The organism is Clostridium sp. AM42-4 (assembly GCF_003480105.1).
GTDB lineage: Bacteria > Bacillota > Clostridia > Lachnospirales > Lachnospiraceae > Brotaphodocola.
The window spans coordinates 60,248-112,870 of record NZ_QUIK01000010.1 but is presented as its reverse complement, the minus strand read 5'-3'; the positions used below and the strand labels follow the sequence as shown (position 1 = coordinate 112,870).

The following is a 52,623-nucleotide window of genomic DNA, read 5'->3' as shown; positions in this document are numbered from 1 at the left end:
TGATTATTCCTGGAGCATTGTCAGCGATCCCCAAAAGGCGGAGCAGATTGAAAACAGTCTGAGTGCGATCATTTCTTCCAATCCGGATCTTGACTTGGATACCATTGGGATACATAAGGATTATGAGGAAATGGAAAACCGGGTCGTTTTTGGAGGGTTTCAGGCGCTGTCCTGGCTGGTATTTCTCTTTGGCGTGGTTAATCTCATCAACACCACCCTCTCCAATCAGATGTCCAGAAAGAGGGAAAACAGCGTCTTTCGTGCCATCGGTCTGACCAGAAAACAGCTCTGTCAAATGACCATCTATGAGGGAATTTGCTATGCGTTTTCTGCTGCGTTGGCAACCCTGGCAGTCGGCCTCCCGATTGCAGTGATATTTGCCCGAAAATTCAGCGAAATGACTTTCCATGTAGCAATGCCATATTCCTTCCCCTTCCTGCAAATGGGGCTGTTCGTTCTGGTACTGTTTGGCCTGGAGGTGATTCTGTCCTTCTGGACAATGCGCAGGCAGAAAAATCAATCGCTTGTGGAAGAAATGCGAGCGATGGAATAAGCATATAGGATCGGCGGGGCGGCGTGTGCTGCCCCGCTTTTTAAGTTTGCTGTTATATTTTGGATCGTTATTGACTTCTATTACGGTTAGTGATATATTTATTACAGTAACCGTAATAAGGAGGCAGGTGTTATGCGAGACAATGCGAAAGGCGGTGCGCTCACAGAGGTGACATTCTTTATTTTGCTCTCCCTTTATACCCCGAAACATGGATATGCTGTTATGCAATTTATTGAAGACAATACAAAAGGGCGGCTCACGCTGGGGGCAGGTACTTTATATGGTGCGTTGAACTCGTTGCAGGAAAAAGGCTGGATTGCACCTTTTGGAGATAGTGCGGGACGGAAAAAAGAATATCTCATTACAACGCAAGGAAAAGAAATTGCAGAAAAGGAGCTGATAAGGCTCAATGAACTTGTAGGCGTGGCTAATGGAATTATTGGAGGTGCGGTATGAGCAAAAAGTATTATCGTTTCTTTGGCGGTTTGTTGACTGCCCAGGAACATTGGCTGAATAAAATGTCTGAAAAGGGCTATCGTCTGATTCGGGCGGAAAAAATGTTGTATGAATTTGAGGAGTGTAAACCGGATCAGGTAAAATACTGCGTGGAGTTTATCGGGCAAAAATCGAAGGCCAACGCATCCGATTATCATGAGTTTTTAGAGGGGATGGGTTACAAAGTATTTTATAAAAACATCAACCTGAACTACTCTGTTGGTAAAGTACGCCTACGGCCATGGGCTGAAAAAGGCGGACGCATAGCAACAAATGCCACCACCTTTAATCGGGAACTGTTGATCGTAGAAAAAGATAATGACGGTAAGCCGTTTGAACTTCATACTTCTTATGAGGACAAGGAAAACTATTACAGAAATCTGCGTAATCCGTGGTTGCTGATATTGCTCATGTTCGCAATATTTGCGGTTGCAAAATGTTCGGTAGTTTTTGGTGTGCTTGCCCTGGTTTCTCTGATTCCTGTTCTCGTATATCAAACCCAGGTTATGCAGAACAAACGCGAAGGTAAGACAAAAGAATGGTGAGGTGTTTATATCATGAATGAACGAGAAAAAACAATCCGATTATGGTTTGATATGTGGCTCAATCAGCAGGATATGGGGATTGATGATATTTTTACAGAAGATGTGATCTATACAGAAAGCTGGAGTCCCCAGTATAACAACCGAAAAACAGTAAAGCATTGGTTTCAGGAATGGAATACCCGTGGCAAGGTGGTTATTTGGGAAATCAAGCAATTTTTTCATAAGGAAGATCAAACGATTGTGGAGTGGTATTTCAAAAATGAAATGAACAATGGAAGTATAGAGGAATTTGATGGAATATCGCTGGTTGAATGGACAGAGGATAATAAAATAAAGGCATTAAAAGAATTTGGGTGTAATCGCAATACCTATAATCCATACCAGGAAGGCGATACCCCTCAATTCAAAGCAGAAAAAGCGAATTGGTTTTGAATTGAGTGCTTATGGAGGTAAAATATAATGTATCGGACAGAATTAGTAGAAGGAATTACCGTGGAAAATGTAACAGAGAAAATCAATGCAAAAATAGAAGAAATGGAAAAGGAAAGCTATCGACTTGTTACGATGTCTTTTTGGGGAACCGAAAGAGCTGTACTGGTTTTCAAAAAAGGGTTAAAGGGTAGTTTGCTTTAACACATAGTTTGCTTTTGAACTGTCGTCTATGGTGCGTTGACAGACTGGTAATCTCGACTATTCGTTAAAGGACTTTATTGTGGACTGTTCGAGCAAGCCATTGGGCTTTGAGGTGACAAATATGAAAGTATTGGTTAGTGCCTGTATTATGGGAGAGAACTGTAAATATAATGGGAAAAACAACAAAAATTCAGCAGCTATCCATTTTTTAAAAGATAAAGAAGTGATTTCTATCTGCCCGGAAGTATTAGCAGGAATGGAAACTCCCAGACCCTGCGCAGAAATTGTGAATGGGAGAGTAGTTGATGAAAACGGAAATGATGTTAGTTTAGAATATAATAAGGCAGTGGCAGTTGCATTATCGAAAATTCAGAATGAAGAGATTGATTTAGTTATATTACAATCCAGAAGCCCTACCTGTGGTGTTAATCAGATATATGATGGTAGCTTCACTGGAAAGTTAGTTTCTGGAATGGGTTTGTTTGCAAAGGCATTAAAACAAAAAGGATATCATGTCATTGATGTTGAAGAAATATAAGTTTACCATTTTTCATTTGTTGAGGGATAAGGTTCCTAACGCATTAAGGCTGCATTTTTATATTCGCCTGATGCAAATGTCAATGGGAGCATGAGCGACTATATCATAGAATATTATTTTTTTCACGGAGGCTGATATGAAAGAAAAAATATTGATAATAGAAGATGATCCGTTGATACGGAATGAATTGAAAACGCTGCTGCAAAGCAATGGCTATGAAGCGGCGGCTCCGGAAGATTTTTCTGATGTGATTGATCGGATCAAAGCCGAACAGCCACACTTGATTTTACTGGACATCAAGCTACCGGGAACCAGTGGCTTTTCTCTCTGCACCGAGGTTCGCACATTTTCCGAGGTGCCGATTATTTTTGTGACAAGCTGCAACACGGATATGGACGAACTAAATAGCATCATGCTGGGTGGGGACGCTTTTATCACGAAGCCCTATAACACAGCGATCCTGCTTGCAAAAATCGCTTCCCTGCTGAAGAAAGCCTATCCCGCACAGCAACGGGAGCAGATCGTCTATGGAGATGCGGTGCTGCATCTGGAATCCAGTAGTTTGGACTATAATGGACAGAGCGTAGAACTTACCAAAAACGAATTGAAGATTCTCTATTACCTTTTCAAGAACGGAGGAAAAATCTGTTCTCGTGGAGATATGATTGAGTATTTGTGGGACAATCAGTTATATGTGGATGACAATGCTTTGAGCGTCAATATCAACCGCATCCGGGAAAAACTTGCGGGCATCGGCCTGACGGATTTTATCAAGACAAAGCACCGACAGGGGTACACGATATGAACAGCAGACGATATTGGAAAAACAGGCTGCCGTTTCTGCTGACGAACCTTGTTTGTATGGCTGCGCTCACTGTATTTCTGCTGGTGTGCGGCAATTCGGTTTCCGCAGTAGTATTGATCCTGATCGTATGGGCATTGATTTTGCTGACGGGACTTGTCCTCACTTACTGGAAACGAAAGCGGCAGATGCAAAAACTTCTGGATATGGCGGAGCAGCTCTCCGAGAGATACCTCATTTCCGAAGTGATGGAACTGCCGGAACAGGCCGAGGATCAGGTTTACTATCAGCTTTTGAAAATGGCTGGAAAATCCATGTTGGAGCAGATCGGGGAGGTCGAGCGGGAACGCCTGGAGTACAAGGAATACATTGAACAATGGATTCACGAAATCAAAACGCCCATTACTGCCATGAAACTTCTATGTGAAAACCATCGGATGGACTGGACAAAAGAACTTCTGCTGGAACTGGAAAAGACAAATCGCTTTACCGAACAGGCTCTTTATTATGCCCGCAGTGAGCATACAGAGAAAGATTATTCTGTCCGGGAAATGGCACTGTCCCAAGTGGTGCATCAGGCGATTGCAGATAATAAATATCTGCTGCTCCAAAGTGGTATGCGTCTGGAAGTGGAGGAAATGCAGGACACGGTTTATTCAGATGAAAAGTGGGTGCGCTTTATTCTGAACCAACTGATTGCCAATGCGGTCAAGTATCGTACGGAACAGCCGGTTCTCCGCATTTCTACTCATAAACGGCAGGATCAGGTTGTTCTTGTCGTGGAGGACAATGGAATCGGGATTGCTGCGTCCGATCTGCCCCGTATCTTTGAAAAGGGATTTACCGGTCAGAATGGTCGTATGGTCCAGCAGTCCACAGGCATTGGCCTGTACCTATGCAAACGGCTTTGTGAAAAGCTGGGCATTGGCATTACGGCGGAGTCGTCGGAACATGGCACAGCAATTTCCCTTTCTTTTCATATTAACTGTTTGATTCATGAAGTGCAGAGCTGAGAACCGTTCTGCACTTCTTACATTTTTGTTAGAACTTTGTAAGAAAACTTGATACAAACGAAGCCGCTCTTATTTTACAATAGAGATCAGAGGTGATAACAATGAAAGAAATTTTGAAACTGGATCATATCCAAAAATATTATGGCAATAGTGGGAATGTTACAAAAGCAATTCAGGACATCAGCTTTTCCGTTCAGGAGGGGGAATTTGTAGGAATCATGGGAGCATCCGGTTCCGGCAAGACCACCCTGCTCAACTGTATTTCCACCATTGATACCGTCAGTGCGGGACATATCTATCTGGATGGGACCGATGTGACGGAAATCAATGAAAAACAGATTGCCCGGTTTCGCCGGGAAAATCTTGGATTTGTGTTCCAGGATTTTAACCTGCTGGACACGCTGACCATTTCGGAAAACATAGCCCTGGCGCTGACCATCAACAAGGTTCCAGCAGGCGAGATCGATGGACGGGTGCGGGAAATGGCCGGAAAGCTGAATATCATGGATATTCTGGATAAGTACCCATATCAGGTGTCCGGCGGCCAGAAGCAGCGGTGCGCCTGTGCCAGAGCCATTATCAACCAGCCTAAGCTGATTTTGGCGGACGAACCCACCGGCGCGTTAGATAGTCATTCGTCCCAGATGCTGCTTTCTACGATTCAGAGTATCAACGAAGATCTCGGAGCCACGATCCTGATGGTGACACACGACGCTTTCTCGGCAAGCTACGCCAATCGCATTCTCTTTTTGAGGGATGGCGCGATCTTCACGGAAATCCGTAAGGGTGGTGATTCCCGCAGGACTTTCTTTGAAAAAATCCTGGATGTCCTCACCATGATGGGAGGGGGCATGAGCGATGTACGCTAAACTCATTTTCAAAAATGCAAAGCGGTCTGTGAAGGACTGTTTGATTTATATTGTGACCATGACACTCTGTGTCACCCTGTTCTATGCGTTTTTGTCTATCAGCAGCACCCATTATCATCCGACCATTGGTGCGGAATATAATATTTCCCTGCTGGCTGGAGGTATGAAACTGGCAATTTGCGGGATTAGTCTGCTTTTGTTGTTCCTGATCCACTATGTCAATCGTTTCATGCTGAGAAAAAAACAATCGGAGTTTGCAGTTGAGGCAACCCTGGGAATGGAGCAAAAAACCATAGGACTGCTCTTTTTTGGAGAGACTTTTTTCCTGCTCATATTCTCTGTATCGGTGGGAATCCTTCTGGGGATGATCGTTTCTCAGGTCATTACGGCTATGCTGCTTGCTTCTTTTGGGGAACCCTACGCTTTTTCTTGGTCTTTTTTTCCAGATACCGTGCTACTGACCGTGGGCTTCTTTGTTATTTGCCAGATTCTGGTTGGAGTCGGGAATGTCAGAATTCTCAACAAAAGCAGGATTATTGAGCTTATGACGGCAAACCGTCAGAATGAAAAACCGCTTCATAAAAGCAGATGGATGCCGATGATCTGTATTTTCTATGGCATTATGCTGCTGTGGATGCTGGAGGTAGGTGCTGTAAAATATCATTTTTACTTCGATCCCAGACATCCGCTTCCTGTAAAGCTCATGTATTGGGGGAATGTCCTATTCCCTGCACTGACGCTGCTTTGGGCAATCGCAGGTGCTGTTTTACACAGAAAAATAGGATTTTCCCGATATCTTTGCGGGCTTCTGGCTGGTGCTGTATTGACCGCTATCCCGATTTTTTCCATCGCAGAACTGGAAAAAGCCTACTTCCTTGGATTTGACGCCCCAACTCTGAATCAATATTTGCTGTTTGGGGTTGCGGATATTTTGTTTATCATTTCCGCAGTCATTTATTTATCGAATGCGGCGCTCCTATACTGGAAGGAGTCTAAAGTGTCCTGCAAATATCACAATACGAGTTTATTTCTGTTTGGACAGCTTTCCTCTAAGCTGGCTACCAATACGAAAACGATGACGATAATTTGTGTGACCCTGACTTTTTCTATCTGCTTGTTTGTCATTGCGCCAGTTTTGACAGGATGGAGTCTGGGCTATTTGGATAGTCGGGCAGTCTATGATATTCAAATTTCAAGCCGCTACAACGATGTTTATGAAGTGGAAAATCTTCCGGATACAGACTATGGGGAAATTACTGCGTTCATAGAACAAAACAACATAGCGATAAAGGACGATTTGACTTTTTCGGAATATCTTCCCCAAAAAAGCGACTTTCACCAGCGGGTAAAGTACGATTTTCCTCCCTTGGCAATTGCACTGAAGGATTATAACGCTGTTCGGAAAATGTTGGGATATGAACCTATTATCTTACAAACGGATGAATTTGCTACCCACTGGCATCGTGCGGCAGAGGACAAGGATATTGAAAACTACATCGCTGAGCATACCTTACTGGAAACTGACGCAGGCACCCTGAAACTCAGTGAGAACGCCGTGTTTCAGGAGCCTGTGGGGGAATCCATCTATAATCTTTATACAGATGTGGTGTATATCATACCTGACGAGATAGCGCAAGTCTTGCTTCCGGTACAGAGCAACCGATTTGTGATGACCCAATATCCGCTTCCCTTCAAAACGGCAGAAATGCTGGAACAGCTTCTTGGGCGTTCTTATCCAGAAGATCCTGATAAAGACAATCTGGCAGGATACAGTACAACTGTCCATACTACGGAAGTGAACCGTATAATCGCCCTTAACTTTATCCTAAAAGCGTCCTTGATCTATGGTGCAATTGTGCTGATGGTGATGTGTCTTACCGTGCTGGCTCTTCAGCAGCTCCTAGATGCAGAAAAAAACAACTACAGATTTTCGGTTCTGCGAAAAATGGGAGTGGAAGAGAAGGACCTGCATACTTTGGTTCTAAAACAGCTTGGTGTTTGGTTTGGGATGCCGATCACAGCGGCAATCGTTGTAGCAATTATTGTGATTGGCTATTTTCTTCAAAATGTTTCTGCTGAAATCTCAGCTTATATTGGCTACGGAGCCTTGATGCGGCAAATAGGTATCATTGTCGGGATTTTCGCTTTGCTGCTGAGTTGCTATTTTCTCAGTACATGGCTGCTGTTCCAGCGTTCGATTCGCAGCAACTCCGATAGCGTAAGGTGATGGGAGGAAGATATGTACTGGAAGTTAGCAATTCAAAATATCCGCAGAAGCCTGCGGGATTATATCATTTACTTGGTGACGCTTACCTTGACTGCGGCATTGATGTACTCATTTTTGGCATTGGGCTTTTCATCAGATGTTCTTGCTATGGCAGAAAATATGTCGATGCTGACTACTGGAATTTTGCTTATGTCAGCTCTGGTTGCTTTTATGTCCTCGTTTGTAATCGGTTATGCGATCCGCTTTATGCTGGGACGACGGAAAAAGGAGTTTGCAACCTACGAACTGATTGGCATGGAAGCAAAGACAGTACGGAATTTGTTCCTTGCTGAAAACAGTATCATCGGTACAGGGGCCTTTCTGCTTGGTTCTTTGGTTGGTACAGGACTTTCCGGTTTGCTGAATCAGGTAGTAAAAAATATCTTTGAGGTGCCGCATACCTATCAGGTTTCCTTTTCTCTCCGGGCCTGGGCAGTAACATTTTTGTTTTTTGCCTTGATGTATGGTTTTGGGATGCTCCGAGCAGCAAAGATTATCCGGCATCAGAAAGTAATCGATTTGCTGTATGATAACCGCAAGAATGAAGAATACCGTTTCAAATCATTCCGCCATAGTCTTTTGGTAGTATTGCTTTCAATAGCCGCAATGGTTGCAGGCGTGATTTTGCTTGGGCGGATGCTTCAGACACAAACCAATGAAGCATTTTTGTACCTTGGCGGAGCCTGCCTGCTCATTCTGGTGGGTGTTTACGAGCTGCATCGCCAGATTCCGCTTTTGCTGCACCGATTTGCAAAACAAAATCTGCGCCATAAGTACAAAGAAGAAAATCTGTTCTTCCTGGGGCAGATTGGGCGGCGCATCCATTCTGCTGGCCGGACAATGGCTGTGGTGGCGATTCTTTTAACCATATCCCTGACAACCATGTTTGTGGGGCTTACAATGGGAGCAGGCTACAAAGCCAACATGAAAGCCTATTATCCCTATGATGCAGGCGTGGCGATTGATGCACCTTTGGAAAAATCCAGCATGGATTCCATCGTTTCCTTTACAGAGGAGCATTGTGGAGTCGAGGATTCTGTGAGCTATTATCTGTATGCGGTTCCTGAAAAACCGATCGAAGCCTTGTCCTTGTCCGACTATAACCACCTGCGTGAGATTTTGGGGCTTTCTCCTGTTTCCATGAGCGACAACGAGTTTTTGGTTCATTGTGATACATGGAACTATATGGACGGAATCCGGCAGGGCTTGAAGCAGCAGCCGGAGATCACATTAAATGGTCGAACCTTGACTATTGCAGAGACACCAATCCTGACGGAGCCGATGGAGCAGTATCAAATGGCCGGAACGAAGGGATATGTACTTGTTCTGCCGGATGAAGCAGCTTCACAATTAGTCGGAGAAAAATCCGTCTGGCAATGAAACTGGAAGATGGCGGATACCCGGAATTGAAAAGCGACTTGAAGCAATTCCTGAACAGTGGGAAATGGCAGCTGGAATTGCAGTCCGGTCAACAGCTCCCGGAAAAAGTAACGATGGGTGTTACAGTAAAGGCGTGGGGCGTTGCCAATTCGCTGACGGGATTTACAGCTATTTCGTTCTGCGGATTGTATTTAAGCATTATTTTCATCATTCTATCCTGCTCGGTTCTTGCATTCGAGCAGCTTTCTGCCATAGACAAAAACCAGAAGAATTATGCAGTCATTGACCGTTTGGGTGTACCGGGGCACAGTCAAGCCTCCCTGATACGCAGGGAACTGTCCACAGTCTTTTTGATCCCACTGCTATTCCCTCTTTTGCTGACGGTTTTGCTGATAGTAGGGGCACAGTTCTTTTTCGGAGAGGCAATCTTGCAGCAGGGACTTGTGCCTCTTTATGGTTTGGTGACGATCCTGCTATTCTGTGCAATCTACCTGACCTATTTTGGTGCAACAATGTTCTTATTCAAACGGGTTATTCTTCGGCCTGAAATGAGATAAAAATTGAATTGTTACAAAAATGAAGCAATTCCGCCTGTTTTCTTGCCGAAAAAGAAAGCGGTTAGGAGATTTCTGCAACATTTGGCCTTTATCATAGAGTAATAAATTAGAAATGCTGATACCTTACACTATGCAAAGGAGTGGATTACTATGGCAAACAAAGAAAAGCGCTTTGAAACAATCTATACACAGGGAACTTCCTTGAGTATTGTTGTAGACACCGAAACAGGTGTAAACTACCTTGTCCATGATACGGGGATTACCCCTTTGCTGGATAAAAACGGAACAGTCGTTATTACTGAAATAAACAAGTAAACTTTATATTGGCTGCAGGGTATCAGCATTCTAATTATGAATAAGGGAGGGACATATGGGAAAAATCTTTGTATTGTCGGTAACAGACCATGAAGAATACATACTTAGCAGAATTATGGAGATTATTGCAGCCGAGCCAGGATTTGACCATATTGTGTCATTTCACCCTTGTAATACTCTTGTTTTTCCGGGATTGGAGCTTCGCCTGAAGGAGAGAACGGTACACCGAAACGGCGAGTTAATTTCTATGACCCATCGGGAATTTGCGACATTGGTATACTTGGCAAACCACCCGTCCTGGGTATTTTCTGCCGGGCAGATTTATGAAGAAGTGTGGGGTGAGGATGGTGAAAACTGCGGAACAGCCGTTGCCAGCGTCATTGGTCAGATCCGCAGAAAACTGACACCGGATATGCCGAAAGCGGGTTATATCCGTACTGTTTTGGGGAGCGGATACAAATTTGAAGTTCCGCAAGGTATGGCAGAATAGAACAATCAAATATATATTAGCTGCGCACATTATGAAGCAGCCAAAAGCGGGAAACCTTTATGATGGGTCTCCTGCTTTTTGTTTTCATAAAAATAGTGTGTGATTGTTGAGAATAGGCGTCATATAGGCGTAAAGGATATGTATAAAGCAAAAAGGAGGCATTACATATGCTTATTGGCGTTGATCATGGCAACAAACAAATTAAAACGGTTCATTGCAACCCCTTTGTGTCCGGTCTTAAGCAGAGTGTCACCCGTCCCTTTGGACAGAATGTGCTGAGGTATCAGAATACCTACTATACGCTGTCTACTGAGCGGATTCCTTATCGGAAAGATAAAACGGAGGACGATCGCTTCTTTATCCTGACCCTATTTGCTCTGGCTGGTGAGATTGAAGCGAGGGGAGCATATTCCTCGGAGGTTCAGCGTATCCAACTGGCAGTAGGGTTGCCGCCGGCACACTTTGGCGCCCAGGTGGAGCGGTTTATACAATACTTTGGGCAGCGGGGAATGGTAGAATTTGAGGTGCAGGGCAAGCCGTATTCCATCTATATTGAAGATGTGGCCTGCTTTCCACAGGCATATGCAGCGGCGGCCACCATGCTTCACACGCTTGTTGAAGAGCCAAAGGCGGTAATTTTGGATATTGGTGGGTTTACTGCTGACTATCTGCTGATGAAAAACGGAGAGATTGATCTTACCTCCTGTGATTCGTTAGAAAATGGCGTGATCCTGTTGTACAATAAGGTGCGTTCAAAGGTGAATTCGGAGCTGGATCTGTTGTTGGATGAAGGAGATGTGGATGCCATACTGATGGGAAAAAAGACTCAATATCCGGATGCAGCCATACGGCTGACAGAACAGATGGCGCAGGAATTTATCAATGACCTGTTCAGCACGTTGCGGGAGCGAATGTTGGACTTGCAATATTGCAAGGTAGTATTTGTAGGCGGCGGTGCCATTCTTTTGAAGCGGCAGATCGAAACTTCGGGCAAGGTGGGAGCACCATTCTTCGTATCGAAAATCAATGCAAATGCGGATGGCTATGAGTATCTGTACCGGATTGAAACAGCAGGCAGGTGATGGTATGGGCGAGAAAAAAGAACGAGGACGGTTTACGCTGCGCTTTAATGAGGGCGATCCCATACACGAGACGGCCATTGGATTACTGGAATTGCAGAGTCCCCGCACAAAAGCGCAATATGTGGCAAATGCAGTGGTCTACTATAATGAGCACTTTGGGCAAGAGCCACAGCCGCTAAATGCTTCAATCATCAGCAAAGAAGCGGTGGTGGCTATTGTCAAAGAGATTTTGCGGCAGGAAGGTATGGGACAGGAAAAAGCAAAAGAGCAGATTCCCACAGCCAGATTGGTGGAGAAGCCTGCAGCGCCTGTGATGCTTTCGACTGCACAGGAAGTGGACGATGATCCGGAAATGGACGATAGGACACGCAGCCTGATTGCCAGTACTTTATCTGCGTTCCGCAGCAGGGGATAATCAAAAGAGGCATGGGAGCCAGTGATGCTCCTATGCCTCTTCCTGTATGGCCGCGATAAAACTGTCTAAAATATCTTCAAAATGCCTGTATTGTTTGGGCGTTAGTGTGGAAATCTTCTTCATAAGAAGAGAAGAATCTGCTTCTGTGATGACGCCTCGCAACAAATACTCGGTGCTGATGTGAAGTGCATCACAGACTTTGAGGATTGTCTCAGGCCGCATAGCCTTTTGCCCCAGTTCTGCGGTGGAGATGGTCTGTGGTGTGACATGAGCCAGCTCTGCCAGAGTTTCTTGGGTCATATTCAGTTGTTTCCTCCGGTCGAAGATCCGTTTACCCATATCTTTCAATAGATTTTCCATGCGTCACCTCCATGCTATAGTTACATTTTATCCGCTATGACATGGATTATTAAGCGGTCATGGTTGATTTATCTCGTCTATGGCAAGTATAATATGCAGAGGAGTATGACGGGAAAGGAGAACCATATGAACAGTTTTTCGTGTGTGATTACAGGCCACAGGCCGACCAGATTTAAGTTCAAATATAATGAAAAGGATAAACGCTGCCAACGGATTAAAAAGTGTCTGCAGGAGCAACTCATACGACTTTATAACCAGGGAGTACGATGCTTTTGGGTTGGAGGAGCAATGGGCGCTGATATGTGGGCAGCGGAGATACTGCTGCGCATGAAAGAACAGCAAACATATCAAGATGTGGAATTGTGCTTGGCGCTCCCTTTTGAGGGTTACGATTCAGACTGGGATGACTGGCACCGAAAGAGGATGGATTTTATTCGCAGATATGCTGAAAAGGTCTTAATACTGTGTGAAACGCCATCAAGTGAAAGCTATAAGAAACGCAATTACTATATGGTGGAGCAGGCCGGATATATGATAGCTGTCTATGATAATGCACACAATATGCGGTCTGGAACCCAGCAGGCGGTCAACTACGCCAAGAAGAAAGGACTCCAAATCATTTATATCCATCCAGATACGGCACAGGTAGCGATGGAAGATACAACTTTATGGAAAAAATAAAGGAAGAGCTCTAAAGCGGAACACTAAGAAAGATTGCAAAGTAGTGTGTCCGTTTTAGAGCTTGTTTTGTCATATAATGTCGAATGATTTTCTTTTTGCTCGAAAGCGATTCCAATGCTACTCCAAGAGTTTCCGAAAACTGTCAGTTACACTATGATTATGGCAGTGATCCCAAAACCAATGAAAACTCGATAAGTGGAGGTGGGGGTATGAGATCAGTACAGTACCCAATGAAAATCGGAAGAAGAGGGCGGTCTTTATCCTGGCAATAAGGATGGAGGCCGCCTTTTGTTTTAATTTAATAGAATAGCTGGAATAGCATTTGAAAAAAGTATTATTTCACAATTTAATAATTATTAGCAGGGCGGCAGCGTTGCGCTGCCATATCGCGAAAGAAAGGGGATGATGCAGGCCGCCTGTGTGCCGTCCGCATAACTGCGGACAGGGAGTAACGATGTTATGGAGAAAGGATTCCACGACATCGAGCAGTTCATTGCTTTCATAACTCCAGGACACACGGCTTTTCATGAACGGCTCTCAATAGGGGTGCATCGTCGAGGCAGGACAAGGGAGTTCTCTCCACATAAGGAAAAACCTCCGCCTGCTCGGACGGTATCTATTGAACTGCTCGATGCAGCAATTCAAGGAACAGCTGGTTTTGTCCATTGGTACAAAGCTGGCTGTTTTTCTCTATCACAGCCAGGTTTTGTCCGGTGCAGGTCACCGCCAGAAGCTCAGGAAATCCATCGGAATTCTTGAGACTTTTGGAGGTAAAGCCATGTGGCAACGGAACAATGGGCAGGCAGAAGATGACCTGCAATTCAGGTTTACAGCATATTTAGTTTCGGCGGTCAAGCGCCGCAGAAAAGATTATTTGATCCAGTTTTATAAGCGCAGCAGTATAGAGAGTACTGTGGAAGTGGTCTATGAGTCTGAACCCAGCTCAGAGGAAGTGGTCTTGGACAGATTACCGCTTATGGATGTCATTGAGAATGGAGCGCTTCTGGAGGCGTTGCAGAAACTCAATGAACGGGAACGCCAGATATTTCTGGCTCGAACGCTGGAGGAAGAAGATTTCGAGACTCTGGGAGCAAAGTTTGGGCTGTCCTACAAAGGGGTGGCTGCACTTTACTACAGGACGATCCAGAAAATCAGAAAGAGCATTGAAGGAGGTGACAAGAGATGAATTTTGAGTGTCTGCTCCTCAGTGCCAAGGACGGAAACGAGGATGCCATTACGGCGATCTTACAGATGTATCGACCATTGCTGCTCAAGTATGCTATTATTGACGGCGTGCTGGATGAGGATCTGTACCAGGAATTGAGCATTATTTTGTTGAAGGCGATCAAATTGTTTAAGATTTAAGTCAATGAGAAAGGCTCCGAGATCATTACGGCCTCGGAGCCTTTCTTACTGACTTAAAAGGGAGAACTGCTAAATTTATATCCACTGCCCAGTATAGTGCGGATATAGCCACCCTTTGGTGTATCCGGCGTCAACTTGCGCCGGATCTGACTGATGATACTGGCAACGGCAGTGCCGCAGCGTTCACCGTCTCTATCCCATACGGCCTCATAAATCTGGCTGGCTGAGAATACCCAGCCAGGATGACGAGCCAGATATGTAAGGACAGCAAACTCATGGTGAGTCAGAGTAACAAGTTGACCGCTGCAGGACACTGTCTGCTCCTTCAGCCGGATTTCCAGATTTGTAAAAGAAAGAATGTTGCAAGGGAGAGGAGGCGCAATATGGTTAAGCTCCGGCTCGTTTGCGATAGTTTCCATAATTTTATTGAGTATATGTTCTTCGTGGTCAGTGACGGATAATATTAAAATTCTGCCCATATTGTTCGCCTCCTTTGCTTGGGGTAAATGCGGAAAACTGCTGCGCCAGTGGCCGCCAACAGTACCAGAAGCAGCACAGCAAACAGACCGAAACTCTCATAGTAGAACAGTTCATCCCAAAATAGGAGAACATCACAGAGAGCAGTCAAGGCAACCGTCCAGCGGATGTGCCGGGCCAGTCATTGCCGGAACACCAGCACAAGGACAACGGGTGGGACGATCAGCAGCACCAGATTCAAAATCAATGTCGGGGTCAGTTCCATTGCGTCGCCTCCGTTATGCGTGCTCTTTTGTTGATAAGGTCATTGTAAAACCCAAATCTCCGCGAAATGTTACAGTGGCCAAAAAATTCCATTGAAAATCGGGGTGAAATGTTACAATGCTCGGACATTTTTATATTAGTCGGGTCTACTTCATTAGTCTACAATCCGTAATCTCTCAACCAACGGAGTTTTTTGTAAACTGTAAAAAGCGGAAATAGTAATCGTCAAAATAATCAGAACTACCACAATGCAATATACAGTAAACAATGTTAATGGAAATGTATATGACAAATAGAAAATCCCTGCACTTATCAAGCCTTTTATCAATATCTGCCCTAAAATAATTCCCAATATCAGAGTAAGTATCAAGCTCCCTATCGCCAATACACAACTTTCGCATAGTGCCATTTTTTCTGTTTGTTTCCTAGTCATACCGATGGATTGAAACATAGCGTATTCCCGCTTTTTTGTTGCTATATTTGTAATGATTGTACTTGCGAAAGTAATGATACTAAAAAGCAGCAAGAATAGTGTTACGCCTATGATAGATATTCCTACCTGCCTTATAGTAGCTTCTTTTGAAGCAATCGCTTCTTGCATAGTCGTCAGTGTTAATCCATCTGACATATCCACTAATTTCTCTAAAGATATTGTGGTGTGTTCCAATCCGGTATCATTTGCCTTTACAATCAACCTAATAGAAACATTAAAAGAAACCGAATTTTCTGCTATCAATTCAGTGGGCATTAAAAACCAGCCGCCATAAATTGCTGTATTTGAATACAGATCACCATCTAATATGCCTCCCACTGTATAAGTTTTTTGGGTGCCATCCCCAAATGTAAATTCTACTGTATCGCCTTTAGAAATACCTTCTACACCATTTACAGCAACGATCTGGTTAGATTGAACAAGCTGTTGATAATCCAAATCGCCTGATTCTCTGAATTGCTGAATAGAGGCAAAATCATTATCGGTAATAATAGAAAGTTGATCTTTGCCTGTGCTATTTTTCCCTGCCCAACTAATATCTGTTTCAACAACTTGCTTTATATTGCTAATGTTTGGAAGCTCCATTATCTTTTGTTTGAAGTTTTCAATTTCTGAAACTTTCTCGCTGTATTTACCAGTAGTTTCAATCGCAAATTGTCCATACTGGTAGACATCTTTCTTTACAATAGACTCTGGATCAATGGAAGCGGTGTATGTCGCAGCTAAGACGAATAAAAGCCCGCTTAGGCCCAAAGAAAGCACAGAAACTAAAATGCTTTTCCAGTGTGATGTTATGCTTATGATTGCCAGCCCCAAAGAAGATAATTTTCGTTTTTCTTTGTTAGTAACCTTACAATCAAAGCGTTCCATCATATATTTGCTGGAAAGGATCGGGGAAATGCTGAGGGCTATTTTTGTAGGTCTATTTAACGATACTTTTACAACGAAATTGATGATAAGACTAATGATTATCCCCCAGACTACCGCAGCGATCCAATCCCAACCATCAGGTTGCAACAAATATCCAGCAAGGCCACCAATTAGTAGACCAATCGGAACCCCAATTCTACATAAAAATTTTCTTTCGTAGCGCATGATTTTCTTTGTTTGCTGCTGTGTCATTCCGACAGTACGAAGCTGCCCAAATTGCCGCACCTGATTTACAACAGATAAATAGAAAACATTGTAAATTACTAAAGCACTCACAATTATAATGAAGATTGCCACCCCCATAAGAACCATGTTTTTCTGATTTAATAGTCCTCCGTTAGGCAAACTATCTATGAATAAGTCGTTTCTTGTTACATGATGAATGTCATATTTTGAAGATATATTATCGACCGCAGAAGAAAAACCATATTGCGTCATTTTTGTGGCATCAACAATGGTAATTGAAGCATCATACCCGTTTTCTGTTTCAGTTACTTTGATGGATTCGATATTTTCCTCTGAATACAACAACTCAATTTGCTGCTGGGAAAGATCATAAAAAACAACTTGTGGCTGCCCTTCTGCCATTCTATCTTTTGTAGTTTCATATCCGCTTTCAAACATAATCAACATCATGAGTAGTGCTGTTGCAAAGACTATCGTAGTAAGCGAGAAAACCTTTTTAACTCGGTTTTTATCTATATCGTTTTTAGCAATTTTTTTCGTGATAGCACTGGTATCATTCTCAAAAGGCCATGTCATAGCCTACCACCTCCTTATTCCACAATCTTGCCGTCCTCAATGCGGACAATCCGATCTGCAAGGCGGGCTATGTCGTCATTGTGGGTAATCATCACAACAGTTTGCCGGAACTCCGCACTGGTACGCTTGATAAGCCCCAGCACCTCGGCACTGGTCTTGCTGTCAAGGTTGCCGGTCGGCTCGTCGGCCAGCACAATAGCCGGTTTGGTAATCAAGGCGCGGGCAATCGCCACACGCTGCTGCTGTCCGCCGGAAAGATTGTTCGGCATATTTTTCAGTTTATCTTTCAGCCCCAGCAGGTGAACGATCTCGTCCAAAAACTTCTGATCCACCGTGTCCCCGTCTAGCTCCACCGGCAGGACGATGTTCTCATACACATTCAGGATGGGAACAAGGTTATAGTTCTGGAAGATAAAGCCGATGTTGCGGCGGCGGAAGATGGTAAGCTGTTCGTCGTTCATTTTCGACAGCTCTTTGTCCCGGACAATCACATTGCCGGAAGTAGGGGTGTCCAGCCCGCCCATCATGTGAAGCAGGGTAGACTTGCCGCTGCCGGAGGTTCCCACAACGGCCACAAATTCGCCGTCCTCCACGGAGAAGTTCACACCGTCAAGGGCGCGGGTGATGTTCGGCTCTGTGCCGTAATACTTTTTCAGGTCGATAGTCTGTAAAATGCTCATAAAATTCAATCCTTTTTTTGTTTGTTGTAAATGCGGAACGCTGCTGCGCCGGTGGCCGCCAACTGCACCAGAATCAGCACAGCGAACAGGCCGAAGCTCTCATAGTAGAACAGTTCATCCCAAAATAGAAGAACATCACAGAGAGCAGTCAAGGCAACCGTCCAGCGGATGTGCCGGGCCAGCCATTGCCGGAACACCAGCACAAGGGCAACGGGCGGGACGATCAGCAGCGCCAGATTCAAAATCAATGTCGGGGTCAGTTCCATTGCGTCGCCTCCTCACTTTTGTTGATAAGGGTATTGTAAAACCCAAATGTCCGCGAAATGTTACAGCGGCCAAAAAATTTCATTGAAAATCGGGGTGAAATGTTACAACGCTCGGACATTTCAAAAAAATTCACGGCGGACAGCCGGAAATGGTCGTCCGCCGAATCATACTACACAATCTTTTAGATAGATTGATTGTGAAATAATTTCAATCCAATCACCACATCTATCATAAGTTCCACAATGAGAATTATACTAATGGCAACATTAAAATTACATAGGTTATATAATCCGATATAGATTTCACAAGTAAGAAATACAACTTGCAGACACAAATTTAAGTATGTCACTAAATGCTCGTTAGTTCTATTCCACAATCTAAACAGGAACATTGTAAAAATAGGTTTTCCCGTAAAAGCAAAAAGCACTGACAATACCGGCACCAAAAATACATAGTAAGAATCTACTGCATTGCTGGGGGATGTACCTACCCATTGAATTGCTATTTTATCAGGAACAACGAAAAATAAAACAATAGATAAAATAACATTGATTATTAAGATGATTGTTGTTGCTTTGCAAAAATTGATTTTTTTCATGGTGTTTTCTCCTGTTATAAGTGTGCTTTATTTAGTCGGCAACATAATGGAAAATTCCGAACCCTTGCCCGGCTCCGAAACCACTTTGATATAGCCGCCCTGCCGTGTTACGATCTCGCGGGCCAGATACAGGCCAATGCCCACGCCCTGCTGTTCGTGTACTTCTTCCTCACGATAGAAGCGCCGGAAGATGGCGGCCTGATTGCTTTCGGAAATGCCCTTGCCGGTGTCGGCTACTTTGATTTCCACATACATTTCCCACAGCACCACCGACACAGCGATTTTCCCGCCTGCCGGGGTGTACTTCACCGCATTGTCCAGCAGGTTAAAAAGGGCTTCGGATGTCCACTTGCTGTCATGGAAAACGGTCAAATCCTCCGGGCAGTCCACGGACACGACGATTTCCTTTTTCTCTGCTGCATACACAATTCCACTCATGGCCTGTGCCACGGTATCAAAGAGGCGGCCCGGTTTCTTATCCAACTGGATCACGCCCGTTTCCAGCCGGGAGGTTTTCACAAGGGCCTGAAAGAGAAAGTCCAGTTTATCCGTCTGGCTGCGGATTCCTCGGATAAAGTCGGTGCGCTCCGCCTCGGTCATAGGCTTTTCCAACAGGGTGTCCGTCGCCATTTTCAGATTGCTTACCGGCGTTTTCACCTGATGGGAAATATCTGATACAAGGGTCTGTAACTCCTGCCGTTCCTCGTCCACCCGGCGGCGGTTCTCCTGCATGATCTGGTAAAGCCTTGCCAGCCGGTGTCCGATTCTGGCAAGCTGGGTTTCGCTGTCCTCTGGCCGCTGGGGTGCTTCATTTCCGGCGATCATGTGGTCTAAAGTCTGGCACAGGTCAGCGGTAAACTGTGACAACCGTTTTCCAAACGCCTGTGTCAGTACAAAAATCCCCACAAGGGCGCACAGCAGCAGCGCCCCGCCCGTCAGCAGCACCGCCGTCTGTTTCGTCACAAAAAACAGGGCTATGGTGATCCCGGACATGGAGAGGACAAGCCCTATTGCCACCCGGCCAAACAGCCGCTTTACCGATAGGTTCTTAACCTTCATTTTGCCTCGCCTCCCGTCCATTGATAGCCCATGCCATAAATGGTCTTGATGTAGGGTGCGCCGCCGTCGGATTCAATCTTGCTGCGAATCCGGCTGATGGAGGTTGTCAGGGTGTGTTCGTCTACAAACCTCTCGTCTATATCCCACAGCTTTTCCAAAAGCTGCCCACGGGTCAGCACTCGCCGGGGATTTTTACGGAATAGGTTCAGCATTTTGTACTCCATCGGGGATAGAGTCAGGGGCTTGCCGTTTAAGGAAGCCGTCTGCTCCGAGAAGTCCAGAAACAGCCGCCCGTCGTCGTAAATGTCCTTGGCCGGTTTGTGGTGTTCCAGCATGGCGAACATGGCTTTGATTTTTCGCTGCAAGGCCCCGATCACAAAGGGCTTTGTGATGTAGTCCACCGCGCCCACCTCATAGCCCCGTATCTGGTCGCTCTCCTGATCGTTGGCGGTCAGGAATATTACGATGGTGTCCGGGTGCTGGGGCTTGATCAGCTTGCACAGCTCAAAACCGTTCCCGTCCGGCAGGTTGATGTCCAGCAGAACCAAATCAAATTCCCGCTGGCGGATGGCGTCGGCTGCGGTTCTGGCATTTAGGGCAGAAGTCACGCCGTAGCCATCTGCGGTCAGGTTATAGGCCAACATCTTATTCAAAAAACTGTCGTCCTCGACAATTAAAACCTGCTTCATATCCTCACTTCCTTTGCTTTTTGCAGATAGTATAACAGGCAAATGTCCGCGAAATGTTACAGCGGACGGATTTTTTCAAAAAATCTATCAGCAAAATATAGCTCTATTAAAAAGCAGCACCAAAGAAGATATTTTCATATTCCTCCCGGTGCTGTTTATATATTATTTCAGCTTATCCTTATTATCTTCTTGTTTCTTTTTATCCCGATATTTCCGTATGAGTTTATTACGGATAGGAACGCCAACACCAATCAAAAGCACAACTGCCAAAATTGTGAAATCCATACAATCACCTCACATTTCCTTATTCTTCATAACCCGAATGGACAAGAAGATTGAAACCGCATACATCACGACAATAGCAAAAACCGCAAGCAACACAAGAAGTATCGGAGAAGATTCAACGACTGAAATAATTGAGTTCCCGATAGCTGGCATTTTAGAGAGAAGAAGTAAAGTCACCAAAAAACCGGCCACTGGAATATACATAAATACCCGTCCTTTGATTGAGCCGTACTTGTAATATCCCGGAATCTGGAACACGGTATAGAGTGCAAATAAGAATACTCCTGCAATAGCGGCAGTTACAATATCAAATACGCCAACTGTTTCACCCAGCACTTTCAAGACAAGCGGCTGTGCAATCAAAGAAATAATCAAGGAAAGAAGCCCCATTGCAAGGACGAAAACATAGCGTCCGATCACAAGCTCACTTTTACGAACAGGTAAAATACCAAACAGACGATCCATACTGTTTTTTTCTGTGATGGAAAAGGTATATCCCGTCGTCATGGCAATAAAGCACATAGCAAATGATACCCCTGTCAGCAAAGAACGATTGATTGCGGCAAACACAATCGGCAGAAGCAGGGTGAAACAAATTGTCTTAAAATATGGTTTTACCAATGCAATATCTAATTTTGTGGATTTCAAAATATTACTCATAATCGTCACCTTTCTTGCTTGTAAACACTACAATTTCATCAATGGTGGCAGGCTCAACGGTCAGGTTAGGGAAACCGCTAATATCTTCGGTTTTCATCAGCGCCTCAAATCCCGTAGGGAATGTACGAATACCAGCCGCCTTATTTTTCAGATCATCGGACAGTTCCTCAATTCCACCTTTTACAATGCGGAACATATCTACAAAATCATCTTTGCTGCCAGTAAAGTACAGCTCGCCATAACTGATGTAGGTAATATAATCGGCTGCACGCTCCAAATCGCCTGTGATATGGGTGGAGAACAAAACACTATGCTCACCATCTTCAATATACTCTGAAAGAATTTTCAAAAGTTCATCTCTGGAAACCGGATCAAGTCCACTGGTCGGCTCGTCGAGGATCAGCAGTTTGGCGTCGTATGAAAACGCACAGGCAAGCATTAACTTCATCTGCATACCTTTGGAAAGTTCTTTTACCTTTTTGGTTGGTGCAATGTGAAATTTCCGTAACATATCCGCAAATTTCTGGCTGTCCCAATTTGGATAAAATACCGAAATGGATTTTTCAACCTGCGACACTTTCCAATCATCACTGAAATAATTTGTATCGAAAACAACGCCCAGCTCTGATTTTACTTTTTGTTCTTCTGCGATATTATCCAGCCCCATCACTTTGACTGTGCCGCCGGTGCGCTTGAGCATATTCAAAATCAGTTTGATTGTCGTTGTTTTGCCAGAACCATTCGGGCCGATCAAGCCCATAATATATCCCTTTGGCAAAGTAAAGCTGATATTGTGAAGTTGAAAAGAATCAAAAGATTTTGAAAGATTCGTTACCTCTAAATAATTAGTCATCTGTTTTTACCTCCGTTAAAATGTCCAAAAGGCGATGTAATTCCTCTGTGGATAGATTTGCCATTCTTGCAGCTTTTATTGCTTCGGTGAGATTGTTTTCTACTTTGCAAATAAGCTGCTCCTTAATCAGTTCTGAACCAGACCCCATTACGAAACATCCACGCCCCTGCACATTTTTAACAAAGCCCTCTTGCTCTAATTCTGTGTATGCCTTTGTCACTGTTAAGACGCTGATCTTTAAGTCTTTGGCAAGTGTTCTAAGGGAGGGCAAAGTTTCTTCGGCTTGAAGCTCGCCAGATAAAATAGCCGCCTTGATCTGCTGTTTAATCTGCTCGTATATGGGGACGCCAGATACATTTGAAATAATCAGTTTCATTGCTGCATCCTCCGTGTGTTTTAACTGTTATGCTGTTGTGTATAACAGCATAACACGAGAGGCGTATCTTGTCAATATTTCAAGGGGTGTGGCAATGATTTCCTCTGTCTATGTTTCGGGATATGAATTATAAAGTTTAATCTTACTGCATATAGCAACATTCCATTGAGAAAATATGAAATATACAATGTAGATGGATGGTGCTATATGGCAAATATCAAAGATTGTCCCGGCTTTGAAACTTTCGGCGCGGATGTAAAAGAGGCGCGGAAAGTCAAGCAGTTATCGCGTAAGACGCTGGCGGAACAGATCAATATCGACTGGCGCTATCTTGCCAACCTTGAAAACGATGACACGATTCCCAGCTTGCCGGTTATCATACAGCTTAATCTGGAACGAAATGTATATTGATATAATGGTAAAGTTATGGTGGCTGTTTATGATAATGTAAACAATATGCGATCCGGAACTCAGCAGACTGTTAACTATGCCAAAAAGAAAGGACTCCAAATCATTTATATCCATCCGGATACGGCACAGGTAACGACAGAAGATGCAACTTTATGGAAATAATAAAGGAATAGCTCCAAAGCGGAAAAATGCAGTGACCGTTTTGGAGCTTGTTTTGTCATATAATGTCGAATGATTTTCTCTTTCCTCGAAGGATATTCCAATGCTACTCCAAAAGTTTCCGAAAACTGTCAGTTACACTGTAATTATGGCAGTGATCCCAAAAATCAATGAAAATTCGATAAGCGGAGGTGGGGGTATGAGATCAGTACGATACCCAATGAAAATCGGAAGAAGAAGGCGGTCTTTATCCTGACAATAAGGATGGAGGCCGCCTTTTGTTTTAATTTAATAGAATAGCTGGAATAGCATTTGAAAAAAGTATTATTTCACAATTTAACAATTATCAGCAGGGCGGCAGCGTTGCGCTGCCATATCGCGAAAGAAAGGGGATGATGCAGGCCGCCTGTGTGCCGTCCGCATAACTGCGGACAGGGAGTAACGATGTTATGGAGAAAGGATTCCACAACATCGAGCAGTTCATTGCTTTCATAACTCCAGGACACACGGCTTTTCATGAACGGCTCTCAATAGGGGTATATCGTCGAGGTAGGACAAGAGAGTTTTCTCTACATAAAGATAAACCTCCACCTGCCCGGACGGCATCTATTGAACTGCTCGATGCAGAAATTCAAGGAACAGCTGGTTTTGTCCATTGGTACAAAGCTGGCTGTTTTTCTTTATCTCAGCCAGATTTGGTCCGGTGCAGGTCACCACCAGAAGCTCAGGAAATCCATCGGAATTCTTGAGACTTTTGGAGGTAAAGCCATGTGGCAACGGAACAATGGGCAGGCAGAAGATGACCTGCAATTCAGGTTTACAGCATATTTAGTTTCGGCGGTCAAACGCCGCAGAAAAGATTATTTGATCCAGCTCTATAAGCGCAACAGTATAGAGAGTGCTGTAGAAGCGGTCTATGAATCCGAACCCAGCTCAGAGGAAGTGGTCTTGGACAGATTGCCGCTTATGGATGTCATTGAGAATGGAGTGCTTCTGGAGGCGTTGCAGAAACTCAATGAACGGGAACGCCAGATATTTCTGGCTCGAACGCTGGAGGAAGAAGATTTTGAGACGCTGGGACTAAAGTTTGGGCTGTCCTATAAAGGGGCAGCGGCACTTTACTACAGGACGATTCAGAAAATCAGAAAGTGCATTGAAGGAGGTGACAAAAAATGAATTTTGAATGTCTGCTTCTCAGCGCCAAGGCTGGCAACGAGGATGCCATTACGGCAATCTTACAGATGTACCGGCCATTGCTACTCAAGTATGCCATTATTGATGGCGTACTTGATGAAGATTTATACCAGGAATTGAGCATTATTTTACTGAAGGCAATCAGCCTGTTTAGGATTTAAGTCAATGAGAAAGGCTCCGAGATCATTACGGCCTCGGAGCCTTTCTTACTGACTTAAAAAGGAGAACTGTTAAATTTATACCCACTGCCCAGTACGGTGCGGATATAACCGCCCTTCGGCGTGTCTGGCGTCAGCTTGCGACGGATCTGACCGATGACGCTGGCAACTGCAGTACCGCAGTGTTCACCGTCTTTATCCCATACGGCCTCATAAATCTGGCTGGCTGAGAATACCCAGCCAGGATGACGAGCCAGATATGTAAGGACTGCAAATTCATGGTAAGTCAAAGCGATGAGGGTACCGTTGCAATATACGGTTTGTTCCTTTAGCCGAATTTCAAGACCAGGGAAGGAAAGTGCAGACTGCGGTGGAGATGGTGCAAGGTGGATAAACTCTGGCTCATCCGCAATAAGCTCCATAATTTTGTTGATTATATGTTCTTCATGATCAGGAATGGACAGAATCAGAAGTTTACCCATTTTGCTCACATCCTTTCTCCTTACACACTTTGAGACAACCAAACTTCATGGAAATATAGAATATAAAATGCAAGGATAATTTATATAAGTGATTTCCACAATTTGTTTGATTTCATATGGAACTAAATAACATGGATCCTATTTGATTTCTTGTGCAATAAAAGCGTGTTAGACAACAGAGACTTTGGTACCTTAACATCTGGCATTTTTCAGCCTATTAGTTGTTCCACATAGGTAATCAGAGGGTGCAGTTGTTTCAGGCGAAACATCTTAAATAACTTATCTGGATTTACCCATTGAACATCCACAACTTCTGTTTCCTGTAAACGCATTTCTTCAATCTTTATATCCTTATGAAATAGCCAAACATCGTAAAAATCCTGCACATTTTCCCGTCTGGTCTGATAAATCAATTTTTCACTTCCGGGAGTAAGCAGTATTCCTAATTCTTCTTTTACCTCTCGGATTGCTCCTTGCAAACTGGTTTCCCCGGAAAGTACAGAACCACCCGTACATTCCCAATAAAGAGGGTATTGCTTTTTCGGATGCCGCTGTGATAAAAGATACTGCCCCTGCTGGTTGACAATCCATACACTCACAGATAAATGATACAGCCCTTTGGGTATGATTTCTCCACGGCACACTGCTATTCCAGACTTTTCCCGTTTTGCATTATATAAATCCCATTTTTCCATTTTCATACCTCTTTGTGTGGGATCGGTGCTTGCCGGAAATCAAGTAAGTAAATATCCGCAATCCTTTCTATTTCTGTACGCTGATCTGCGGAATACTTATCATAAATCCCACCTGCTAACATACGGGCTGCCTTTGCGCTTTTAATTGCTGGAAGCACATCATCAAACACAATACAGTGTTCAGGTGCAACCCCTAATTTTCTTGCGGCCAATTCAAAGACATCCGAATATTCTTTTCCCCGCTGAACCTCATCTGTTGAACATAGAGCGTCAAATAATTCTAAAATAGAATTGTTCTTTAAGCATGGAATATAGAGATTTTCCGGCAACCCCGTAGCAACTGCAAGTTTTATTCCATGTTCTTTTAAGCGCAGAAGATAATCAAGGGCATAGGGCAGCAGACCGACATGGTTCCTGTATTCCTCGACCGCCATATTATTCCATTCCTCAATAATTCCCTCTACCGTTTCCTGCAATCCAAAAAGATCAATGGTATATTGTGCGGCTTCCTCAAAACTCCTTGCACATATTTCAGTTACATAATTATCTGGGACAGGAAGATTTCTCTTTTTCAAAAACTGAATATCTATATGCTCCCATACATCCATTGAATCCAGAATTGTTCCATCTAAATCAAAGATTGCCGCATTAAAATCCATGTTTCTTTTCCTTTCCGCAAAATAAATCTTTCAGTTCCGCAGCAGCAGCTTTTATATCGGACTGCGCTATGATGGCAGATACAACAGCCAGTCCGTCAATTCCCATGGGCTTGAAACGCCCTGCATTTCCTTTATTGATACCGCCAATAACAACTATCGGCAAAGAAACGGCTGTGCGGATTTTCTGTAATTCCTCCATTGATACAGATTCAGCGTCGGTTTTAGTTCCAGTAGGGAACATTGCGCCAACTCCCAAATAATCCGCACCATCCTGCTGTGCTTGTATTGCTTCTGCAATGGAAGAAGCAGATACCCCCAACAGCATATTTTCCCCAATTACTTTGCGGACGGTAGCCGCAGGTAAATCATGTTGTCCAATATGTACTCCCGCAGCCTGCACAGCCATTGCAATATCTATCCGGTCGTTTATGATAAGGGGAATATGGTATCTCTCCGTAACCTGTTTCACGGCAACCGCCTGATTATAAAATTCCAATGAAGGCAATTCTTTTTCTCGGAGTTGTATCATTGTGCAGCCTCCTAAAATTGCCTGTTCCACCGCTTCTGTCAGGCTATCGCAGCTCATTAGTTGACGATCAGTAACAAGATAAAGTGTATAATCAAAGTTCATTTTGCACCTGCCTATTCTTTAGATAAACCATGCTGATACAATTCGTAGAAATGGTGCGTCGGGCCACAGCCTTTTCCAATCGCAAGGGAGTGTTCGATTGCCGTTGTGACATAAGCCTTTGCCGCTTCGACAGCAAGCGGAATACTTTTTCCCTTTGCAAGCTGGGAAGCGATTGCAGAAGAAAAGGTACAGCCTGTCCCATGAGTATTTTTCGTATCAATGCGGGCTGTTTCAAAGTGGTGGAAATTTTCTCCATCAAATAGGACATCAACGGCATTTCCTATATGATGTCCGCCCTTGACAACAATCGCCTTACAACCCATGGCATATATTTTTCTTGCGGCAGCCTCCATATCTGAAACTGTGGAAATCTGCATATCCGCTATTTTCTCTGCCTCTGGAATATTTGGAGTAAGCACATCGGCCAGTGGAATTACAGTGTCTATCAAGGTGGAAACCGCCGCAGGATTCATCAATGGGCAGCCATTTTTGGCATACATAACCGGGTCGATTACAATATTTTGTGGCTTATATTGTAATAGTTTCATTGCCACTGCTTTCATACATTCTGGCGTAGAAAGCATACCAATCTTTACTGCGTTCACTTCAATATCTTCAAACACGGCATCAATCTGTTTTGCAATCATATCCGGGGTAATATCTTGGATGTCGATAACGCGGCTGGTGTTCTCTGCAACAACAGAAACAATAACACTCATTCCAAATACGCCGTGAGCAGAAAAAGTTTTCAAATCAGCCTGAATACCTGCACCTCCGCTGCAATCTGATCCGGCAATGGACAATACTTTTTTCATTTTGCATTTTCCTCCATTCTCTCGTTCCGATAGGCCATCTTCCAAAAAGCAAGCTCTAACAAACTTGCTTTTTCAAAAATATCAGCCAGATACTTTTTATTTGCTACTGATAACCCGGCACATTTATGCTCTGCAAAAGCAGACCATTCTTTGCAGCTTTCTGCATATTGTTCATCCGCATAATCTTTGATAAAGTCCCAATATCTTGACTGTCTGCTTGTAGGAACAGCCGCCAATTTTCGGAATATATAGCTGTAACTTAGCATACAGGGAAGAACCGCCATTAAAATTTCTTCATTCTTTCCATGTGACGCAATCTCAAACATGAAATCAATGTAATTTTGATTTTCAGGCAGAGGAGCGATCAGTTCAATATCATTATCCGTCATGCAAAATTGCTTTAGATAATCCAGGCGCACTTCTGATTCCGTATCATTTACAAAATTCAGCATGGAATAGTAAAGCTGAATTTCTCTTAATGTATCAGCATGAAAAATTGCCTTGCCGTATATACGGGCATAGTTTTTCAGATAGATACTATCCTGAATCATATATCTTTTGAATTTTTCAAGAGGTAGCTTTCCAGTTTGCACTTCCTGCACAAATGGGGTAGCTGCACATTCTTCCCAAATGGGAATGTTGTGGGTTAAGATGTCTTTCATAAATGCCATGTTTGATCCTCCTAAGATAAAAAAATAGAGCCTCTAAAACAATTAGAAGCTCTTTCAGACGCAATACGAGCGTAAGAAATTGCTTCCCTACGCCGGTATTAGCCGACAGGTCCAGAGGTCAGGTCTTACCTTTTTCAACTTGTTCAGTTCCCTCGCAAACACATATCATATCTTATTCAATTAAAAAAGGACATTCCCAAAACAGAGAATGTCCAAAAAATACGAATCTGTATTCTTTAGCTCCCTGCGTTGGTATTAGCCAACAGGTTCAAAGGGTCAGGTTTTAACCTTCTCAACTACAAGGTAGTCCCCCTGCTTGAATATCATTATAGTTAGAAAGTCCCCAAAAGTCAAGTCTACGCATTTAGGACGGTAAAAGTCCACGGAAATCAAAGGTTTTTCCGCATGGTCGGCTAGATAAAGTTATCCTGTTCCCCTCAAAACGAGGTTCTAAATGCGGGAAAACGGACAAAAAAGGAGAGACAGATGTGGAGGATTTGACACCTTTTCGCCGACGTTTTTTATCACTGGGTTACAGTAAGGGGCTAATGTATCCTAAAATAATAGCTTTGTTTTATCCCTCAATAGAATTTGTGGCATCTAATTTTTCATAAATATTTTGGATATGATTATGGTGCGGTATATAAAGAGAGAAAAACGCACCGAATACAGAGCCGATAGGCATACTGTATCCGGTGCGTTGTAAATTTTTAACCTTTCAGATAGTAATGCACATAGGCATTATAATCTCGATGCCGGGTGACTAACCGCAGCCAGATATAAAAGTGGGCAGTTTCCGAATACAAATTGAATTCGGTGGGCTCGCTGGTGGGCTGGGCGTACCCTCGGCAGAACCGTGTCAGGGTATCCAAATTCAGAAACTCCGGCAGTTGGAACAGCGCATTCTGGAAAGCATCAATTTCACGGGCAACTTCCAGAACAGGCGTATCCTTTTGGCACTGATGCCAGGTGGTCCACCATTTCCATCCGTCATAATCAGAACGGGAATAGGCTATCTCGCTGGCAGGACGGGAGCCCTGCTGAAACAGATCTTCAAAGGTGCAGGAAGTAGTCAGCAACGGATTTTCAAAGTCGGTCTGCTGCTGGCTCAAACCGTTTTTGACAGCTGCCCATTCTGTTAGAGGGAGTGGGCAACGGTTGGCATCACGCAGGGCTTCATCCATACCGCACGCCTCGCAGATATGGACATCTGCATAGCGGCTCAGGGCGTTGATGACCAGCCTGCAATCCAGCGGCTGACCACACCGAAGACACAGGGGTGGTTGCTCCGCCTCTGGGGTAAACAGCAGTTTGTCCTGCTGCCACATGGTTTCCAACAGGGATTTGGGATAGATACGGATCTTCATGATGATGTCCTCCTATTTTATCGTGTTTAATATTCGTACCGTTTCCTTCGGTCTTCAGACCAGGGAGGGTAAACACGCAGCTCATCCTGGAACATGGTCATCAGATCGCCTGCCATGTCCTCTTTGCGCCGATAGATGCACTGCTTCTCCGTACCATCGGCATAGCGGATGATAGTCTGGAGTGCGGGACCTTTCTGTGTGAAGATGAATTTGCGGCCATGAGAAGGATCAGATGCCTCAATCCAGAGGGGCAGGGTGGAGGAACTCCCATCCAGACACCGCCAGCCGCTGTAATCGGTGTAGCTGAACCCGTTGATTTCCCGCGCCAGTCTGCGCAGGGCAATATACAGCCGCTCAAAGTGGCACCCCAGTTCGCCTTTCTGATGCCGGATGTAGAGGGTGTGCCCCTCATGATCCAGGGCATCCAGTTCTTTGCCATAAAACAGGTATTCAGGGTAAAGACAGCCATCCGATTCAAGAATTTGTCCAGTGGGTTCCGCAAGGTGATTGTCTGACAGCCAGGCCGGAAAAAGTCCGTCTGCGGCTTTTATATTGATGAAAGCGCAGTGGTCGGGCCGGATTCCGGTTAAGTTGGTGGTAAGGGTTTCCCACAAAATCAGGATGCCATGATCCTTTTCATAAAGCTTGATGGCGAGATTGCCGTTGGGATATGTACTGATTTTCAAAGTAAGCTGGGCTCGGTGTTCGCCCAGCGTAAATGCGAGAGTATTCATAAGCGTTTTCCTCCAAAGAAGCACCGGACGCCTGCAAAAATGCAGATTGCCGGTGCTTCTTAGTGTGTTCTGGACAAGGAAACCGGAGCAGGGAGAGGAATGCAGTTCCTCTCTGGTCATCGTCAGCTACACAGCCAAAGTCTTTGACTCGAACTGATAGCGCAGAACCTGAGCCAGCTTTGTCCTGTTTTCACAAGTAATGCGATAGGTAGGGCCATAGTTACGCCTCTGTTCATCCATCCTTCGAATGGAAATGCTAAATCGGGTGCCCTCCTGGGTGATCCACAGACGCCTGCCCGTGGCAGCATCTTCAGCAATAATCCATAAAGGGTACTGCATGGTCATGTAGGTCTGGGGGTAAGCACGCCAGCCGCTGCGGTCATGGTAACAGAAACCGGGGGTAGCCTGCCGCCTTTCATTCAGTACATCATAAACTGCCTTATATTTCATGCACTGCACCGCCTTTCAAAGTTTTTCAGGTAGCCTGCATACCCTTCCGGGTCCAGCTCCTGTAGCCGGTTGGCACGAAAACGATATTCAGGATAGGTGCAGAACCCACTCTGCATGGTGCGACCGGTTGGGATAGCCAGACCATGTCGGACGAGCCAGGTGGGAAATTCCGAATCGGCATTGGTGTCGATAAAGGCATGGTCTTTTTGCCGTTGGCCGGGCAGGTTGACGGTGAGAGTCGCCCAGGGTTCCGGGTCACCGCTTTCCCATGTCACCATTTGTATGGCAAGGTTTCCATTCAGGTAGGAAGTCACCTGCAGCTGGATGGGGTGCGTGGCACCAAATTTCTTGTAAGGCAAGGTAACAGGTGCAGCATCGGTATCAGGCTCTCCGTCCTCTACGCCCAGTTCCCAACTAAGGGACAAAATCTGGCTCTGGCTCAGCGTGCGGGTATATTTCTTTGCGTATTTTGGCCTGAAGAGCAGGGTACCGTCCTGCAGGAGCAGCTTTCCTTCTTTTTGGTCCTGAATACAGCGCAGGCCATGCAGACGGGGCTTTGCGCGCTCCACCGCATCGTGGATCTTCGGATGGTCAAACCATATGGAACACTGTACGGCTACATGGAGATGGGGATGCTCCTGAAAGCGTGAGCATAGGAGCTCCAGCACCTGTTGACAGACTTTTCTTCGTTTCTCCAGCGTCTGACGCTCGTTAAAGGTCAGCGTGAAATACGAGAAATCCCGTTCGGATGCGTCTGCGGCGCCGTTAAAGGGATTACACCAGAAGTACAGATCCCATCGGTCGCTGCCATAGGACACAGGGATATTTTCGTCATACTGGTAGCAGACAAAGTCCTGTGCGATGGCTTCCATGACGGGTTTCATTGCTGCGCTGCTCTCAAAACTTGCCTGACGGATATACTGCTCCCATTCTTCGCGGGTGTGGCTGTCATAAAACTGTTTGTTGGCTGCTGCCTCTGCTTCGGTGCATAGGGACTGCAGGCGCAGGGAGTGGACGTCTTCTTTGGCATAGCCTTTTTCAAACCATCTGGTATCAATATTCATATGAGAACGATCTTCATGAATTTTCATTTTGCATCCTCCTTGTGTATAGTTGCTACATTTTTTGACTCAGTGTGGTCATTGGTCTTTCCAGTCATAGAGCCGACCATTTCTTTCAGACTGGCGATATACTGTTTCCATGCCTGCCTGGATTCTTCAGCACGCTTCAACTCGGCAAGCTGTTCTTCCGGCGACAGGGCTTCAAACTCGCATTGGCGGCAGTCTCTATCAATATCCTGAAAGATGCGGTTCAGAATGGAGAGAGCCAGCTCTGTAACAGTGGGGCTGTGTTCATCAAGTGCCTTGCGGCCCTGACGGAACAATTCCAGATAGCGCTCATACTGCCGTTCGCTGATGAATTCCCAGCCGTAGGCTTCCTGGATGTCACTTTCGCTATGGTATTGCATAGCTGCTTCAAATTCTGCCTCGCGGTCTGCGGCTTCCTTTTCGATGTGCCGCCTGAGCTTGGCGCGGATGCGCTCCAAGTCTTTGAGCAAAAGCTTGCAGGCTTTGGCCTCCATGAGATAACCGTGTGCTTCGCTGTTTAGATATTGCTGAGATGTCTTTTTCATGCGGCAGCTTCCTCCTTGAATTTGGATTGAACAAAGAGCAGGAACCCTTTGCTGGTATCCTCCAGAAGCTGCCATGTACCATCCCGCCAGACACAGGCGGTTGCATCATTGTAGACTTCCGGCGTCTTGGGCGGGTCGTCAAAGCATTCCGGCGTCACATAAAGGCACATATGTCCCATATAGAAGGGCTGCAGAGTAGCTTCTATCTCTTTGCGCAGGGCAAGGGCGAGTGATTCGATCTCGTCAATATCCTGACGCTGAAAGGTAGCATCTGAAATCTGTTTGAGCCGCTTGGTTTGCTTCACAGCTGTATCGATATAGGGTACAGCCTCATCAAAGTATTTGTGTTTGATCCGCATACCGTCAAATACCAGAAAGCGGGTATAGGCGGTAGCGGCTTTACAGATGTCTTGCCGCAGGGCATCAAATGGTTTTTTGTACTTGGTTTTCAGCACCTCCATGGATACGACCTGCAGATTGCGCCGCAGGGTTTCCAGATGGTTCACTAAAGTGGTGCGTAGTTCATCTCGTTCCATAGGCATCCTCCGTGGGTAGCTTCCGGGCGGCTATCCGCGCCGGAAGTGGCGGCAGTGCTTATGCACATTGGCGTGGATAAACGCAAAGCTCTTGCAGGCCAGCAATCGGTTCCGTTCTCTGGAAGATTGCCGGGCAACGCTTGCATGATACTTTTTAACAGATGTTTTTATAGGGTTATTCGAGTTCAGGTTCCCAAGGGGTATCTTCCTCATAAGGCGCAGCCTCCTTTTTATTGTCAGCGGACTTGTTGGCAGCCTGTACTGTCAGCAGAAGGGCATCTTCCCCGACATCGCTGCTGTGGGACTTTTTGGCTCGTTTCTTTTTGCATCTTTCCACGGCTTTGTCATAGTCGTAGCCGATACCAGCTTGCAGCTTATCCGCAATTTTACGAAGCTTTTCGGCATGGTACTCATAGGTAGCACGATGGAATCCAGTCAGCTCCCACTGATCGCACACCGATTCCAAAAGCCGGACATAGTCCCGCAGTGCATTGACTGTTTTGTAGATATCGCCATGGCAGGTAGTAAAGGTATGGACGCCATCAAGATCCCGAAAGCAAAAAATCAGTTCTTCCCCCAAAAACTGTTCCAGTTGGACTGATTGTGCGATCATTGGCCGAAAAGATTCCTGGGGCAGTTCGGGCAGTCTGTTCTCATCCATTGCTATCCTCCTCATGTTCCGGTATTGGCGGCTGTGGGCCTAAGCCTGCCGCAAACATCTGCACAGCGGTACGGTAACCAGAGGCGTATGCCTGCTCCAATACAGCAGAATTGCGGCATTGTACCGCAGTCTGATACTGTTCAAAAGCGATGGACGCCTCGCTGGAGAGCAGCGGAAGCAGAGCTTTTTCTTTCTGTTGTACTGTCTGGTTAAAAGGTGTGAGGCGTTTATCGGGCTTGAACACATCTGCTTCATATTCGCCGTAATAGAGCGAAGTGAGAAAGCGTGGGTCTGCCGGAAAGGATATAGCAGATGGTGCAGGGCGGGAAAGCGCCGCCGCAATGTCTTTGAGTGTGTTAATCAGTGCGGGGAGCTGAACATTAAAAAATCTTTGCCCCATTGCTGTTTCGTGTAAATTCATAAAATAAGGCCCCCTTTCTAAAAGCCATTTGCCTTTTACTGTTCCCCGGCAATCCGGTGCAGGTCTGCTAACAGGTGTCGGTTATTCTGCTCATACTGAGGCTGAAAAGGCTGGTCTAAATCAAAATTGTAATAGCGGTAGTAGAGTACCTTGAATACAATGCCTTGCCGCATGGCAGGGTCAATGGCGCGCATCAGTTTGCCCAGTTCGGTGGCAATCTCATATTCCCGCTTTACATATTCTTTGTCTTCCCTCTTAAAATTCTGATACAACCAGTCCTTGACGGATACCCGGCTGCCGGTAAAGTGGCTCCGGTGCCGGTCCAGACACAGGCAGTATTCAAAATCACGGCCACGCTCCCCTGGACCTACGGTAAGAGGATAGATACGGCAGGTACGGGTACGGGCAGGGTAGACGGAACAGCGCCCATCCATAAGGAAGATACAGGAGCCGTTTGGGGCTTTTGTCTTGAGCATATAGATAGGGAAGCCTTCTTCGGTCAGAGGTTCCGGATCGCAGTAGCGGAACAGGAAATCCTCTATTCCTTCGATGAGCTCACCTTTTGTTCGGAGATAGCGAGCCAGACGGTAGGCATCCAGACTTTCCACCATTACACAGCCTTCAATATTGCGGCAGCATGCCCCGCATTGACGGCAGGAAAAGGGAAACTGGTCTTTGGGGCGGACTGGTTGGATCTCATTCATGATTTCTTCATTCATTTTGTTCCTCCATAAAAAGAGCCGTGACGGAATGGTATCCGCCACGGCCAGAACTTGTGGAATAGTCAGCGGGAGCCGGCTGTTCCAAACCATTTACAGTCCCTTCACGCACATGCGGCCAATCTCACAGGGAGCGGACTGACAGCCGCCAGCGGAAAAGGGGACATGGACAGATGGTAGTGGGAGTTCTGCGTTTCAAAACGGACGCAATCCTCCGACTCCTCCAGAATCGTCACCACACGCGAAGTATGGTAGATGTTTCCTCCGGCGTGCAGAAGCGCACCACGCCCAACAGACAGCGGACGCAGCAGAGAGCCATTCAAAACGATCTGTTTCTTTTCTTTCTTCATTCGGTTTGACCTCCAATCTTTTTGAAAATGTGGATGTAAGGGTATTTCTTATCTGTAATGGGTTCATCCATAGCAAATATCCAGCAGCACATCGTGGACTTCAGCCAGCAACTCTTTAATGCGCCGCATGGGAACCTTCTGGGTGCGGGCAATCTCACGGAGACCATAGCCGCCCTGTTTCAGATGAACAATATCCATTTGCTGCTTGGAGACTCTGCCGGCCAGCTCGTGGAGCAGAAGATCCATTTCCAACTGCTGCATGATTGGGTCATGGGCAGGAATGGTATCTTCTAGAGGCGCACCATCGGGATATAATCCGACGTGAATACTGAGAACCTCCATATTGCGCTTGCGGCGACTTTGGTATCGATTGTAATTAGATAAAGCTCCCTGCATTGATTTCCAGCCAATTGTGGCGAAGGAATATTTCTGAAGCTTTGGCTCGTTGAAATAGCGGTACACTGCTCGGAGATAGCCAAAAATGATTACATCATAAAATTCATCTTCCGGCAGATGGTTTTCATTCAGGAACTTGTAGACCAGTCCGTGATGATCAGTGGCAAATGCCTGTTGTTCTTTGGTTAATGGTACTTCACATAACATTGTGTTTTCCTCCTTAAAAAAAGAGGGATACCTCCGGTGTGTTAAACCGAAGGTATCCCTTTGTTCATGTGTCATGTGGTGCAGGTCACATCAAGATACTTATGCGGGCAGCTGCTCGCAGTCACCATTGATCTGGCTGACAGTATAGTGACCGTCTGCCGGCTCGTTGGTCATGGCGCCAGGCTCGATTACATAATCGCAGCCGGTGTCGCGCTGCTCCTCAGTGATCTCGGCACGCTGCTGGAGCAGGAGTTTGATTTGCTCCTTAAAGCTATTGGCGTAAGCCCGGATTTGAGCCAGCTCCTCGCCCTGGAAATCCTGCAGCAGTTTGAAGGTAGCAACACTGTAGTCATTGGTGCCGTTGTTCTCACGCTTGAGACCAATCTGCACGATACTGCCGTAAGTGGCGCGGCGGCGGAGCATGAAGGCCCGGTTCAGAAATTCCTTGAAGGGCTTGATGCTGGTAGGAGGCAGATTTACCTGCAGAGGCATGTACTCACCACTGCGAAGCAGGTAGAGCACACGCATATTTTTACAGGCTTTTCCCTTGCTGCCATCAGGTGCAGAACCAAAGCGGTTCATCACGCAGGCAGCACAGGCGCCTCCGGGAGTGCCGATGCCAACCTTGCCATCCACAGAAGAACAAAGCGGCGTGGTATCGTCGTCATATTCGCTGCCAGCCGGCCAGTAGGCGCAGGTGGCGTGGTTATGCAGAATGACGCCTACCAGAGTCTTTTCATAGTCGGGATTGTCCGGATCATCGGACGGCATCTCAAATTGGAGTGTGCCGCCGGCGGGAATCTTGACACGCTGAAAGCTCATCTGCAGACCATCGGCGTCCTCAGCCAGTTCCTCGGCGCTGAAATCGCCTTCGATCATAGTGGGGAGCATGAATTTTTCCTGTTTCATCAAATCGCTGTTCTGATTATACATAGTGGTTCCTCCTTAAAAATGTGATGGTTGCAGATGGTCAGGCGACCATCTGATTGATACGGTTCCACTGCTGCCGGGGCATGGACAGGATATTGTATCCAATCCCCTCCAGGGCAGTGGCGCGGTCATAGCTGTCCACATCCTGACTAAAGCGTGTTACGGCATTGGATAGCCCATAGAGGGTCAGATCCTTGCCTTCAATCAGACGCTGCAGAACGCCGGTGCTTTCTTCCTCGGTGATATTGAAATCCTTGCTTGCCAGACGGACAACGCCGGGAATATCAGTGGTATTCATCTGAACGGTTGTGGCTTCACGCATCATGCCAACTACCCGTGTAAACCGCGTTTCATCCACGGCGGCCATCACGGTATCTTTGATCTTCATGGCAAATGCGTGGTCATCAGCGGCCAATGTCTCCTGTGAGAACAGTTGGAAGTTTTCATCTGCCTCATTGACCCGGCCGATGTGAGTGCGGCGAGTCTGGGCATCGTTGACGACCATGCCGTTACTGCATACCAGCCGATAGACCAAAGGCTGGATGTTGACGGAACCCAGTCCAACCTCACTATTGCTGATGATAACGCCGGACTGCACAATGTCACCGGGTACAACTTCGGCTTCAAGCCGCTTGTTGACTACTTTGATGTACATACGGCTGTCCGTGATCTGGCAGCTTTCAAAATAGGCGTCCTCCATTTGCTGAATGACAGGAAGGACGATTTCTGCAATGTCCAGGTTGTCAATGCGGCGATAGCGGTTGCTCAAAAACGCCCGTACAGTGCCATCCAGGGTGCGGACCATACGCTGGGTCGGTTCCCGCTGGAACCAGGAATTCACATTCTCTGCCAGCAGTTCCGGATAATCGGAAAGCATACGGTCATAGTAAGCAGCCGGAATCTTCAGATGTGTGCCGATCTGCCGATGGGCAATCTGGTTGATCTCCAATGGCTCCACCAGTGGGTCATCGTGGTCATCAAAGGTGTGGAGATAAAGTTGAGAACCAAAAGGTTCTACTTGAAGTCGCCTGGTATCAAGCAAATAGTCTTGCTTGAGTTTGGATTGGCGTTCAATCTGCTGTGCCATTTCCACGATGGTAAGTCCTGATTTCATTCGTCAAGTTCACTCCTTTCTCTGTGTTCTTTGTCAGCAGAAGCATTACCAGGATACCTGAATACCCTGGGCAGTGACTTCAGCCGCCAGACCATTGCTTTCCAGTACCTCTGTCAGACGGGGCCAGTAGACCTTCTGGGGAAAGTTGTTCAGATGCTCCTGAGAAACAGCATCTTCGCCCTGCTCAATGCAGATATCACCGTCTTCCCGAAGCGTCAGTTTGCTGTGTCCACGGGAATTAAGGTCGGAGATCAGTGCTTCCAGTACAGAGCGTCCCTGCGTTTCATACCAGATACGGGGATCAACAGGCTGCCTGTTCGGAGGTGTTGCATCATCCTCGTTTGTTTCTCCGCCGACCTTGGATAGCGGAATGATCTTGACCATATCGCATTTGATATTGGCGTTCTGATCCAGTGTCACATCAGCGTGATCAAACTCGTCAATGCCAAACACACGGATGCGGCCGGTACCGCCATTGCGGATCAGCTGCTCCGGCTGCTTTTCACACCACTCGAAGGTGGCTTTCGGATAAGCAGAGCGCAGATATGCCAGAATACGATGGTTGGTGTGGCGAACCAGCAGGTCATCGGAGCTGGTGCTACCCAGATCAGGGATCTCAAAACTTCTTGTCTGGATGCCTTCTGCATGGAGCTGTCTGGTGCGCTGCTGACGCTGGCGACGCCGTTTAGCCTGCTGCATATAGGGGAGCAGCAGGATCAAAACTACCCACAGTCCCCAGAGAGTGAAAACGCCCAGAAGCAGCCAAACCTGCCAGGGCCCGCGTACCAGAGCCATAATTGCGATGACTGCACCAATCAGGATCGTGATGCTACCGCTCAAAAGTCCTCTGTCATTATTCATGTTTGATACCATCCTTTTTTCTGAATTTGTTGGAGAACAAAAAAAGAGGGACCGCACCAAGCTTTCAGTTTCATTCTGAAAAACTTGATACGGTCCCTCTTGGGCGCCGAAGTAAACTACTCCGGCAGGGATTCACGGTCGCCGTCCAATACCTCTGTGAGAGGCGGTGCGGGTTCCGCAGTAATGTCCGGGTCATTCTCCTGTCTGTTCGCTGCGGCGGGCTGTTTGGGGAGGAAACCAAAGTCATTTAGACTGACCTTCAGCTTCTTTTCCAATTTACCGTCCTTCATGCGAACATCTACCAGCCGCTGTGAGCCGGCAAGCCAGATCATACTGCCTTTTTTGACCTTGAATTGCATGAGCCGGGTGACATCTGCATCCCAGGCCCATACCTGATAGAACTGCGTCCAGTTTTTGGTGCGTTCCATCAGATCAAAGCATACATAGCTTTGTTTGGACTGGCTTTCTTTGGGTACAAGGTCGTTCATGACGCGCCCGAACACAAAAATCTGTGCCATAACACTCCTTTCTGCCATTGGCATTATTATCTATATAAAAAAGTGCCAGTAGTTTTTCGGCCCTAAAAGGGCGCAAAAAATCACTGACACTTGCATACAAACTTAACAGCGTGTGCAATGCAGGCTTTTGGCCTACGGTACAGATCAAAAAGACCTGTATTCCCAAATGGGATACGCACAAAAATCAATTACAGATACAGTATAGCACTGCATCTTGTGCCTGTCAAGATGTAAAACGCTATATATAGATTTGTAGCCAGTGACAAGTACGATATGTAGTAGTTGAAAAGGTTTTACTCTGTAAGATGGTTCATAACACGGTAGTAGTCATCCAATAGGTAGAACTGAGTCTTTGTTGGGGATGCCGTTTGATAGTCAAAGATCAGACCGTACAGGCTGCCGGTACCATCTACTCCCAGAGGACCAAACCAGCAGGACATTGTATGGCCGTTGAAATACCATAGCTGCAGGTCATTATATTCCGATTCGGTAACGAGTCCTTTGCGTGCCAGCCGAAGGGTCTCATCTTCACTGATCAAAGGATGGGACAGAAAATGGCGGTAAAGAATATCGGACATACCAAGTGCCTGCTGGTAGGTAAGCGGGTTGGGATTGTTCAGCCACCAGCGGGTCAGCGCTTCAAAGTCATGGATGACTGGGCGGGGCGTAAGGCTGCGGAATTGTTTTAGAAAAGCGGTTACTGTTTCCGGAGCAGCTGGAGCCGGTACGGGTATTTCCTGCACACAGTTATTGAGAAAGGCAAACGCGATTTTCTCACCGGTTTTGTCCTCCAGTATCAGTCCGAAGCGTGACAAAGGGGCGAGCAGGAAATGCTCCAGCGCAAAGTTTTCCTCCAGAAAGCGATAGACTTTATATTGTTCAATGGTATGGGGTTTATACATAGGAAACCCTCCTTTCCTTGATCTACCCAATAAATAGGGACAGAAGGAATGTATTCTGCAAAATATAAGGAAATCAGGCGTTGGTCATTGTGATTTGCAAAATGCCCTTTAAGAAAGCGAGGTGGCTCAAAACCACCTCGCATTTTTAGGATTCAGAGGACGGATCGGGATGCTCCTCCGGCTCGCTGATTGCTTCATAGCCCAAAAAGCTGTTCGTTGAAAGTGCTGCGTCCAGATAGTCATTTCCAACGACAGGCCGTGACCCTTTCTGAAAGTAAAATCGGTAGGGCTCGCCTATTTTAAGCAGGGCCGATTTACTGAGAAGCAGTGTGATCTCTATGCCATGGCTGTCTATCAGATGTACTTTGCGGTAGCGGCGGAGCATAGGTGTACTGATACCGGCGCAGATGCCTTCCACTACCTCGTAGTTCTTATGTGCTGCAGTCGCCCAGATTCCTCTACAGGATATAAGACAGGCGCAGAGTACGACAATCCCCAATGCCAGCAGGATATGATCTTTAGTCGCCACGCAGATGATGACGCTGATTCCCGCACTGGCGATTCCGGCCAGCAGAGTGAGCAGAAACTTTCGCTGCAATACAGTGGGAAAAAGAGTCCATTGTTTCATCATGCTCATACCCTCTCAAAGATAATCTGCTGCCGCAGATAAAGATTGGCAACGGCTAATGTTACCGGCTTGCTGCTCTGGCTGATTTTGACCATGCTTGCAATGTTGTCACTGGTGGTCGTTTCATCTCCGTAGAGGGAATCCAAAAGCGCACATTCATTGGGGAGGCGGGAAATATTTTTATCTATGCACTTGATGATCTCTGCAGTGGAGAGCAGGGCTTGTCCGGCAAGGCGCATGACCAGAGCTTCGTATTTGGTGCGTTTATCTTTCTGGAACAGTTTCCGCGCAGCGGATACCGGAACATGTGCCAGCAGCGTCAGCTTGACAAAAGAGGCGAGCCGGAGGAAGAACGGTCCGCTGGTTGGGATAATGCTGAGCGAACCAAGCAGGTCATACAGAGCATCGTATTCTGTTTCACCGCTGCCGGATACCAGAAGACCGCGGGTAAGCAGTCGGTTTGTACAGTCTTCCCAAGAACGCTCGGTACAGTAACCGGATGCGGTGGCTAGCTTTTCGTATTCTTGTGCGATGTCATCCCAGCGCAGGATTCTCCAGTTGAGCATGCTCCAAATCACCATTTCCTGCATATCGACCATGTATTCCTGACCGCCTAACAGGATGATTGGACAACTGCGGTTGCAGCCGTTTGTCCTTCGTTCAAACCGGCCGACCGCAGTGTATAGGGTTTTGATTGCCATATTTCGATACCTCCTTTTTATACATATCCCTTACTGTTATTGATGCTGATTTTCAACAAATCAAAGCAGGCAGGTCAAAAAGTCAGGGTCGTTGCGAAGTTTTTCCAGTGAGCGGGAAATCCAGGCACCCACATGGGAAGGAGGGACTTGATAGAGGGCGGCGATGTCTGTAATGCGCATTCCCTGAACCTTCAGTGCTAGCGCTTCGATGCCGAGTCTGGCAACGCCCTGATAGTTCTGTTTGCTGGCTTCCAGCAGATCAAGGGTCTCCAGACGAGAAAGGTGGGAGTCAAAATGGTCGTCGGGCTGGTCTATCTGTTCTCCATCTGCAGCCAGTTCGCCCTGTTCTCCGATGATTAGCCGACTGATGTGCCGTCCCTGACTACATATTTTGCGGCAGTAGGAGAGGAGTCCATTTTTCACAACCTTTTTGGCGTAGGTTGAAAACTGTGCCTGTCCGGCATGGTAGGTAAAGGCGGCCTTGCAGAGCCACAGGCACCCTTCCTGAAACAGATCTCCATACTCCAAACCACAGATGCCGGGATTTACATGGATGTTGTTGACAATGACCCAGTGAACGATGGACAAGTTTTTTTCTACCAGAGTCTGCTGGTCTTTGGTAAGCTTAAAGTTTTGCTTCATCAGGCTTCACCTCCGTTCAGGCAGCACGCCCGGATGTGTACGCCGGAGCCTGCTGACAGAGGGAAATGACTTGCTCACACATATATTCGGAAAACTGGCCGATGTGAGTCTGGCGCGCATCCAGCCCCAGCTTGGCTTGCAGCCAGATATAGACCTCCCATTTTTCCATATGGCAGTCCTGCTGCAGTTTTTTTAGGGCACGATGGGCCAAAATGCGTTTGTGGCGCAGATCGCCATTCGCCAGTGTCCCCATTGGGAGCAGTGTGCGCTCATGAGCACTGACATAGGCATTGCAGGCCGGCCATCTGTCGCAGACATACAGGTACTTCCCTCTGGTTTGCGGGGTAGATCCATACACAAGGCTTGCAGGTCGAAGAGAAGCGTGCGCATGACAGTACGGACATTTGATTTGCTTTTGTTTCAATAAAATCACCTCCATTACGCGCCGATGACGGCGGCATTGCGTCTTAACAGGCAGAATCATCCGAAGTAGTTATCCCGGTCTGGGCATAGCTGTAAAAATGGACATACATGGTCCGAAGAGGTATGCCATTCCAGAAACTTGGTATAAGCAGTCCGGAACGAGCGGCACTCCAGAATTGCAGAGCATTCTTCGGGGTCTACTGCTTCTCCACTCAGCTTCCGCACTGTCTGGACGGACAGAAAGATCGGCTGACAGCCTGCGTCTGTTGCCATCAGGAACCCCTCACAGGATGCCTGCCGGATCATTGGACAAAGTGAACCGCTGCAGCGGATGAACAGGGCGTTACGCCAGTTACCCCGGACTGCCTGCAGAAAGGAATAGAACTGACACGGTTTTTGATTCATGCTTTCACCTCCGTTACAGTACATTTGCATTTCTAAAAATAAAAAGGGGGCCAGCTGCAGAAGTTCTGCAAACTGGCCCCTGATTTGGTGCTTAGGAGAACAGACTTTCAATCTCCTCAGTGATGCGGGGGATGACCGTATCGTTGAAGATGAGGGTCAGAGCCGACAGGAGCAGCGCACCCAAAACTACGGCGATAATGATCTTGACGGCGTCCGAAATGTAAAAATCGCCGCGCTGATTGGACAATGCCATACGGCCGCAGTTGAGCAGATAGTTGGCTTTGGTATAGATACGGGTCGTGAATTTTCTCATGGGTAACCTCCTGTTATATGTTTGATGATTGAGTGGATGGTATATCAAGTCCACCGTCTGTTAAGCGCGGCGGATAGGCTTGATCAGATTGTTCTTGTTGGAACGGGGCCGGTTCGGATATGCTTTAGGCCGTTGGAACAGCAAGCAACGAAAGCGGCGTTTTTTGGTGCCGGTATCATTCGGCGGATAAAATTTCTTTTTGGGCATAGGCATTCTCCTGTAAAAAATGAAGCCGGGCTGATGAAACAGTTCGGCTCGGTTCAGATGAAAAGAAATGATGTGCCTACCGCTATGGAAAATCGCTTGGGTACAAATGCTCACCTCCCTGTGTATCTGTCTTCCATATGAGGAGCAGGTATGAAAACGCCCGGAAGTACCATGGCGGATGCCGATTAGCCAAAGAACGCCCCGAGCGAACTCATAACCTCGGTACAGAGCACCACCAGGTAGATGATCATAATGCAAATCAGCATCATCATAGAGTAGCGCTGAATCTTTTTGGGGCGCTTGGCAGCTTCCTTTTTCAGATTGTTCTGCTCGATCTGACGCATATCGAAGGTAATCATTTTGAAGTACATCCGCTGGTCATCACCGCGCAGGACACCAATCAGGCCACGGATCACATCGGATAGCATGGGGCTGCCAATGCGGGTTTCAAATCGAATGAGAGCATTTTCATAGTTGCCGGTCTTCATATCAGCAATGGTCTGATCCAGTTCGGCACCGAAGTCTTTCCCAGCCACACGGCGGTAGGAAGTCAGGATTTTAAGCACATCCCTATCATTTTCAAGGCTTTGTCCGACGGTCAAAGCAAATCGGGGAATCTCGCCCTCGATCAGTTTGCGGCGTTTTTTAACAAAATCAAAGGCTGCATAGTAGGTTGAAAACCACAGTGCCACCGCAAGGCCAATCAAAATAGGCACCAGCAGTGGAATAAGAAATGCCATGGGGATGGCACACAGGCCAACTGCCCCTGCAGTTACCCAGGCTCTGGCCGTATAGACCTCTGGGGTAAGCTGCAGACCTGCAATGTCCAAAGCGCGTTGCACCTTATTGCGCTTGAGCCGGTCCAGCCGCAAATAAGGGGCGATCCAACCGGCGATTTTTGTCACATAGACATCAAGCAGCTTTTCGTTTTTGGTGCCTTGCTGTTTGCGGGAGAGCATCATCATTTGTGAGGTCTTCTTGGTCGGGATGTCCACAAAGGCGCAGGTCAGGTTGTAAACGGCAAAACCGAAGAAGATGATGGCGATGAGCGCCAGAAAGGTCATACGCTGTCACCTCCATATTCGATGGGCTTGCTCAGTTTCATGATCTGGGTCAGCGCAAACAGGATGATGGCTGCGCAGATCGCCAGTGCAATTTTGCCCGGTGTGGTGAAGATAAGGGTGTGGAACCAATCCTCATTCAAGAAATAGAGCAGCGGCACATTGGCGATAACCAGAAATATCATAGTGATGGCTTCACGTCGCGGCCCTTGCATCATTGCCTCCAGTTCCGACTGCACCACACGCACATCGGAGAATTTCTGGTTGATGGTAGGAAGGGTATTCTTCATACTGCGGTCGGACTGGCACTGGATGAGGGTGCCGCACCATTCATGGAAGACCCGGTTGGGAATCTTCATCTTCAGGCTGTTGATAGCGCTGGTGATGTTGGCATTGATCAGTTCCGCTTCATAAACGAAGGCTTCAAAGTTGGCTTTTACCGGCTCATTGATATAGGGCAGGTTTTCCTTGACAGAACGGATCAGATCCTCGGTACGCAGGTAGGAAGTCGTGATGATGGAAATAGCGGTTTCCAGTTCTTCATTCAGGTGCTTTTTATAGCTGGCGGCAGTGCTGCGCAGATACCAGATCGGTATAAGAGAAAAACCGATACCCAGAATGGGCACCATGTACACATTCCCAATCAAAAGGGCAAGTACAGCCCCCACAGCGAACAGGATCAGGGACAGTCGTTTTACCGCTTCATAGCGGTCCGCCCGTCCAGTGCCCTTCAAGATCTGTTTCAGTTCGTAATCCTGATTAAAAAAGCCCTTGGCTGGTGTACCCAGAAGAACATTCAGTTCATCCGACAAGGTGGCGGATTTTCGCTGGGAGCGGAAGAGGGCGTCAATAAAATCACCCGGCTTCACACCAAACAGAGCCAAAAGCCCGGCACTGAGCAGGATAAAACAGATAAGATAGATCCATTGCAATTAACCCACCTCCTTTGGCGGCTGCATGAATTCTTCCAATTCCTTGTTGGAAATGCCATTGTCCAACAGCCTTTTTTTTAAGGAATCGGAGATCAAGCCGATTTTTTTATGGTGCCCCACCACACGGGTTTCACCACGGTCATCAGTTACATTGTCCTCCACTTCATATTTGTATAGGGAATGGGCGATCAACCGCCCGTCCTGGTAGTCCTCGCCCTCGATGATTTCCATGATCTTACGGGAACGGTCCTCCAGCTGCTTGGTAAAGACGATGATGGGATACGCCTCTACCATGATCTGCATGAGGATGGAGTCATCCATGTTGTACTTGCGTTTGGCAAGGGTCATCATCCTGCGGTAAGTACTGTTGCAGGAGTTGGAGTGGATGGTGGTACATACAGTATGGCCGGTACGGGAACTTTCGGCTGCGGACAGGCTTTCTGCCGCTGACCGCATTTCACCTACACCGATGACATCCGGATGCTTACGCAGCACCCGCTCCAGAAGAAAATCCTGATTGATGTTCAACGCAGGGTTCTCGCTGGGGCGGGTCAGCAGATGTACTACGGAATTAAGGATATTGCCCTGCGCATCCCGCTTGACCAGATCAAATTCGCGGCTGCCTTCTTCAATGGTAATAAGGCGCCGGTTATTGGGCACATTGGACAGCAGCCAGGCCATGATCGTGGTTTTGCCGGAGCCGGTGGAGCCAGCAATGCAGACGGACACCCCATATCGGATACAGGCAGTCAGAAAGTGAAGCATTTCAGCGGTGGCACTGCCGGAGTTCAGCAGTTTTTCTTCACTGACGGTCTGTTGGTTGACAATACGGATGGAGGCATTGACGCCTACATCTGCATCCACAATGGGAGTTTTGTCCACCGAAATGCGGATGTTCTTGTCCAGAAATCCCACAATGCTGGGCATGGTGTCATCAATGACCATGCCGCAGGCGTTGAGCATCCTGCGGATCACATCGATGGCGTGCTGGGGCGAACTGAATTTATCAGGGATCTTGATGCTGCGCCCACTGGATTCGATTACTTCAATGTCGTTGTAGGCATTGATGTTGACCTCCTCAACACCGGGTTTATAGATCCATTTCTTCAAAAAGGAGTAGCCGGCCATATCCTCATAGAGCTTGGAACACAGTTCTTTTGTAGAGAGCCCGTCAAGGGCATACTTTCGCTTGACAATGTAGTGTTCCATCAGTTCTTTGAGCAGGCTTGTGGCACGCTCTGCATTGCCTTCCCCGGCTTCGGCAATGGTGGAAGCATGGTTTTCGGCAAAATACCGCTGCACATCCTCCAGTACCTGGTCATAGGTCAGCTCCTGATTGGCGGCCGGTGTGAAGAATATATCATTCAAATTACTCATCGGCATCCTCCTCACATTCATACGCCGCATCATCCTCTGACTGCTCGGCCAGTTCCATTTGCTCCAGAATTTCCAGTACCTTGTTCAGTGAAGCAGTGTATTTGGGGTTACAGTAGGTGATAGCCTTGAACATACCGCCTTCGGTAGCACATCGGTCGATCTCCTTACTGTAGGGAAGCAGGCCGTCAAACCCGCCAATGATATAGCCCATTTCATCCAAGGCGTGGAAGGGACGGGCCAGACCGGCGAATGTCATATGCTCAGAAAACCGGAAGCGCTCGTCCACAAGCAGAGGTTGATGGGCTTTCAGGTAGTTGATGCCCTTTAGGTCCGGGGTGAGGATACGGATGACCACATCGCCGGCTTCAATGGCGGCGGGAGTGAACACATTGGTCATGCTGGTGCTGCAGTCCAGAATGACGAAATCTACCAGTTTGGCGGCAGCATGAATGAGCTGCAGTACCATGGTATATTTGACCTCTGGGTAGCTCAGCGGGTTTTCTCCTGCCGCATAGCCCATCATCCCAATGAAGGGATAGTTTTTCAGCACTGTCACATGACTGGCAACCAGAGATGTATCAATCTCCACACTGCTCAAAACCTGGCCGATAGAGGTATTGGTCTGGATGATCTGCTCCGGCAGCCAGACCGGCAGCATAGGGACATTCATATCGGCATTGATAATGATGGCTTTCCGCTTGTCCCGGGTCAGGGCTTTGGCCAGAATACAGCAGAACATGGATTTGCCGCTGCCTGGGCTTCCCCAGACGGTGATAACTTTACCCATAACGAAGATCCTCCTTCCTTGATTTGATTATTCTGCCGAGGGTGCAGTTTCATTGGTGGATTGTGCAGTCTCTGCATTTACCGTTTCCTGGGGTTCACCTTCAGCGTCAGAATTTTCCGTATCTGCAGCTTCTTCCTCAATCAAAGTTTCGGGGAAGTAGATTTCCTGCAGAGTCTTATCCTGCTCGGCAAGCAGCTCATCTGCCAGTTTGTCATTGTTGCGGGAGATAAGAGCCACATGAGCTACGCCGTCATTTTCAAGACCGGTAATGATCTTCGCCTGTTCAGGGCTTGCCAGCACAGTGATGGTGGCTGACTGCTGTTTTTCTTCATCCTCCGTGGGCTCCTTGGCATTATCCACATTGATGCCGTCTGAGTCTGTGACGGACAATACTTTGACAAAACGCAGTTCCGGTACTTCGGCCGCCGTATCAAGAAAGTGGTAAATACGGATGATGTCACCGGGCTGAAGCTTGTCAGAGAGGCCGGAAGCAAGTGTTTTAACGGTCAGCGAGATAGCAACCTTACCGGAAGGGATGCTGTTGAGCGCCACATCGGACGAAACCGGTACAGAGCTGATCTTGCTGGTAAGGATATAGTCACCCACAGCCAAGTCGGCGGTAGCGTAAAGACCATTTACATCAGAGAGCTGATGGGCGATGTTGGAGGGGAGGTTATAGCCCCCTACCTCAACCACCTCGGCATTTTCTGACGAGATTTGCTCGCCTTTCAATACCGGCTGGGTGATACGGACGATTTCCTCTTTTCCATTGGTCTGACGGGCGATGGTTGGAAGTGCCACGAAGGCGATAACTGCCGCCAACAGCAGAGAGAGGATACCGAAGATGAATCGGTTATTCAGTTTCATAAGCGTTGTCTCCTATCTTAAAATAGTTGGGCCAGGGTCGCTGTACAGCAGCCACAGGCGAGAAATGGCAGGAACGGGACAGCAAGGGGCTGCCCAGTTCGATAAAGCCGCCTGAGAAGAAAGATCACAGGCATTGCGGTAACAGCGGCAGTCAGAAAGACCAGTGCCATGCCGGAAGGGCCATAGACCAGCCCTAATATCCCGCAGAACTTGATATCCCCGCCGCCCAGGCCAGTGCCGTTTGTTGCCAGTGCAGCTGCCAATGGAATACAAAAGCCGAGCAGGGCGCCTACCAGGGCATGGGTAGCGACCGGCCAGAGGAAGAGCGGCGGGAGCCCATGATTTAACAGGAAATACCCCTGCAGGACCGGCGCCAAGGCAGCTAAGGGGATAAAAAAGACGAGTGCCCGGTCAGGCACCCGTCTGTAAAGCACATCGTAGACAGCAAAGCCGGCCACCACAAAAAATATGGTAAGCAGGTAAGCTGTCCAGAGGTTATTCTCGATTGGTATACCAGTCATCATAAAGGCTCCCTTGGATCGAAACATAGTCATTTAGGTTGATGGATAACATGCCGTCAGGAGTCCAGGTATCCCACACCTGTGTATAGATGGTGTAGTCGGTGGCATCGGGGAACCACAGCGGTGTGAAATGCACTGTCCGGTCATAGGTAGAAAACTCGTTGGGCTTGAAGATGAATTTTGCACTTTGGCCGCCGGAACGCTGCAGAAGCCGCAGATAGGTCTGATACTGGAACTCAGGAAATACGGAAAAAGCGGTTTGAGGATAAGTAATGTGGCTGGTCGGGGCATCTGTGGACAGCGTTGCCCGCACTTCGGTTTTAACGCCGTACCCGCTTTTCATCGTCTTGCCGGATGCTGTGGGTACAATATCGTCTGGCATTAGGGACATCTCGCCGCTGATGGAAGCGGAGTAGCCCGTATATTCGTATTCCCAATATCCTTCATCAACCCAGTGCCCGCCATCTTCACCGTGGTCGCACCATACCCATACAGGCACCCAGTAGCAGCTCCAGACGCCCCAGTTGGCAGTGAGCTTCTGCGTTTCACTGGGGAGGGGCGGCACAGAGTAGCCGGGATTCGTGTCGGTTGCCACAGGGTCAGGCGGAATGTGCTCATTCAGATCCACGATCTTTGCGACAAAGGTATCCTGAGCGGTATAGGCGCCGCTGACAGATACTGTAATGGTCACGGTCTGTGGGGTGGAGGGGGTATGCCATTTGACCCAGACTACCTGACTGTCACCGGCTGGGATCACTATATCATTGACCCGGTAGGTGATGCCGAGGATATGGAAGGTAACCGATGCCGGATTATCCGGCGTCAGATCCTGATCTGTCCGCAGTGTGACGGCGGTGATCACATCCGTATCTACTCGGTATTCGACATCAGGGGCCTCAATTTCTCCTTCCGGCGGAGCTTCATCAAACCAGACGATACCAACGCCAAGGGTGCTGATGATGTCGGAATTGTTCTGCTTTCCAGTGGTGCTGCCTGTCCAGGCGGAGATGCCAAGGTCGCTGAATTCCAGGAACATTGACAGCGGCAGATTTTTATGGGTAAGCGAGGTCATGGTTTTCCGCAGATTGCCGCCGGACATCTGATCATACAGGCCGGCTTCAGTAGCTGTCATACAGTAGTACTGGCCGTTGTGTGTGAAATAGGCAATGGGCTCGATCAGCAGCTTGTACTCGCCGGCAATCATCCGCTCATAATCGACTCCGGCTGCCTGAGCGACCATCATGCACGCATATTCAGAACAGAAATACCGTTTGATGGCTTCGATGTTGCTCTGCCCCTTACTGCTGACGATTGTGGGCATAGACTGTGTAGGTCTAATGCAGGAATAGGCAACGCCGGACTGGAGGGAGAGACCGGCGCCGCCCAGGTATTGCAGTTTGTTGACTTTCCCAAAATGGAGAAGATTGGTCTTCTGTGTCCGGTTTGAAAAGTCCAGCGGAGAAGATACGGCAGTTCCGCTGGATGCGTCAACAACAGTAATACGGACGCCATCGTTGCCTGAATTCCAGAAGTTGCTGCTTGTGCCGTGACCCATGCTGCCACCGCCGCCATCTATGTTTCCATTTCCGCCCGTTGCAAAGGCAGAGGAGGGGAATAGACAGAAAACAAGGGTAAAGCAGCATAGGAAGGCGAGAAGTCGTTTCAAATACATCACGCTCCATTCCTTTTGAAAATAGGAAGGCCGCCACAATCCTGTGACGGCCAAGTAGTGCCATATTCAGTTGTAGTAAATCAGCCCATATTGCCGACCTGTTTGTTCAGATCTCCATCGCTGTCACCGGTGGACTGCTGTACATTGCCGGGAACAACCCAGCCAAACACCGGATCATATACAGCTCCATTTCCGTTGCTGGAGCCTGGAACCGGCTCATTGCTGGGCGGCGCTTGCTCGGCGGGCGGGGCAGTGACCTCCGGAACTGACGGGTCGGGATTGACGGTATGCTCCTGACCAGGATCTTTGATTTCGGTCTTACCTTCCGGCACCGGAGGAGGCGTTTCTTCAAGCTTTTCAGTATCGGTGAAGTCGATCACAACCTCATCCTCCGTTTGGGAGGTTACTTTGGGATATTCTTCTTCGGCATCTGTGGACTGGCCGGGAGCATAAGCATCTGCTCCATTATCACCATCTGTCTGTGTGCCGCCATCTGACCAAGCGCCGGTGACGCTGCTGGGTGGGGATTCATCCGGTCTAAAATCTCCGGTACGGTCGCGGCTTACGAACCAGCAGACACCCAGAATAGTGACACAGAGGAGAGCCAGCGAGGAAACAATAAAGCCTTTGGATTGGAAAAACTCCTTCATATTTTACATACACTCCTTTTTTGCTGTTATATAAAGCCTATACGGTAGAATGTGCCGGGCTTTCAACAGTATTGTTAGAATTTTGTGTTGTGGTAGCCTGTCAGCTCCACCCGTTGGGTGATAGCCGGATAACTGTGACCGAACATCTGCACATAGAACTCCACATCACAGTAAAAGATGTACTCAACCCGTCCATCCTCTACATTGAACTCCAGACTGATGTTGGAAACCTTGTAATCCTCCGTTGAAAGCGGAATCTTGGAGTCCAGGCCGCCTGCCACTGTAGCCTCCAGCATGTCGGTATAGTCACTGCTGGAGTAAAGGGTATTTAGGTACTCTTCAAAGTTGGTTTCACGCTGGGAGCGGTAGGTGTCTGCATAAATCGTGCCGCTGAGGTTATTTAACTCCATTTTAGCGCCGTTGCGGATGTTGATGCAGGTGATCCGGATGGAAGCGTACAGGAGCAGGAAGGAAATCAGCATCACGATACCTACCACAAAAAAGCAGGCGAAAAAGGTGATCTCGCCCCGTTCGTTTCGCAGCGGCTGTTTCAGCCGCAGGAATATACGTTTCATAGGTCACCTCACTTCCAGTAGTGCTCACTGACGCCGCTGCCACGGGCAACCACTGTGATGTTTACCAGGTCAAAATTCCAGAACCCGCCCAGTTTGGCATCTCCCTCGATAGTAATGAAGAAGGGGGTGCCCAACTGGATGGCATTTGTCATACCGGATGGCCTGGGTGATGTGTAGGTAGCGTCAATGGAGTAGGAAATATTTTCGGCTCCTTCGATCTGAGAACTCAAAAATTCAAACAGCTCATCGGTCTCGCCGTTGACGCCGCCGGAAAGCTGGATTTGTTTGACCATCTGATCGGCGGCATGGTCAAGTTCCTGCTTGGTGGAAATGATGCTGAACAGGTCGATAATGAAGGCCAGCAGCAGGACAGCGATGAAGATAAAGACCACCGTACTGAAATAGTTGGCCTCGCCCCGCTCGTTGTTCAGCATTT

Annotated in this window: 74 protein-coding genes, 1 pseudogene and 2 riboswitches (2 of these 77 only partly in view); of the genes and pseudogenes, 23 read left to right on the top strand and 52 right to left on the bottom strand. The window is 47.1% G+C overall.

The genetic code is table 11. From position 1 onward, the window contains the following. From DW922_RS09885 to DW922_RS09820, 16 genes are all read left to right on the top strand, one after another. A protein-coding gene (locus DW922_RS09885; protein WP_118479224.1) for an FtsX-like permease family protein crosses the window boundary here: on the top strand, nt 1-553 show its 3' end. The gene continues 1,829 nt to the left of window position 1, outside the view; the window shows 553 of its 2,382 coding nt (coding positions 1,830-2,382); its start codon lies beyond the left edge, outside the window; its stop codon occupies nt 551-553. Nucleotides 554-685: 132 nt separating this feature from the next. After that, on the top strand, nt 686-1,009 hold the full coding sequence (locus DW922_RS09880; RefSeq protein ID WP_002578897.1) for a PadR family transcriptional regulator: 324 nt from the start codon (nt 686-688) through the stop codon (nt 1,007-1,009). Then, entirely contained in the window at nt 1,006-1,593 is a 588-nt protein-coding gene (locus tag DW922_RS09875; RefSeq protein WP_002578898.1) for a DUF2812 domain-containing protein, read from the top strand. Before DW922_RS09880 ends, DW922_RS09875 begins: the two co-directional genes overlap by 4 nt. A gap of 12 nt (nt 1,594-1,605) precedes the next feature. Next, nucleotides 1,606-2,025, top strand: coding sequence for a nuclear transport factor 2 family protein (locus DW922_RS09870; protein ID WP_118479226.1), 420 nt, complete (start codon nt 1,606-1,608; stop codon nt 2,023-2,025). Between the two features lie 27 nt (nt 2,026-2,052). Further along, nucleotides 2,053-2,226 (top strand): hypothetical protein, encoded by a 174-nt coding sequence (locus DW922_RS17650; protein WP_158575090.1) that lies wholly within the window; start codon nt 2,053-2,055, stop codon nt 2,224-2,226. Between the two features lie 121 nt (nt 2,227-2,347). Next, nucleotides 2,348-2,764, top strand: a complete 417-nt coding sequence (locus DW922_RS09865) for a DUF523 domain-containing protein (RefSeq protein WP_077138745.1) — start codon at nt 2,348-2,350, stop codon at nt 2,762-2,764. A 136-nt stretch (nt 2,765-2,900) separates the two neighbouring features. Then, entirely contained in the window at nt 2,901-3,569 is a 669-nt protein-coding gene (locus DW922_RS09860; protein ID WP_118479228.1) for a response regulator transcription factor, read from the top strand. After that, complete coding sequence (locus DW922_RS09855) at nt 3,566-4,579, top strand: sensor histidine kinase (protein WP_118479230.1); 1,014 nt, start codon at nt 3,566-3,568, stop codon at nt 4,577-4,579. The genes DW922_RS09860 and DW922_RS09855 overlap by 4 nt, the downstream gene beginning before the upstream one ends. A 101-nt stretch (nt 4,580-4,680) precedes the next feature. Then, nucleotides 4,681-5,448 carry an ABC transporter ATP-binding protein gene (locus tag DW922_RS09850; RefSeq protein ID WP_118479232.1) on the top strand — a complete coding sequence of 256 codons (768 nt, stop codon included), beginning with the start codon at nt 4,681-4,683 and terminating at the stop codon, nt 5,446-5,448. Continuing rightward, nucleotides 5,438-7,675 carry an FtsX-like permease family protein gene (locus tag DW922_RS09845; protein ID WP_118479234.1) on the top strand — a complete coding sequence of 746 codons (2,238 nt, stop codon included), beginning with the start codon at nt 5,438-5,440 and terminating at the stop codon, nt 7,673-7,675. The genes DW922_RS09850 and DW922_RS09845 overlap by 11 nt, the downstream gene beginning before the upstream one ends. A 12-nt stretch (nt 7,676-7,687) precedes the next feature. Continuing rightward, nucleotides 7,688-9,094, top strand: coding sequence for an ABC transporter permease (locus DW922_RS09840; protein ID WP_243024406.1), 1,407 nt, complete (start codon nt 7,688-7,690; stop codon nt 9,092-9,094). Next, on the top strand, nt 9,091-9,651 hold the full coding sequence (locus DW922_RS18045) for a hypothetical protein (protein ID WP_243032165.1): 561 nt from the start codon (nt 9,091-9,093) through the stop codon (nt 9,649-9,651). The genes DW922_RS09840 and DW922_RS18045 overlap by 4 nt, the downstream gene beginning before the upstream one ends. 150 nt (nt 9,652-9,801) lie before the next feature. Then, a complete protein-coding gene (locus DW922_RS09835; RefSeq protein ID WP_117497604.1) occupies nt 9,802-9,966 on the top strand; it encodes a DUF6440 family protein in 165 nt (54 codons plus the stop codon). A gap of 55 nt (nt 9,967-10,021) precedes the next feature. Beyond that, nucleotides 10,022-10,456, top strand: a complete 435-nt coding sequence (locus DW922_RS09830) for a winged helix-turn-helix domain-containing protein (RefSeq protein ID WP_118479236.1) — start codon at nt 10,022-10,024, stop codon at nt 10,454-10,456. A gap of 167 nt (nt 10,457-10,623) precedes the next feature. Continuing rightward, nucleotides 10,624-11,538: a ParM/StbA family protein gene (locus DW922_RS09825; RefSeq protein WP_118479238.1), complete on the top strand. Its 915-nt coding sequence runs from the start codon at nt 10,624-10,626 to the stop codon at nt 11,536-11,538. Beyond that, nucleotides 11,501-11,953 carry a hypothetical protein gene (locus DW922_RS09820; protein WP_243008680.1) on the top strand — a complete coding sequence of 151 codons (453 nt, stop codon included), beginning with the start codon at nt 11,501-11,503 and terminating at the stop codon, nt 11,951-11,953. Before DW922_RS09825 ends, DW922_RS09820 begins: the two co-directional genes overlap by 38 nt. 30 nt (nt 11,954-11,983) lie before the next feature. Here DW922_RS09820 and DW922_RS09815 read toward each other — a convergent pair whose 3' ends face one another. Next, complete coding sequence (locus DW922_RS09815) at nt 11,984-12,313, bottom strand: helix-turn-helix transcriptional regulator (RefSeq protein WP_118479240.1); 330 nt, start codon at nt 12,311-12,313, stop codon at nt 11,984-11,986. A 126-nt stretch (nt 12,314-12,439) separates the two neighbouring features. Here DW922_RS09815 and DW922_RS09810 point away from each other — a divergent pair, with 126 nt between their 5' ends. The 3 genes from DW922_RS09810 (at nt 12,440) to DW922_RS09800 (ending at nt 14,359) form a co-directional block, all read left to right on the top strand. After that, complete coding sequence (locus DW922_RS09810; protein ID WP_118024189.1) at nt 12,440-12,994, top strand: SLOG family protein; 555 nt, start codon at nt 12,440-12,442, stop codon at nt 12,992-12,994. 658 nt (nt 12,995-13,652) lie between these two features. Continuing rightward, entirely contained in the window at nt 13,653-14,180 is a 528-nt protein-coding gene (locus DW922_RS09805; protein ID WP_243032163.1) for a sigma-70 family RNA polymerase sigma factor, read from the top strand. Then, entirely contained in the window at nt 14,177-14,359 is a 183-nt protein-coding gene (locus DW922_RS09800; protein WP_118479242.1) for a helix-turn-helix domain-containing protein, read from the top strand. The genes DW922_RS09805 and DW922_RS09800 overlap by 4 nt, the downstream gene beginning before the upstream one ends. A gap of 53 nt (nt 14,360-14,412) precedes the next feature. Here the strand turns inward: DW922_RS09800 and DW922_RS09795 are convergent, their stop codons facing one another. From DW922_RS09795 to DW922_RS09745, 12 genes are all read right to left on the bottom strand, one after another. Further along, complete coding sequence (locus DW922_RS09795; RefSeq protein ID WP_118479244.1) at nt 14,413-14,838, bottom strand: response regulator transcription factor; 426 nt, start codon at nt 14,836-14,838, stop codon at nt 14,413-14,415. Then, nucleotides 14,823-15,017 carry a hypothetical protein gene (locus DW922_RS09790; protein ID WP_243022888.1) on the bottom strand — a complete coding sequence of 65 codons (195 nt, stop codon included), beginning with the start codon at nt 15,015-15,017 and terminating at the stop codon, nt 14,823-14,825. The genes DW922_RS09795 and DW922_RS09790 overlap by 16 nt, the downstream gene beginning before the upstream one ends. A gap of 237 nt (nt 15,018-15,254) precedes the next feature. Continuing rightward, a complete protein-coding gene (locus DW922_RS09785) occupies nt 15,255-17,285 on the bottom strand; it encodes an ABC transporter permease (protein ID WP_118523224.1) in 2,031 nt (676 codons plus the stop codon). 14 nt (nt 17,286-17,299) lie between these two features. Beyond that, entirely contained in the window at nt 17,300-17,965 is a 666-nt protein-coding gene (locus tag DW922_RS09780; protein WP_118523223.1) for an ABC transporter ATP-binding protein, read from the bottom strand. Nucleotides 17,966-17,970: 5 nt separating this feature from the next. Beyond that, a complete protein-coding gene (locus DW922_RS09775) occupies nt 17,971-18,231 on the bottom strand; it encodes a hypothetical protein (RefSeq protein ID WP_004611617.1) in 261 nt (86 codons plus the stop codon). A gap of 182 nt (nt 18,232-18,413) precedes the next feature. Then, nucleotides 18,414-18,830 carry a hypothetical protein gene (locus DW922_RS09770; protein WP_004611616.1) on the bottom strand — a complete coding sequence of 139 codons (417 nt, stop codon included), beginning with the start codon at nt 18,828-18,830 and terminating at the stop codon, nt 18,414-18,416. Between the two features lie 27 nt (nt 18,831-18,857). After that, nucleotides 18,858-19,889, bottom strand: coding sequence for a HAMP domain-containing sensor histidine kinase (locus tag DW922_RS09765; RefSeq protein ID WP_118726450.1), 1,032 nt, complete (start codon nt 19,887-19,889; stop codon nt 18,858-18,860). After that, a complete protein-coding gene (locus DW922_RS09760; protein ID WP_118523221.1) occupies nt 19,886-20,578 on the bottom strand; it encodes a response regulator transcription factor in 693 nt (230 codons plus the stop codon). The genes DW922_RS09765 and DW922_RS09760 overlap by 4 nt, the downstream gene beginning before the upstream one ends. Nucleotides 20,579-20,740: 162 nt before the next feature. Next, a complete protein-coding gene (locus DW922_RS18300) occupies nt 20,741-20,863 on the bottom strand; it encodes a hypothetical protein (protein WP_262348839.1) in 123 nt (40 codons plus the stop codon). Between the two features lie 9 nt (nt 20,864-20,872). Next, nucleotides 20,873-21,523 carry an ABC-2 transporter permease gene (locus DW922_RS09755; protein WP_015567057.1) on the bottom strand — a complete coding sequence of 217 codons (651 nt, stop codon included), beginning with the start codon at nt 21,521-21,523 and terminating at the stop codon, nt 20,873-20,875. Next, nucleotides 21,516-22,376: an ABC transporter ATP-binding protein gene (locus DW922_RS09750; RefSeq protein ID WP_080908610.1), complete on the bottom strand. Its 861-nt coding sequence runs from the start codon at nt 22,374-22,376 to the stop codon at nt 21,516-21,518. Before DW922_RS09750 ends, DW922_RS09755 begins: the two co-directional genes overlap by 8 nt. Next, nucleotides 22,369-22,752, bottom strand: a complete 384-nt coding sequence (locus DW922_RS09745; RefSeq protein WP_002578893.1) for a GntR family transcriptional regulator — start codon at nt 22,750-22,752, stop codon at nt 22,369-22,371. The genes DW922_RS09750 and DW922_RS09745 overlap by 8 nt, the downstream gene beginning before the upstream one ends. 207 nt (nt 22,753-22,959) lie before the next feature. Here DW922_RS09745 and DW922_RS09740 point away from each other — a divergent pair. The 4 genes and pseudogenes from DW922_RS09740 to DW922_RS09725 form a co-directional block, all read left to right on the top strand. Further along, nucleotides 22,960-23,139, top strand: a pseudogene (locus tag DW922_RS09740) (helix-turn-helix transcriptional regulator); the annotation flags it as partial. A gap of 632 nt (nt 23,140-23,771) precedes the next feature. Further along, a complete protein-coding gene (locus tag DW922_RS18040) occupies nt 23,772-24,071 on the top strand; it encodes a hypothetical protein (protein WP_243024402.1) in 300 nt (99 codons plus the stop codon). A 19-nt stretch (nt 24,072-24,090) separates the two neighbouring features. Then, on the top strand, nt 24,091-24,498 hold the full coding sequence (locus DW922_RS09730) for a sigma-70 family RNA polymerase sigma factor (protein ID WP_243024401.1): 408 nt from the start codon (nt 24,091-24,093) through the stop codon (nt 24,496-24,498). Continuing rightward, on the top strand, nt 24,495-24,677 hold the full coding sequence (locus DW922_RS09725) for a helix-turn-helix domain-containing protein (protein WP_003501974.1): 183 nt from the start codon (nt 24,495-24,497) through the stop codon (nt 24,675-24,677). The genes DW922_RS09730 and DW922_RS09725 overlap by 4 nt, the downstream gene beginning before the upstream one ends. A gap of 53 nt (nt 24,678-24,730) precedes the next feature. On the opposite strand, the gene DW922_RS09720 is transcribed toward DW922_RS09725, so the two are convergent. From DW922_RS09720 to DW922_RS09530, 39 genes are all read right to left on the bottom strand, one after another. Further along, nucleotides 24,731-25,156 carry a response regulator transcription factor gene (locus DW922_RS09720; RefSeq protein WP_003501975.1) on the bottom strand — a complete coding sequence of 142 codons (426 nt, stop codon included), beginning with the start codon at nt 25,154-25,156 and terminating at the stop codon, nt 24,731-24,733. A 209-nt stretch (nt 25,157-25,365) separates the two neighbouring features. Continuing rightward, nucleotides 25,366-25,851 (bottom strand): NUDIX domain-containing protein, encoded by a 486-nt coding sequence (locus DW922_RS09715; protein WP_003501977.1) that lies wholly within the window; start codon nt 25,849-25,851, stop codon nt 25,366-25,368. A gap of 2 nt (nt 25,852-25,853) precedes the next feature. Beyond that, on the bottom strand, nt 25,854-26,510 hold the full coding sequence (locus DW922_RS09710; protein ID WP_003501979.1) for an HAD family phosphatase: 657 nt from the start codon (nt 26,508-26,510) through the stop codon (nt 25,854-25,856). Then, a complete protein-coding gene (gene thiE, locus DW922_RS09705; RefSeq protein ID WP_003501982.1) occupies nt 26,500-27,141 on the bottom strand; it encodes a thiamine phosphate synthase in 642 nt (213 codons plus the stop codon). Before thiE ends, DW922_RS09710 begins: the two co-directional genes overlap by 11 nt. A gap of 11 nt (nt 27,142-27,152) precedes the next feature. Next, nucleotides 27,153-27,956, bottom strand: a complete 804-nt coding sequence (gene thiD / locus DW922_RS09700) for a bifunctional hydroxymethylpyrimidine kinase/phosphomethylpyrimidine kinase (RefSeq protein ID WP_003501984.1) — start codon at nt 27,954-27,956, stop codon at nt 27,153-27,155. Continuing rightward, on the bottom strand, nt 27,953-28,627 hold the full coding sequence (locus DW922_RS09695; protein WP_003501986.1) for a TenA family protein: 675 nt from the start codon (nt 28,625-28,627) through the stop codon (nt 27,953-27,955). Before DW922_RS09695 ends, thiD begins: the two co-directional genes overlap by 4 nt. 66 nt (nt 28,628-28,693) lie before the next feature. After that, nucleotides 28,694-28,791, bottom strand: a riboswitch (TPP riboswitch). A gap of 60 nt (nt 28,792-28,851) precedes the next feature. After that, nucleotides 28,852-28,951: riboswitch (TPP riboswitch) on the bottom strand. 386 nt (nt 28,952-29,337) lie between these two features. Further along, nucleotides 29,338-29,994 carry a hypothetical protein gene (locus DW922_RS09690; protein ID WP_003501988.1) on the bottom strand — a complete coding sequence of 219 codons (657 nt, stop codon included), beginning with the start codon at nt 29,992-29,994 and terminating at the stop codon, nt 29,338-29,340. A gap of 26 nt (nt 29,995-30,020) precedes the next feature. Continuing rightward, the gene (locus DW922_RS09680; protein ID WP_003501990.1) at nt 30,021-30,728 is read right to left on the bottom strand and encodes a DUF4313 domain-containing protein; all 708 of its coding nucleotides are present in this window, start codon (nt 30,726-30,728) and stop codon (nt 30,021-30,023) included. Between the two features lie 126 nt (nt 30,729-30,854). Then, a complete protein-coding gene (locus DW922_RS09675; protein ID WP_118523218.1) occupies nt 30,855-31,178 on the bottom strand; it encodes a hypothetical protein in 324 nt (107 codons plus the stop codon). Further along, complete coding sequence (locus DW922_RS09670; RefSeq protein WP_118552408.1) at nt 31,175-32,269, bottom strand: DUF4313 domain-containing protein; 1,095 nt, start codon at nt 32,267-32,269, stop codon at nt 31,175-31,177. Before DW922_RS09670 ends, DW922_RS09675 begins: the two co-directional genes overlap by 4 nt. After that, nucleotides 32,266-32,811 carry an adenylosuccinate lyase gene (locus DW922_RS09665; RefSeq protein WP_118523216.1) on the bottom strand — a complete coding sequence of 182 codons (546 nt, stop codon included), beginning with the start codon at nt 32,809-32,811 and terminating at the stop codon, nt 32,266-32,268. Before DW922_RS09665 ends, DW922_RS09670 begins: the two co-directional genes overlap by 4 nt. Further along, complete coding sequence (locus DW922_RS09660) at nt 32,808-33,347, bottom strand: decarboxylase (protein WP_118523215.1); 540 nt, start codon at nt 33,345-33,347, stop codon at nt 32,808-32,810. The genes DW922_RS09665 and DW922_RS09660 overlap by 4 nt, the downstream gene beginning before the upstream one ends. 175 nt (nt 33,348-33,522) lie before the next feature. Beyond that, entirely contained in the window at nt 33,523-34,008 is a 486-nt protein-coding gene (locus tag DW922_RS09655) for a hypothetical protein (RefSeq protein WP_118523214.1), read from the bottom strand. Further along, on the bottom strand, nt 34,001-34,429 hold the full coding sequence (locus DW922_RS09650; protein WP_118523213.1) for a DUF6809 family protein: 429 nt from the start codon (nt 34,427-34,429) through the stop codon (nt 34,001-34,003). The genes DW922_RS09655 and DW922_RS09650 overlap by 8 nt, the downstream gene beginning before the upstream one ends. A gap of 35 nt (nt 34,430-34,464) precedes the next feature. Next, a complete protein-coding gene (locus DW922_RS09645; protein WP_243022920.1) occupies nt 34,465-35,148 on the bottom strand; it encodes a YkgJ family cysteine cluster protein in 684 nt (227 codons plus the stop codon). Between the two features lie 104 nt (nt 35,149-35,252). Next, the gene (locus DW922_RS09640) at nt 35,253-35,498 is read right to left on the bottom strand and encodes a hypothetical protein (RefSeq protein WP_117497642.1); all 246 of its coding nucleotides are present in this window, start codon (nt 35,496-35,498) and stop codon (nt 35,253-35,255) included. Nucleotides 35,499-35,561: 63 nt separating this feature from the next. Continuing rightward, nucleotides 35,562-36,101 (bottom strand): sigma-70 family RNA polymerase sigma factor, encoded by a 540-nt coding sequence (locus DW922_RS09635; RefSeq protein ID WP_118523211.1) that lies wholly within the window; start codon nt 36,099-36,101, stop codon nt 35,562-35,564. A gap of 99 nt (nt 36,102-36,200) precedes the next feature. Continuing rightward, a complete protein-coding gene (locus DW922_RS09630; protein WP_050624184.1) occupies nt 36,201-37,034 on the bottom strand; it encodes a hypothetical protein in 834 nt (277 codons plus the stop codon). 37 nt (nt 37,035-37,071) lie between these two features. Further along, nucleotides 37,072-38,145, bottom strand: a complete 1,074-nt coding sequence (locus tag DW922_RS09625) for a DUF932 domain-containing protein (protein WP_118552411.1) — start codon at nt 38,143-38,145, stop codon at nt 37,072-37,074. 45 nt (nt 38,146-38,190) lie between these two features. Further along, complete coding sequence (locus tag DW922_RS09620) at nt 38,191-39,006, bottom strand: hypothetical protein (RefSeq protein WP_118523210.1); 816 nt, start codon at nt 39,004-39,006, stop codon at nt 38,191-38,193. A 116-nt stretch (nt 39,007-39,122) separates the two neighbouring features. After that, nucleotides 39,123-39,524 carry a single-stranded DNA-binding protein gene (locus tag DW922_RS09615; RefSeq protein WP_050624186.1) on the bottom strand — a complete coding sequence of 134 codons (402 nt, stop codon included), beginning with the start codon at nt 39,522-39,524 and terminating at the stop codon, nt 39,123-39,125. A 293-nt stretch (nt 39,525-39,817) separates the two neighbouring features. Further along, nucleotides 39,818-40,426: a hypothetical protein gene (locus DW922_RS09610; RefSeq protein ID WP_118523209.1), complete on the bottom strand. Its 609-nt coding sequence runs from the start codon at nt 40,424-40,426 to the stop codon at nt 39,818-39,820. Between the two features lie 145 nt (nt 40,427-40,571). Beyond that, entirely contained in the window at nt 40,572-41,057 is a 486-nt protein-coding gene (locus DW922_RS09605) for a hypothetical protein (RefSeq protein WP_330663246.1), read from the bottom strand. 2 nt (nt 41,058-41,059) lie between these two features. Further along, nucleotides 41,060-41,755 carry a hypothetical protein gene (locus DW922_RS09600; protein ID WP_117497652.1) on the bottom strand — a complete coding sequence of 232 codons (696 nt, stop codon included), beginning with the start codon at nt 41,753-41,755 and terminating at the stop codon, nt 41,060-41,062. Nucleotides 41,756-41,815: 60 nt separating this feature from the next. Continuing rightward, nucleotides 41,816-42,397 carry a sigma-70 family RNA polymerase sigma factor gene (locus tag DW922_RS09595; RefSeq protein ID WP_118502042.1) on the bottom strand — a complete coding sequence of 194 codons (582 nt, stop codon included), beginning with the start codon at nt 42,395-42,397 and terminating at the stop codon, nt 41,816-41,818. 16 nt (nt 42,398-42,413) lie between these two features. Next, nucleotides 42,414-42,836 carry a zinc-finger-containing protein gene (locus DW922_RS09590; protein WP_118523322.1) on the bottom strand — a complete coding sequence of 141 codons (423 nt, stop codon included), beginning with the start codon at nt 42,834-42,836 and terminating at the stop codon, nt 42,414-42,416. 41 nt (nt 42,837-42,877) lie between these two features. Then, complete coding sequence (locus DW922_RS09585; RefSeq protein WP_118523207.1) at nt 42,878-43,225, bottom strand: hypothetical protein; 348 nt, start codon at nt 43,223-43,225, stop codon at nt 42,878-42,880. Nucleotides 43,226-43,316: 91 nt separating this feature from the next. After that, a complete protein-coding gene (locus tag DW922_RS09580; RefSeq protein ID WP_118552417.1) occupies nt 43,317-43,538 on the bottom strand; it encodes a DUF6133 family protein in 222 nt (73 codons plus the stop codon). A gap of 60 nt (nt 43,539-43,598) precedes the next feature. Beyond that, nucleotides 43,599-43,745, bottom strand: a complete 147-nt coding sequence (locus DW922_RS17810; protein ID WP_006873413.1) for a hypothetical protein — start codon at nt 43,743-43,745, stop codon at nt 43,599-43,601. 185 nt (nt 43,746-43,930) lie between these two features. Beyond that, nucleotides 43,931-44,809, bottom strand: coding sequence for a hypothetical protein (locus tag DW922_RS09575; protein ID WP_050624192.1), 879 nt, complete (start codon nt 44,807-44,809; stop codon nt 43,931-43,933). Beyond that, nucleotides 44,806-45,738, bottom strand: coding sequence for a hypothetical protein (locus DW922_RS09570; protein ID WP_118523206.1), 933 nt, complete (start codon nt 45,736-45,738; stop codon nt 44,806-44,808). Before DW922_RS09570 ends, DW922_RS09575 begins: the two co-directional genes overlap by 4 nt. Beyond that, on the bottom strand, nt 45,739-47,115 hold the full coding sequence (locus DW922_RS09565) for a CpaF/VirB11 family protein (RefSeq protein ID WP_029465907.1): 1,377 nt from the start codon (nt 47,113-47,115) through the stop codon (nt 45,739-45,741). Then, entirely contained in the window at nt 47,108-47,902 is a 795-nt protein-coding gene (locus DW922_RS09560; RefSeq protein ID WP_003499635.1) for a hypothetical protein, read from the bottom strand. Before DW922_RS09560 ends, DW922_RS09565 begins: the two co-directional genes overlap by 8 nt. A 27-nt stretch (nt 47,903-47,929) precedes the next feature. Further along, entirely contained in the window at nt 47,930-48,769 is an 840-nt protein-coding gene (locus DW922_RS09555) for an RcpC/CpaB family pilus assembly protein (protein ID WP_118523205.1), read from the bottom strand. Nucleotides 48,770-48,786: 17 nt separating this feature from the next. Further along, on the bottom strand, nt 48,787-49,293 hold the full coding sequence (locus tag DW922_RS09550) for a prepilin peptidase (protein ID WP_118523204.1): 507 nt from the start codon (nt 49,291-49,293) through the stop codon (nt 48,787-48,789). Beyond that, nucleotides 49,265-50,962, bottom strand: a complete 1,698-nt coding sequence (locus tag DW922_RS09545; protein WP_118523203.1) for a hypothetical protein — start codon at nt 50,960-50,962, stop codon at nt 49,265-49,267. Before DW922_RS09545 ends, DW922_RS09550 begins: the two co-directional genes overlap by 29 nt. Before the next feature lie 80 nt (nt 50,963-51,042). After that, the gene (locus DW922_RS09540; RefSeq protein ID WP_118523202.1) at nt 51,043-51,612 is read right to left on the bottom strand and encodes a DUF6550 family protein; all 570 of its coding nucleotides are present in this window, start codon (nt 51,610-51,612) and stop codon (nt 51,043-51,045) included. Nucleotides 51,613-51,686: 74 nt separating this feature from the next. After that, nucleotides 51,687-52,187, bottom strand: a complete 501-nt coding sequence (locus tag DW922_RS09535) for a hypothetical protein (RefSeq protein ID WP_118523201.1) — start codon at nt 52,185-52,187, stop codon at nt 51,687-51,689. 8 nt (nt 52,188-52,195) lie between these two features. Then, nucleotides 52,196-52,623, bottom strand: the 3' portion of a protein-coding gene (locus tag DW922_RS09530) for a DUF4320 family protein (protein WP_333491448.1). It continues 64 nt past the right edge of the window; the window shows 428 of its 492 coding nt (coding positions 65-492); its start codon lies beyond the right edge, outside the window; it ends in the stop codon at nt 52,196-52,198.

What these genes read in the sequence shown, in the direction of transcription:
- DW922_RS09715 (WP_003501977.1), bottom strand. Translation starts at nt 25,851, where the DNA reads ATGGAAAAATGGGATTTATATAATGCAAAACGGGAAAAGTCTGGAATA.
- DW922_RS09775 (WP_004611617.1), bottom strand. Translation starts at nt 18,231, where the DNA reads ATGGAACTGACCCCGACATTGATTTTGAATCTGGCGCTGCTGATCGTC.
- DW922_RS09815 (WP_118479240.1), bottom strand. Translation starts at nt 12,313, where the DNA reads ATGGAAAATCTATTGAAAGATATGGGTAAACGGATCTTCGACCGGAGG.
- DW922_RS09650 (WP_118523213.1), bottom strand. Translation starts at nt 34,429, where the DNA reads ATGAATTTACACGAAACAGCAATGGGGCAAAGATTTTTTAATGTTCAG.
- DW922_RS09605 (WP_330663246.1), bottom strand. Translation starts at nt 41,057, where the DNA reads ATGATGAAACAATGGACTCTTTTTCCCACTGTATTGCAGCGAAAGTTT.
- DW922_RS09575 (WP_050624192.1), bottom strand. Translation starts at nt 44,809, where the DNA reads ATGACCTTTCTGGCGCTCATCGCCATCATCTTCTTCGGTTTTGCCGTT.
- DW922_RS09855 (WP_118479230.1), top strand. Translation starts at nt 3,566, where the DNA reads ATGAACAGCAGACGATATTGGAAAAACAGGCTGCCGTTTCTGCTGACG.
- DW922_RS09535 (WP_118523201.1), bottom strand. Translation starts at nt 52,187, where the DNA reads ATGAAACGTATATTCCTGCGGCTGAAACAGCCGCTGCGAAACGAACGG.
- DW922_RS09710 (WP_003501979.1), bottom strand. Translation starts at nt 26,510, where the DNA reads ATGGATTTTAATGCGGCAATCTTTGATTTAGATGGAACAATTCTGGAT.
- DW922_RS09760 (WP_118523221.1), bottom strand. Translation starts at nt 20,578, where the DNA reads ATGAAGCAGGTTTTAATTGTCGAGGACGACAGTTTTTTGAATAAGATG.
- DW922_RS09875 (WP_002578898.1), top strand. Translation starts at nt 1,006, where the DNA reads ATGAGCAAAAAGTATTATCGTTTCTTTGGCGGTTTGTTGACTGCCCAG.
- DW922_RS18300 (WP_262348839.1), bottom strand. Translation starts at nt 20,863, where the DNA reads ATGGATTTCACAATTTTGGCAGTTGTGCTTTTGATTGGTGTTGGCGTT.
- DW922_RS09810 (WP_118024189.1), top strand. Translation starts at nt 12,440, where the DNA reads ATGAACAGTTTTTCGTGTGTGATTACAGGCCACAGGCCGACCAGATTT.
- DW922_RS09665 (WP_118523216.1), bottom strand. Translation starts at nt 32,811, where the DNA reads ATGAAAAAGACATCTCAGCAATATCTAAACAGCGAAGCACACGGTTAT.
- DW922_RS09560 (WP_003499635.1), bottom strand. Translation starts at nt 47,902, where the DNA reads ATGGGTAAAGTTATCACCGTCTGGGGAAGCCCAGGCAGCGGCAAATCC.
- DW922_RS09635 (WP_118523211.1), bottom strand. Translation starts at nt 36,101, where the DNA reads ATGTTATGTGAAGTACCATTAACCAAAGAACAACAGGCATTTGCCACT.
- DW922_RS09840 (WP_243024406.1), top strand. Translation starts at nt 7,688, where the DNA reads ATGTACTGGAAGTTAGCAATTCAAAATATCCGCAGAAGCCTGCGGGAT.
- DW922_RS09785 (WP_118523224.1), bottom strand. Translation starts at nt 17,285, where the DNA reads ATGACATGGCCTTTTGAGAATGATACCAGTGCTATCACGAAAAAAATT.
- DW922_RS09660 (WP_118523215.1), bottom strand. Translation starts at nt 33,347, where the DNA reads ATGGAACGAGATGAACTACGCACCACTTTAGTGAACCATCTGGAAACC.
- DW922_RS09610 (WP_118523209.1), bottom strand. Translation starts at nt 40,426, where the DNA reads ATGTATAAACCCCATACCATTGAACAATATAAAGTCTATCGCTTTCTG.
- DW922_RS09720 (WP_003501975.1), bottom strand. Translation starts at nt 25,156, where the DNA reads ATGGGTAAACTTCTGATTCTGTCCATTCCTGATCATGAAGAACATATA.
- DW922_RS09625 (WP_118552411.1), bottom strand. Translation starts at nt 38,145, where the DNA reads ATGAAATCAGGACTTACCATCGTGGAAATGGCACAGCAGATTGAACGC.
- DW922_RS09580 (WP_118552417.1), bottom strand. Translation starts at nt 43,538, where the DNA reads ATGAGAAAATTCACGACCCGTATCTATACCAAAGCCAACTATCTGCTC.
- DW922_RS09780 (WP_118523223.1), bottom strand. Translation starts at nt 17,965, where the DNA reads ATGAGCATTTTACAGACTATCGACCTGAAAAAGTATTACGGCACAGAG.
- DW922_RS09670 (WP_118552408.1), bottom strand. Translation starts at nt 32,269, where the DNA reads ATGAAAATTCATGAAGATCGTTCTCATATGAATATTGATACCAGATGG.
- DW922_RS09620 (WP_118523210.1), bottom strand. Translation starts at nt 39,006, where the DNA reads ATGAATAATGACAGAGGACTTTTGAGCGGTAGCATCACGATCCTGATT.
- DW922_RS09545 (WP_118523203.1), bottom strand. Translation starts at nt 50,962, where the DNA reads ATGTATTTGAAACGACTTCTCGCCTTCCTATGCTGCTTTACCCTTGTT.
- DW922_RS09550 (WP_118523204.1), bottom strand. Translation starts at nt 49,293, where the DNA reads ATGATGACTGGTATACCAATCGAGAATAACCTCTGGACAGCTTACCTG.
- DW922_RS09865 (WP_077138745.1), top strand. Translation starts at nt 2,348, where the DNA reads ATGAAAGTATTGGTTAGTGCCTGTATTATGGGAGAGAACTGTAAATAT.
- DW922_RS09590 (WP_118523322.1), bottom strand. Translation starts at nt 42,836, where the DNA reads ATGGAGGTGATTTTATTGAAACAAAAGCAAATCAAATGTCCGTACTGT.
- DW922_RS09850 (WP_118479232.1), top strand. Translation starts at nt 4,681, where the DNA reads ATGAAAGAAATTTTGAAACTGGATCATATCCAAAAATATTATGGCAAT.
- DW922_RS09600 (WP_117497652.1), bottom strand. Translation starts at nt 41,755, where the DNA reads ATGGCAATCAAAACCCTATACACTGCGGTCGGCCGGTTTGAACGAAGG.
- DW922_RS09630 (WP_050624184.1), bottom strand. Translation starts at nt 37,034, where the DNA reads ATGTATAATCAGAACAGCGATTTGATGAAACAGGAAAAATTCATGCTC.
- DW922_RS09585 (WP_118523207.1), bottom strand. Translation starts at nt 43,225, where the DNA reads ATGAATCAAAAACCGTGTCAGTTCTATTCCTTTCTGCAGGCAGTCCGG.
- DW922_RS09820 (WP_243008680.1), top strand. Translation starts at nt 11,501, where the DNA reads ATGAGTATCTGTACCGGATTGAAACAGCAGGCAGGTGATGGTATGGGC.
- DW922_RS18045 (WP_243032165.1), top strand. Translation starts at nt 9,091, where the DNA reads ATGAAACTGGAAGATGGCGGATACCCGGAATTGAAAAGCGACTTGAAG.
- DW922_RS09825 (WP_118479238.1), top strand. Translation starts at nt 10,624, where the DNA reads ATGCTTATTGGCGTTGATCATGGCAACAAACAAATTAAAACGGTTCAT.
- DW922_RS09695 (WP_003501986.1), bottom strand. Translation starts at nt 28,627, where the DNA reads ATGGCATTTATGAAAGACATCTTAACCCACAACATTCCCATTTGGGAA.
- DW922_RS09565 (WP_029465907.1), bottom strand. Translation starts at nt 47,115, where the DNA reads ATGAGTAATTTGAATGATATATTCTTCACACCGGCCGCCAATCAGGAG.
- DW922_RS09675 (WP_118523218.1), bottom strand. Translation starts at nt 31,178, where the DNA reads ATGAAATATAAGGCAGTTTATGATGTACTGAATGAAAGGCGGCAGGCT.
- DW922_RS17650 (WP_158575090.1), top strand. Translation starts at nt 2,053, where the DNA reads ATGTATCGGACAGAATTAGTAGAAGGAATTACCGTGGAAAATGTAACA.
- DW922_RS09795 (WP_118479244.1), bottom strand. Translation starts at nt 14,838, where the DNA reads ATGGGCAGAATTTTAATATTATCCGTCACTGACCACGAAGAACATATA.
- DW922_RS09745 (WP_002578893.1), bottom strand. Translation starts at nt 22,752, where the DNA reads ATGAAACTGATTATTTCAAATGTATCTGGCGTCCCCATATACGAGCAG.
- DW922_RS09615 (WP_050624186.1), bottom strand. Translation starts at nt 39,524, where the DNA reads ATGGCACAGATTTTTGTGTTCGGGCGCGTCATGAACGACCTTGTACCC.
- thiE (WP_003501982.1), bottom strand. Translation starts at nt 27,141, where the DNA reads ATGAACTTTGATTATACACTTTATCTTGTTACTGATCGTCAACTAATG.
- DW922_RS09690 (WP_003501988.1), bottom strand. Translation starts at nt 29,994, where the DNA reads ATGAAGATCCGTATCTATCCCAAATCCCTGTTGGAAACCATGTGGCAG.
- DW922_RS09645 (WP_243022920.1), bottom strand. Translation starts at nt 35,148, where the DNA reads ATGAATGAAGAAATCATGAATGAGATCCAACCAGTCCGCCCCAAAGAC.
- DW922_RS09835 (WP_117497604.1), top strand. Translation starts at nt 9,802, where the DNA reads ATGGCAAACAAAGAAAAGCGCTTTGAAACAATCTATACACAGGGAACT.
- DW922_RS18040 (WP_243024402.1), top strand. Translation starts at nt 23,772, where the DNA reads ATGGAGAAAGGATTCCACAACATCGAGCAGTTCATTGCTTTCATAACT.
- DW922_RS09640 (WP_117497642.1), bottom strand. Translation starts at nt 35,498, where the DNA reads ATGAAGAAAGAAAAGAAACAGATCGTTTTGAATGGCTCTCTGCTGCGT.
- DW922_RS09800 (WP_118479242.1), top strand. Translation starts at nt 14,177, where the DNA reads ATGAATTTTGAGTGTCTGCTCCTCAGTGCCAAGGACGGAAACGAGGAT.
- DW922_RS09830 (WP_118479236.1), top strand. Translation starts at nt 10,022, where the DNA reads ATGGGAAAAATCTTTGTATTGTCGGTAACAGACCATGAAGAATACATA.
- DW922_RS09555 (WP_118523205.1), bottom strand. Translation starts at nt 48,769, where the DNA reads ATGAAACTGAATAACCGATTCATCTTCGGTATCCTCTCTCTGCTGTTG.
- DW922_RS09870 (WP_118479226.1), top strand. Translation starts at nt 1,606, where the DNA reads ATGAATGAACGAGAAAAAACAATCCGATTATGGTTTGATATGTGGCTC.
- DW922_RS09595 (WP_118502042.1), bottom strand. Translation starts at nt 42,397, where the DNA reads ATGAAGCAAAACTTTAAGCTTACCAAAGACCAGCAGACTCTGGTAGAA.
- DW922_RS09655 (WP_118523214.1), bottom strand. Translation starts at nt 34,008, where the DNA reads ATGGATGAGAACAGACTGCCCGAACTGCCCCAGGAATCTTTTCGGCCA.
- DW922_RS09845 (WP_118479234.1), top strand. Translation starts at nt 5,438, where the DNA reads ATGTACGCTAAACTCATTTTCAAAAATGCAAAGCGGTCTGTGAAGGAC.
- DW922_RS09755 (WP_015567057.1), bottom strand. Translation starts at nt 21,523, where the DNA reads ATGAGTAATATTTTGAAATCCACAAAATTAGATATTGCATTGGTAAAA.
- DW922_RS09880 (WP_002578897.1), top strand. Translation starts at nt 686, where the DNA reads ATGCGAGACAATGCGAAAGGCGGTGCGCTCACAGAGGTGACATTCTTT.
- DW922_RS09860 (WP_118479228.1), top strand. Translation starts at nt 2,901, where the DNA reads ATGAAAGAAAAAATATTGATAATAGAAGATGATCCGTTGATACGGAAT.
- DW922_RS17810 (WP_006873413.1), bottom strand. Translation starts at nt 43,745, where the DNA reads ATGCCCAAAAAGAAATTTTATCCGCCGAATGATACCGGCACCAAAAAA.
- DW922_RS09540 (WP_118523202.1), bottom strand. Translation starts at nt 51,612, where the DNA reads ATGAAGGAGTTTTTCCAATCCAAAGGCTTTATTGTTTCCTCGCTGGCT.
- thiD (WP_003501984.1), bottom strand. Translation starts at nt 27,956, where the DNA reads ATGAAAAAAGTATTGTCCATTGCCGGATCAGATTGCAGCGGAGGTGCA.
- DW922_RS09725 (WP_003501974.1), top strand. Translation starts at nt 24,495, where the DNA reads ATGAATTTTGAATGTCTGCTTCTCAGCGCCAAGGCTGGCAACGAGGAT.
- DW922_RS09680 (WP_003501990.1), bottom strand. Translation starts at nt 30,728, where the DNA reads ATGAATACTCTCGCATTTACGCTGGGCGAACACCGAGCCCAGCTTACT.
- DW922_RS09765 (WP_118726450.1), bottom strand. Translation starts at nt 19,889, where the DNA reads ATGAAGGTTAAGAACCTATCGGTAAAGCGGCTGTTTGGCCGGGTGGCA.
- DW922_RS09730 (WP_243024401.1), top strand. Translation starts at nt 24,091, where the DNA reads ATGTGGCAACGGAACAATGGGCAGGCAGAAGATGACCTGCAATTCAGG.
- DW922_RS09750 (WP_080908610.1), bottom strand. Translation starts at nt 22,376, where the DNA reads ATGACTAATTATTTAGAGGTAACGAATCTTTCAAAATCTTTTGATTCT.
- DW922_RS09770 (WP_004611616.1), bottom strand. Translation starts at nt 18,830, where the DNA reads ATGAAAAAAATCAATTTTTGCAAAGCAACAACAATCATCTTAATAATC.